The organism is Micromonospora sp. MH99, assembly GCF_021442385.1.
Taxonomy (GTDB): Bacteria; Actinomycetota; Actinomycetes; order Mycobacteriales; family Micromonosporaceae; genus Micromonospora.
Window position 1 is genome coordinate 1 of record NZ_MUZA01000053.1, and the last position, 43,848, is coordinate 43,848.

General features: G+C 72.2%; 41 protein-coding genes and 1 pseudogene. 39 read left to right on the plus strand and 3 right to left on the minus strand.

The window, feature by feature from the left end; all coding sequences use genetic code 11:
- Window positions 1-80: 80 nt before the first annotated feature.
- The 6 genes from B0E54_RS23525 to mltG all read left to right on the plus strand — a co-directional run bounded on the left by B0E54_RS23525 (window position 81) and on the right by mltG (window position 6,127).
- Window positions 81-773 carry a hypothetical protein gene (locus tag B0E54_RS23525; protein WP_234588149.1) on the plus strand — a complete coding sequence of 231 codons (693 nt, stop codon included), beginning with the start codon at window positions 81-83 and terminating at the stop codon, window positions 771-773.
- A gap of 148 nt (window positions 774-921) precedes the next feature.
- Window positions 922-1,386 (plus strand): DUF948 domain-containing protein, encoded by a 465-nt coding sequence (locus B0E54_RS23530; protein ID WP_234588104.1) that lies wholly within the window; start codon window positions 922-924, stop codon window positions 1,384-1,386.
- A 29-nt stretch (window positions 1,387-1,415) separates the two neighbouring features.
- On the plus strand, window positions 1,416-1,721 hold the full coding sequence (locus B0E54_RS23535) for a hypothetical protein (protein WP_234588105.1): 306 nt from the start codon (window positions 1,416-1,418) through the stop codon (window positions 1,719-1,721).
- Window positions 1,718-4,396 (plus strand): alanine--tRNA ligase, encoded by a 2,679-nt coding sequence (gene alaS / locus B0E54_RS23540; protein WP_234588106.1) that lies wholly within the window; start codon window positions 1,718-1,720, stop codon window positions 4,394-4,396. Before B0E54_RS23535 ends, alaS begins: the two co-directional genes overlap by 4 nt.
- A gap of 73 nt (window positions 4,397-4,469) precedes the next feature.
- Window positions 4,470-4,928, plus strand: coding sequence for a Holliday junction resolvase RuvX (ruvX, locus tag B0E54_RS23545; RefSeq protein ID WP_234588107.1), 459 nt, complete (start codon window positions 4,470-4,472; stop codon window positions 4,926-4,928).
- Entirely contained in the window at window positions 4,928-6,127 is a 1,200-nt protein-coding gene (mltG, locus tag B0E54_RS23550; RefSeq protein WP_234588108.1) for an endolytic transglycosylase MltG, read from the plus strand. The genes ruvX and mltG overlap by 1 nt, the downstream gene beginning before the upstream one ends.
- Before the next feature lie 89 nt (window positions 6,128-6,216).
- Here the strand turns inward: mltG and B0E54_RS23555 are convergent, their stop codons facing one another.
- A complete protein-coding gene (locus B0E54_RS23555) occupies window positions 6,217-6,708 on the minus strand; it encodes a peptidoglycan-binding protein (protein ID WP_234588109.1) in 492 nt (163 codons plus the stop codon).
- Between the two features lie 153 nt (window positions 6,709-6,861).
- Between B0E54_RS23555 and B0E54_RS23560 the strand changes: the two genes are divergently transcribed.
- From B0E54_RS23560 to B0E54_RS23625, 14 genes are all read left to right on the plus strand, one after another.
- The gene (locus tag B0E54_RS23560; RefSeq protein ID WP_234588110.1) at window positions 6,862-7,710 is read left to right on the plus strand and encodes a shikimate dehydrogenase; all 849 of its coding nucleotides are present in this window, start codon (window positions 6,862-6,864) and stop codon (window positions 7,708-7,710) included.
- A 98-nt stretch (window positions 7,711-7,808) separates the two neighbouring features.
- Window positions 7,809-9,515, plus strand: a complete 1,707-nt coding sequence (locus B0E54_RS23565; protein ID WP_234588112.1) for a glycosyl hydrolase — start codon at window positions 7,809-7,811, stop codon at window positions 9,513-9,515.
- A 194-nt stretch (window positions 9,516-9,709) separates the two neighbouring features.
- A complete protein-coding gene (locus B0E54_RS23570; RefSeq protein ID WP_374109309.1) occupies window positions 9,710-11,677 on the plus strand; it encodes a hypothetical protein in 1,968 nt (655 codons plus the stop codon).
- A gap of 95 nt (window positions 11,678-11,772) precedes the next feature.
- Window positions 11,773-12,324, plus strand: a complete 552-nt coding sequence (locus B0E54_RS23575) for a DapH/DapD/GlmU-related protein (RefSeq protein WP_234588114.1) — start codon at window positions 11,773-11,775, stop codon at window positions 12,322-12,324.
- Window positions 12,317-13,915 carry a lipopolysaccharide biosynthesis protein gene (locus B0E54_RS23580; protein ID WP_234588115.1) on the plus strand — a complete coding sequence of 533 codons (1,599 nt, stop codon included), beginning with the start codon at window positions 12,317-12,319 and terminating at the stop codon, window positions 13,913-13,915. The genes B0E54_RS23575 and B0E54_RS23580 overlap by 8 nt, the downstream gene beginning before the upstream one ends.
- 69 nt (window positions 13,916-13,984) lie before the next feature.
- A complete protein-coding gene (locus B0E54_RS23585; protein ID WP_234588150.1) occupies window positions 13,985-15,277 on the plus strand; it encodes an O-antigen ligase in 1,293 nt (430 codons plus the stop codon).
- Window positions 15,274-16,923 (plus strand): lipopolysaccharide biosynthesis protein, encoded by a 1,650-nt coding sequence (locus B0E54_RS23590; protein WP_234588116.1) that lies wholly within the window; start codon window positions 15,274-15,276, stop codon window positions 16,921-16,923. Before B0E54_RS23585 ends, B0E54_RS23590 begins: the two co-directional genes overlap by 4 nt.
- On the plus strand, window positions 16,907-17,809 hold the full coding sequence (locus B0E54_RS23595; protein ID WP_234588151.1) for a sulfotransferase domain-containing protein: 903 nt from the start codon (window positions 16,907-16,909) through the stop codon (window positions 17,807-17,809). The genes B0E54_RS23590 and B0E54_RS23595 overlap by 17 nt, the downstream gene beginning before the upstream one ends.
- The gene (locus B0E54_RS23600) at window positions 17,806-19,068 is read left to right on the plus strand and encodes a hypothetical protein (protein ID WP_234588117.1); all 1,263 of its coding nucleotides are present in this window, start codon (window positions 17,806-17,808) and stop codon (window positions 19,066-19,068) included. Before B0E54_RS23595 ends, B0E54_RS23600 begins: the two co-directional genes overlap by 4 nt.
- A 215-nt stretch (window positions 19,069-19,283) precedes the next feature.
- Window positions 19,284-19,760, plus strand: coding sequence for a UDP-N-acetylglucosamine--LPS N-acetylglucosamine transferase (locus B0E54_RS23605; RefSeq protein WP_234588118.1), 477 nt, complete (start codon window positions 19,284-19,286; stop codon window positions 19,758-19,760).
- 92 nt (window positions 19,761-19,852) lie between these two features.
- Window positions 19,853-20,419, plus strand: a complete 567-nt coding sequence (locus B0E54_RS23610; RefSeq protein WP_234588153.1) for a glycosyltransferase — start codon at window positions 19,853-19,855, stop codon at window positions 20,417-20,419.
- On the plus strand, window positions 20,416-21,336 hold the full coding sequence (locus B0E54_RS23615) for a glycosyltransferase family 2 protein (RefSeq protein ID WP_234588119.1): 921 nt from the start codon (window positions 20,416-20,418) through the stop codon (window positions 21,334-21,336). Before B0E54_RS23610 ends, B0E54_RS23615 begins: the two co-directional genes overlap by 4 nt.
- A 103-nt stretch (window positions 21,337-21,439) precedes the next feature.
- Window positions 21,440-22,618: a chorismate synthase gene (aroC, locus tag B0E54_RS23620; protein WP_234588121.1), complete on the plus strand. Its 1,179-nt coding sequence runs from the start codon at window positions 21,440-21,442 to the stop codon at window positions 22,616-22,618.
- Complete coding sequence (locus tag B0E54_RS23625) at window positions 22,618-23,121, plus strand: shikimate kinase (protein WP_234588123.1); 504 nt, start codon at window positions 22,618-22,620, stop codon at window positions 23,119-23,121. Before aroC ends, B0E54_RS23625 begins: the two co-directional genes overlap by 1 nt.
- Before the next feature lie 58 nt (window positions 23,122-23,179).
- Here B0E54_RS23625 and B0E54_RS23630 read toward each other — a convergent pair whose 3' ends face one another.
- On the minus strand, window positions 23,180-23,908 hold the full coding sequence (locus tag B0E54_RS23630) for an alpha/beta fold hydrolase (RefSeq protein WP_234588125.1): 729 nt from the start codon (window positions 23,906-23,908) through the stop codon (window positions 23,180-23,182).
- Between the two features lie 79 nt (window positions 23,909-23,987).
- On the opposite strand from B0E54_RS23630, the gene B0E54_RS23635 reads away from it, so the two are divergent.
- The 5 genes from B0E54_RS23635 to nusB all read left to right on the plus strand — a co-directional run bounded on the left by B0E54_RS23635 (window position 23,988) and on the right by nusB (window position 27,895).
- Complete coding sequence (locus B0E54_RS23635) at window positions 23,988-24,986, plus strand: YafY family protein (RefSeq protein ID WP_234588127.1); 999 nt, start codon at window positions 23,988-23,990, stop codon at window positions 24,984-24,986.
- Window positions 24,987-24,996: 10 nt separating this feature from the next.
- A complete protein-coding gene (aroB, locus tag B0E54_RS23640) occupies window positions 24,997-26,073 on the plus strand; it encodes a 3-dehydroquinate synthase (RefSeq protein ID WP_234588129.1) in 1,077 nt (358 codons plus the stop codon).
- Complete coding sequence (gene aroQ / locus B0E54_RS23645; protein ID WP_234588131.1) at window positions 26,073-26,504, plus strand: type II 3-dehydroquinate dehydratase; 432 nt, start codon at window positions 26,073-26,075, stop codon at window positions 26,502-26,504. Before aroB ends, aroQ begins: the two co-directional genes overlap by 1 nt.
- Window positions 26,505-26,903: 399 nt before the next feature.
- On the plus strand, window positions 26,904-27,461 hold the full coding sequence (efp, locus tag B0E54_RS23650) for an elongation factor P (protein WP_007458344.1): 558 nt from the start codon (window positions 26,904-26,906) through the stop codon (window positions 27,459-27,461).
- A 23-nt stretch (window positions 27,462-27,484) separates the two neighbouring features.
- Complete coding sequence (gene nusB / locus B0E54_RS23655; RefSeq protein ID WP_193376622.1) at window positions 27,485-27,895, plus strand: transcription antitermination factor NusB; 411 nt, start codon at window positions 27,485-27,487, stop codon at window positions 27,893-27,895.
- Between the two features lie 74 nt (window positions 27,896-27,969).
- Here the strand turns inward: nusB and B0E54_RS23660 are convergent, their stop codons facing one another.
- A complete protein-coding gene (locus B0E54_RS23660; protein WP_007458348.1) occupies window positions 27,970-28,458 on the minus strand; it encodes a transcriptional regulator in 489 nt (162 codons plus the stop codon).
- A gap of 288 nt (window positions 28,459-28,746) precedes the next feature.
- Between B0E54_RS23660 and pyrR the strand changes: the two genes are divergently transcribed.
- From pyrR to B0E54_RS23730, 14 genes and pseudogenes are all read left to right on the plus strand, one after another.
- Window positions 28,747-29,331: a bifunctional pyr operon transcriptional regulator/uracil phosphoribosyltransferase PyrR gene (pyrR, locus tag B0E54_RS23665; RefSeq protein ID WP_234588133.1), complete on the plus strand. Its 585-nt coding sequence runs from the start codon at window positions 28,747-28,749 to the stop codon at window positions 29,329-29,331.
- Window positions 29,328-30,254 (plus strand): aspartate carbamoyltransferase catalytic subunit, encoded by a 927-nt coding sequence (locus B0E54_RS23670; RefSeq protein WP_007458351.1) that lies wholly within the window; start codon window positions 29,328-29,330, stop codon window positions 30,252-30,254. Before pyrR ends, B0E54_RS23670 begins: the two co-directional genes overlap by 4 nt.
- Complete coding sequence (locus B0E54_RS23675) at window positions 30,251-31,528, plus strand: dihydroorotase (protein WP_234588135.1); 1,278 nt, start codon at window positions 30,251-30,253, stop codon at window positions 31,526-31,528. Before B0E54_RS23670 ends, B0E54_RS23675 begins: the two co-directional genes overlap by 4 nt.
- Window positions 31,528-32,721, plus strand: coding sequence for a glutamine-hydrolyzing carbamoyl-phosphate synthase small subunit (gene carA, locus B0E54_RS23680; RefSeq protein ID WP_234588137.1), 1,194 nt, complete (start codon window positions 31,528-31,530; stop codon window positions 32,719-32,721). The genes B0E54_RS23675 and carA overlap by 1 nt, the downstream gene beginning before the upstream one ends.
- Window positions 32,714-36,061, plus strand: coding sequence for a carbamoyl-phosphate synthase large subunit (gene carB / locus B0E54_RS23685; RefSeq protein WP_234588140.1), 3,348 nt, complete (start codon window positions 32,714-32,716; stop codon window positions 36,059-36,061). Before carA ends, carB begins: the two co-directional genes overlap by 8 nt.
- Window positions 36,058-37,104 (plus strand): quinone-dependent dihydroorotate dehydrogenase, encoded by a 1,047-nt coding sequence (locus B0E54_RS23690; protein ID WP_234588143.1) that lies wholly within the window; start codon window positions 36,058-36,060, stop codon window positions 37,102-37,104. The genes carB and B0E54_RS23690 overlap by 4 nt, the downstream gene beginning before the upstream one ends.
- A 238-nt stretch (window positions 37,105-37,342) precedes the next feature.
- Window positions 37,343-38,617, plus strand: a complete 1,275-nt coding sequence (locus B0E54_RS23695) for an adenosylmethionine--8-amino-7-oxononanoate transaminase (RefSeq protein ID WP_234588144.1) — start codon at window positions 37,343-37,345, stop codon at window positions 38,615-38,617.
- Between the two features lie 68 nt (window positions 38,618-38,685).
- Window positions 38,686-39,522 carry an orotidine-5'-phosphate decarboxylase gene (gene pyrF, locus B0E54_RS23700; RefSeq protein ID WP_234588145.1) on the plus strand — a complete coding sequence of 279 codons (837 nt, stop codon included), beginning with the start codon at window positions 38,686-38,688 and terminating at the stop codon, window positions 39,520-39,522.
- A 178-nt stretch (window positions 39,523-39,700) separates the two neighbouring features.
- The gene (gene mihF, locus B0E54_RS23705; RefSeq protein ID WP_007458370.1) at window positions 39,701-40,018 is read left to right on the plus strand and encodes an integration host factor, actinobacterial type; all 318 of its coding nucleotides are present in this window, start codon (window positions 39,701-39,703) and stop codon (window positions 40,016-40,018) included.
- Between the two features lie 25 nt (window positions 40,019-40,043).
- On the plus strand, window positions 40,044-40,577 hold the full coding sequence (locus tag B0E54_RS23710; protein WP_234588146.1) for a guanylate kinase: 534 nt from the start codon (window positions 40,044-40,046) through the stop codon (window positions 40,575-40,577).
- A gap of 64 nt (window positions 40,578-40,641) precedes the next feature.
- Window positions 40,642-40,905: a DNA-directed RNA polymerase subunit omega gene (gene rpoZ / locus B0E54_RS23715; protein ID WP_007075826.1), complete on the plus strand. Its 264-nt coding sequence runs from the start codon at window positions 40,642-40,644 to the stop codon at window positions 40,903-40,905.
- 14 nt (window positions 40,906-40,919) lie between these two features.
- Window positions 40,920-42,128, plus strand: a complete 1,209-nt coding sequence (gene coaBC / locus B0E54_RS23720; protein ID WP_234588147.1) for a bifunctional phosphopantothenoylcysteine decarboxylase/phosphopantothenate--cysteine ligase CoaBC — start codon at window positions 40,920-40,922, stop codon at window positions 42,126-42,128.
- Window positions 42,129-42,215: 87 nt separating this feature from the next.
- Window positions 42,216-43,409 carry a methionine adenosyltransferase gene (gene metK / locus B0E54_RS23725; protein ID WP_234588148.1) on the plus strand — a complete coding sequence of 398 codons (1,194 nt, stop codon included), beginning with the start codon at window positions 42,216-42,218 and terminating at the stop codon, window positions 43,407-43,409.
- A gap of 59 nt (window positions 43,410-43,468) precedes the next feature.
- A pseudogene (locus tag B0E54_RS23730) lies at window positions 43,469-43,848 on the plus strand (primosomal protein N'); the annotation flags it as partial.

The following is a 43,848-nucleotide window of genomic DNA, read 5'->3' on the forward strand; positions in this document are numbered from 1 at the left end:
AGCCCGCCGGTGTGGCCCGCGCCGCCGTCGTGGTGCCCGCCGCGACGGCGCCGGTCGCCGAACCGACCGACGGGCCCGCGCTGCGCGCGGCCGGTCAGGACGCCTCCGACGACGACGCCCCGGGTGCCCGTTCCGAGGTACGCCGGCAGTCACGCGAACGACGCCGGCTGCGAGTGGCCGTCCTGGCGCTGGTCAGCGTCGTGCTGCTCGGCGCGGTACCGCTCTTCTTCGGTGTCCGGACGCTGAGCCGGGACCCGGTCTTCGACAACCTGGACCAGCTCGGCGTGCCCGCGTGGGCCGCGACGAAGACTGTCGACGACGTCAGCGGCAGCCGCTGGTGTCTGCTCGACTGCCGGCTGCGCGAGCGCACCGTCACCTCGCAGAAGTCGCCGGAGGAGACGGCGAAGGTCTACGAGGCCGCGCTGCGCGAGGACGGCTGGCAGCCGTGGAAGGTCAGCCGCTGCCCGGAGCAGGAGACGAAGGGCAGCTACACGTGCTGGCGTCAGGACGAGTTGACCCTCGACCTGTGGGTACGGGCGCCGGCCTGCGTACCGCCACCGGTCGACGGGGAGCCGGCGATCGTGCCGTCCCCGGAGCCGTCGGCCGCTGCGGGAGACTGCGCCGGCTCGTTGGTGTCGGTGAAGGTGCGCAACGCGATCGACGACGAGCGGACCAGGCCGCAGCCCAGCACCGATCCGTCACTGACCGGAGAGGATCCGTTCCCGACGGTCAGCGGGGATCCGCTGAGCGACGTGACACCCTCACCGTCCTGAGCCGCGCTCCATCACGGACGGTAGGGTCTGGGGCTGGCGGGCCCGCCCGTGCCCGGCGACCGGTGACGGCTCGGTGGGTCCGGTGGGCACCAGGTTGTGCGTTCCGGGGACGTCGGGTCCGGCGGAAATCTGCTTGAGGAGGAGACGCGTGGGCGACTTTGGAGAGGTCGCGGCGCTGATCGCGGCGTGCGCGTTCGCGGTGCTGGTGCTCATCCTGACGCTGCCGATCCTGCGGCTGCGGCACACGGTGGACGCCACCACGCGAATGATCAACGACCTCAACGATCGGACGGCGCCGCTGCTCGGCGACGTGAACACCACGGTGAAGAACGTCAACGTCGCCCTGGAGCAGGTGCAGACGTCGCTCGACGGCGTGAACCTGCAGCTGGCGAAGGTCGACACGATGACCAGCCACGCCCAGAACGTCACCGCCAACGTCGCGAACCTGGCCACCGTGGTCTCCGCCGCGGCCGCGAATCCGCTGGTCAAGGTGGCCGCGTTCGGCTACGGCGTGCGCAAGGCGGCCGCCGGCCGCCGGCACGCCGAGACCGAGCGTGAGGTGCGCGACACCATCAAGCAGCAGCGGCGGGCCGCCCGGCGCGGCAACCGCTGACCGGCCGGGCCAGCAGGAGGTAGCAAGACATGAGGCGGTTGTTCTGGCTCGGCATCGGCGTGGCCGTCGGCGTGATCGTGGTCCGCAAGGCGACCCGGACCGCGCAGGCGTACACCCCGGCCGGCATCGCCAGCACGTTGTCGGAATCCGCTGGCGGCCTGATGGAATCGCTGCGTAGCTTCGTGGAGGACGTCCGGGTCGGGATGGCCGAGCGCGAGCAGGAGATCCACCAGGCGTTCGCCCAGGGCGAGGCGTTCGACGACCAGTTCGCCGAGCTGCGGGAGTCCCCGCGGATCGGCGATCGAGACATTTTTCCGGAGGAACACCAGCGATGAAGACGGCGGAGATCAAGCGGCGGTACCTCGCGCACTTCGAGGCGAACGGCCATGCCGTGGTGCCGTCCGCTCCGCTGCCCGCCATCAGCGACCCGAACCTGCTGTTCGTCAACGCGGGCATGGTGCAGTTCGTGCCCTACTTCCTGGGCCAGCAGACCCCGCCGTACCGGCGGGCGGTGAGCGTGCAGAAGTGCATCCGTACCCCGGACATCGACGAGGTCGGCAAGACCAGCCGGCACGGCACGTTCTTCCAGATGAACGGCAACTTCTCCTTCGGTGACTACTTCAAGGCCGGCGCGATCCCGCTGGCGTGGGAGCTGTCCACGAAGCCGATCGCCGAGGGTGGTTACGGGCTGGATCCGGAGCGGATCTGGCCGACGATCTACCTCGACGACGACGAGGCGTACGAGATCTGGCGCTCGGTGGGTGTGCCGCCCGAGCGGATCGTCCGCCGGGGCAAGGCGGACAACTTCTGGTCGATGGGCATTCCCGGGCCGTGCGGTCCGTCGTCGGAGCTGTTCTACGACCGGGGGCCGGAGTACGGCCGTGAGGGCGGCCCGGCGGTCGACGAGGACCGGTACATGGAGTACTGGAACCTCGTGTTCATGCAGTTCGAGCGCGGTCCGGGCACCACCAAGGAGGACTACCCGATCCTGGGTGACCTGCCGGCGCAGAACATCGACACCGGCATGGGCCTGGAGCGGATGGCGTCGATCCTGCAGGGCGTCGACAACCTCTACGAGATCGACGAGGTCCGGCCGATCCTCGCCCGTGCGGCCGAGCTGACCGGCAAGCGCTACGGCGCGCACTCCGGGCACGTGGCCAGCGAGTCGCACCCGGACGACGTCCGGCTGCGCGTGGTCGCCGACCACGTACGGACCGCGCTGATGCTGATCGGCGACGGCGTGACCCCGAGCAACGAGGGCCGCGGCTACGTGCTGCGCCGGATCATGCGCCGGGCGATCCGGTCGATCCGACTGCTCGGCTGGCAGGACCGGGCGCTGCCCGAGCTGCTGCCGGTCGCGCGGGACTGCATGGCGCCGTCGTACCCGGAGCTGGCGACCGACTTCGACCGGATCGCGCAGTACGCGTACGCCGAGGAGGAGGCCTTCCTGTCGACGCTGCGTGCCGGGACGACGATCCTGGACACGGCGATCGCCGAGACCCGCACGGCGGGCGGCACGGCGCTGTCCGGCGCGAAGGCGTTCCAGCTGCACGACACGTACGGCTTCCCGATCGACCTGACCCTGGAGATCGCGGCCGAGCAGGGCCTCAGTGTCGACGACGAGGGCTTCCGGCGGCTGATGGCCGACCAGCGGACCCGGGCGAAGGCGGACGCGCAGGCCCGCAAGACGGGGCACACCGACGTGTCGGCGTACCGGTCGGTGCTCGACGCCGGTGGCCCGGTGACGTTCACCGGCTACAGCGAGGTGGCCCGCGAGTCGCGGGTGCGGGCGCTGCTGGGCGCCGACGGTCCGCGCCAGGCGGCGACCGAGGGTGAGACCGTCGAGTTGGTGCTGGACACGACCCCGTTCTACGCCGAGGGCGGCGGCCAGCAGCCCGACCACGGCATCATCACCGTCGGCGACGGTCAGGTCGAGGTGCTCGACGTGCAGCAGCCGGTGCCCGGCCTGATCGTGCACCGGGCCCGGGTCATCCGGGGTGAGGTGCACCCGGGCGACACCGGCTATGCCGAGATCGACACCACCCGTCGGCGGGCGATCTCCCGGTCGCACACGGCCACCCACCTCGTGCACCAGACCATGCGCAACTTCCTCGGCGAGTCGGCCACCCAGGCGGGTTCGCTGAACGCGCCGGGTCGGCTGCGGTTCGACTTCAACACCCCGACGGGTGTGTCGCCGACAGTTCTGCGGGACGTGGAGCAGCAGGTCAACGAGGTGCTCCTGGCCGACCTGGAGGTGCACGCCTTCATCACCTCGCTGGACGAGGCGCGGCGGATCGGCGCGATGGCGCTGTTCGGCGAGAAGTACGGCGAGGAGGTGCGGGTCGTCGAGGTCGGCGACTACGCCCGCGAGCTGTGCGGCGGCACGCACGTGGCCCGCTCGGCCCAGCTCGGCCTCGTGAAGATCCTCTCCGAGTCGTCGATCGGTTCCGGTGTCCGCCGGGTCGAGGCGCTGGTCGGCATGGACGCCTTCGGGTTCCTGGCCAGGGAGCACCTGCTGGTCTCCCGGTTGGCGGAGCTGTACCGGGTGCCGAACGACCAGGTCGCGGACCGGGTGGAGCAGACGGTCACCCAGTTGCGGGATGCGGAGAAGGAGCTGGAGAAGCTGCGCGCCCAGCTGGTGCTGGGCGGGGCGGGGGCGCTCGCCGCGCAGGCCAAGGATGTGCGCGGGGTGGCGTACGTGGGCACCGAGGCGCCGGAGGGCGCGGCCGGTAACGACGTACGGACCCTGGCGCAGGAGATTCGCGGCAAGATCGATCCGGCGCGGCCGGCGGTGGTCGCGGTGGCGGCCCGCGCGAACGGCAAGGCGTCGCTGGTGGTGGCGGTCAACGCGGCCGCCCGCAGTCGGGGCCTGGCCGCCTCGGACCTGGTGAAGGCGGCGTTCTCCGGGCGCGGCGGGGGCAGCCCCGACCTGGCCCAGGGTGGCGGCCTGCCGGCGGCCGAGGCGCCGAACCTGCTGCTCACCGTCGAGAAGGCGATCACCGAGGCGTGATGGACGGCCATCGTCGACCAGGGCGGACCGATCGGTCCGCCCTGGTTCGTCAACAGGCGAGGGGTGACCGTCGGTGAGCGGCTTCACACGGGGCGTTCGCATCGGCGTGGACGTCGGTCAGGTGCGGGTCGGGGTGTCCCGCTCGGATCCGGACGGGGTGCTGGCGACGCCGCTGGTCACTCTCGCCCGCGATCTCACCGCCGCTCCGGACGCGGTGCCGAGCGACATTGCCCAGCTCGCGGCGCTGGTGGCCGAACATGAAGCGGTAGGGGTCGTCGTCGGCCTTCCGGTCAATCTGGCCGGCAGACACGGTCCCGCGGCGGTCGGAGTGAAGGCGTACGCTGACCGACTGGTCGATGTGATAGCGCCCGTACCGGTAACGCTTACCGACGAGAGGATGTCGACCGTGGTCGCTTCTCGTAGGCTTGCCGAGCGTGGCGTCCGAGGTAAACGTCAACGTGCGGTTGTCGACCAGGCGGCCGCGGTGGAGATCCTGCAGAGCTGGCTGGACGCGCAGCGGAGGCGGACGTAATGATCGACGATCTGGATCTTGGGTTTGACGAGCCGGAGCGGGGTGAGAAGGGCCGGCATCGGCGCGGCTTCGTCCGTAAACGCAACGGCGGCTCCAGCTCCGGGGGGCGCGGCAAGACATTCCTCGCGCTGCTGATGGCCCTGCTCCTGTTGGGCGGCATCGGTGGCGGCGCGTTCTACGGGTTCGACCGGATCCAGAACTACTTCGTCACACCCGACTACGACGGCGCCGGGTCCGGCGAGATCACCGTCGAGATCAAGAACGGCGCGCTGATCGCCGACATGGCCGACGCCCTGGTGGCCGCCGACGTGGTGAAGAGCCAGAAGGCGTTCATCGAGGCCGCCGAGGCCAACTCGCGCAGCAAGAACATCCAGCCGGGCACGTACAAGCTGCGCAAGCAGATGAGCGCCGCGAGCGCCGTGACGGCGATGCTCGACCTGAAGAACAAGATCGTCAACGGGCTGACCATCCCCGAGGGTCGGACCAGCATGAACATCTACAAGCTGCTCTCCGACAAGACCGAGATCCCGGTCAAGGAGTTCCAGGCCGCCGCCAAGGACCCGGAGGCGCTCGGCGTCCCGGACTGGTGGTTCAAGCGCGACGACGGCAAGAAGGTCGTCAAGTCCGTCGAGGGCTTCCTCTACCCGGACACGTACGAGATCCCGCCGAAGGCCACCGCCGAGAGCATCCTCAAGCTGATGGTGGACAACTTCCTCTCGGTGACCGGCGAGATGAAGTTCGCCGACCAGGTGCAGAAGGATCGCAAGGTCAGCCCGTACGAGGCGCTGATCGTGGCGTCACTGGCGCAGGCCGAGGCCGGTAACAAGGACGACCTCGGCAAGGTCGCCCGGGTGGCCTACAACCGGGCGTACGGCGAGTTCCCGTGCAACTGCCTGGAGATGGACGTCACGGTCAACTACTACCTGGAGTCGATCGGCAAGCCGACGAAGTCGTCCAAGCAGATGACGGCGTCCGAGTTGGACGACCCGAAGAACCCGTACAACCGCAAGCTGCGCGGCATGATCCCCACCCCGATCAACAACCCGGGCAAGCAGGCCTTGGAAGGGGCGATGGACACGCCTGTAGGCAAGTGGCTGTACTTCGTGGCGATCGACAAGCAGGGCCACTCCGCCTTCGCCGAGACGTATCCCGAGCACCAGCGCAACGAGGCCAAGGCCCGCGAGGCCGGCATCATCTGACGATTTCCCGACCACGAAAAGGCTCCCTTCCCGATGCCGGGAAAGGGAGCCTTTTCGTCGGCCCGGAAACACCATTTACGGTGCCGTTGTCAGTGGCTGGTGCCGGTCCACGAACCGGTGCGCGGGTTCAGGAACGTCCACACCCCGTTGCTGTTCTGCTTGCGCAGCGCGAACGTGCGGTTGTAGCCGTAGTAGAAGTACCCGGTCTGGGTGCTGGTGTCGTAGCCGGTGTTGCGGTTGACCGCGCCGTACGCCTTGCCCCAGGTCTGCGGGCCGACCGACCCGTCGACGCCGATGTTCATCACGTCCTGCCAGGTCCTGGTCTTGGCGGCGGTGTTGGAGCCGTACTCGCCGTCGATGAAGCTGGTGCCGACGGTGCCGCTGAGGTCGTCGGCCCAGATGATGGCCTGCCAGAGCCGCACGATGTTGCCGGCGCGCACGCACGAGCTGGACGCGCACAGCTCGTGATTGTCCGACCAGCTGCCGGCCGCGCTGTCCGCACGCGCGGGTGCGGCGGCCAGCAACGACATGCTGAAGGCCGCGGCAATCGCGATGAGGACGCGCAGAATCCGTTTGTTCATTGTTCCCCCCTGTTTCCGATCGATCGTCTGCGCCGAATGCTTTCACCGACGTCGATGGAACGTCAAGCGAACATCGTGGGCGCGGTCGGCGGCGGGTGGTGCGGTGATCGGTGCGGTGGGTAGGGTCGAGGCGACGTGTACGGGGGGCGGGACATGACGCGGACCGTGGTGGCCCGTCGGGCGGCGGTGCTCGGCAAGCCCATCGCGCACTCCCTCTCGCCGGTGATCCACACCGCCGGCTACGCCGCCGCCGGGTTGACCGGGTGGTCGTACACCCGCATCGAGTGCGCGGCCGCGGAGCTGCCGGCCCTGGTCGCCGACCTGGGCCCGGAATGGGCAGGGTTGTCGGTGACCATGCCGGGCAAGGAGGCGGCGCTCGCCGTGGCCGACGCCGCGTCGCCGGTCGCCGTCGCGGTCGGCGCCGCCAACACGTTGGTACGCCGTCCGGACGGCTCCTGGTACGCGGACAACACCGACGTCGGCGGCATGGTCGAGGTGCTCACCGAGGCCGGGGTGCTGCCCGGCGCGGCCCTGACCGTCCTCGGCGCGGGGGGTACGGCCCGCGCCGCGCTGGCCGCCGCCGCGCGACTGGCGTGCTCGTCGGTGACGGTGGTGGCCCGCCGGCCCGAGGCGGTCGACGAGCTGCGCCCGGTGGCCGACGCCCTCGACGTGACGCTGACGGCTGGCGCCTGGGCCGACGCGCCCCGACACCTGGCCGTCGCCGACGTGGTCGTCTCCACGGTGCCCAAGGGTGTCGCCGACCCGCTCGCGGACGTGGTGACGTGGCGGCCGGGTGCGGTGTGTTTCGACGCGCTGTACGACCCGTGGCCGACACCGCTGGCCGCGTCGGCCCGTGCGGCGGGGCTGCGTGTGGTGTCCGGACTGGACCTGCTGCTGGCGCAGGCGGTCGGCCAGTTCGAGCAGTTCACCGGCGTTGCCGCGCCGGTCGGGGCGATGCGGGAGGCGCTGGTGGCGGCCCGCCGGAGCGCCTTTCTTAGCTGACGGTTAAGACGCGCTTACGGGAAACTGTCCTGCCCACGACATGCCCTGGTCGTCGATACGCTGCTCTCGGTTATCGCAGCAGACACAGGGAGTTCTCCTTGACCAGGCATGGACTGCACCGCATCACCCGGCTCCGCAACGGCCCCCGGCGCAAGGCGATCGCCGTCGGCGTGGTCGGCGGTGCGGTGGTGGCCGGCATCGTGGCGACAATGATGCCGCTGCTGGCCAGCGACGACCTGTCGATCCGCGCGGTGGCGGACACCACCGCGACGATGGTGTCGCAGGACGGCGACAACGCCACCAAGGGAACCCTCGCGACGTGTCCGGCGCGCTGCGACGGCAACCCGCGCGGCGGCCGGGAGGCGGTCGTCGAGTTCGCGGTGACCACTCTCCCCGCCGCCGCCGTCAACGTCCGGGCGACGCTGCGCATGCACGCCTGGCAGCAGTTCGCCGCCACGGTGACCGCGCACGCCTCATCGGTGAGCGCCCGCGAGGCGCGACCGGTCCCGGTGCAGGTGGGGACCGCGTTGGACACCGTGACCGGTGTGGCCAAGGGCGTCAACGAGTGGGACGTCTCCAAGCTGGTCACCGGAAACGGCACCTGGACGGTGTCGCTCGCCCAGACCGGCCTGGAGACCCGCGTCTACTGGGCGTCGGTCGAGAACCGCAACCCGGATCTGCGCCCCAGCCTGGTGATCAGCTACGACCTCGGCAGCGGACCCACCTCGGCGCCGACCACCAAGCCGGCGCCGCCGCCCTCGCCGACCGTCGCGCCGACCACCGCCGCGCCCCGGCCCACGCCGACTGTCGCGCCGACCCGTACGCCGACCCCGACGCAGAGCCCCACCCTCCCGTCCGGCAAGTGCGGCCAGGTGTCCGACACGCTCGTGCCCTCCTGCGGCGCCTGGTGGGGGATGTACTCACCCGCCAACGCGGGCAGCGGCTGGGACCACGGCAAGGCGATCACCGACGTCGAGGCGCAGGTCGGGCGCAAGTTCGACATCGTGCACCGCTACCACGACTTCTCCAACGCCGGCAGCAACGGCGCCTTCCCCGACGCGTACGAGGCCCAGCAGATGCGCGAGGGCCGGCTGATGTTCTTCGCATGGGAGTCCCGCGACTTCTCCGCCGGCACCACGCTGAAGTGGTCCGACATCTACGGTGGCCGGCAGGACGCCACGATCGACGCGGTCGCCGGTCGCATCCGCGACGCCAAGGTGCCGGTGTTCATGGGCTTCGACCACGAGCCGGAGGACGAGCCGGGCAAGGGCAGCGACGCCGACTTCGTCCGGGCCTGGAAGTACGTGTACGAGCGGTTCGCCAAGGCCGGCGCGGACAACGCCGTCTGGGTCTGGACGATGATGGGCTGGTCCGGGCACTACTCCCGGTACGCCGGCCTCTACCCCGGTGACCGGTACGTCGACTGGGTGGCCTACGACCCGTACAACTTCCACGTCTGCAACGGCAGCACCGTGTGGAAGAGCCCGAGCACCACTGTGGACGGCTTCTACCGCTGGCTCGACGAGAACGGCATCGGGGCCGGCAAGCCGCGGATGCTCGCCGAGTTCGGCACGAACTTCGACGCCAAGGACCCGGGTGCCAAGCAGCGCTGGTTCCAGGAGTTCCCGGCGGCCCTGAAGGCGCACCCGAAGATCAAGGCCGCCATCTACTTCAACTCGCCGGGCATGACCACCCGCACGGCGACCTGTGACATGACGATGAACCACGACGCCTCCGCGGTGGCCGGCTTCACCCAGGCCGGCAAGGACGCGTACCTTCGGCAGCCCACCGGAGGCAGCCGCTGACGAGATGACGACACCGTGACGACACGCGCCGTTCATCGAGGGGCAGCCATCTGATCCTCCGGCGTTCTGTCGGCTAGCAGATTCATGCACCGCCCAATCGGCGGATGCGCCTACCAGGCTGGGCGAGGCACGCTACCTCGGGTTCTCATCCATCTTGGAGGCGCAGCGTGCCCAAACTCTCGCACTCGTGGCGTTTGTCAGTACGACGTCGTACTCGGGCGGGGGTGGTCGCTCTGGCGGTCGTCGCCGCGGTGCTCAGCGTGCCCTCGGTGTCCTCGGCGGCAGTGGTACCGGTGCCCGAAACCGCAACCCTGGTGTCCGCGAATCCCAGCGACTCGACCCCGCACGCCCGTGACGGCGAGACCCGCGCCTTCGCGCAGGTCGGCAACACGGTCTTCGTCGGCGGCAGCTTCACGCAGCTCCGACAGACCGCCAGCTCCGCGTGGGTCACGCAGCGCTACCTCTTCGCGTACGACCGCACCAGCGGCACCATGTCCACGACCTTCCTGCCGGTGCTCGACGGCGCGGTCAACACGTTGGTCGCCGGCCCCGGCGGCACGTTGATCGTCGGCGGCGCTTTCAAGACCGTCAACGGCGTCTCCCGCAAGAACCTGGTCGCGCTGAACCCCGCGACCGGCGCGATCGTCGACAGCTGGGTCGGGCGCTCCGACGGCGGCGCCGTCCGGGACCTGGTCCTGTCGGGCAACTGGCTCTACGTGGCCGGCGCGTTCAACTGGCTCAACGGCACCGCGCACGCCGGCCTCGCCCGGCTCAACGCGACGACCGGCGCGATCGACCCGACGTTCGCCGTCGACGCCACCGTCGGACGCAACGGCACCTCGTCGTACGTGTGGACGATCGACGTCACGCCGGACGGCCACACCCTGGTGCTGGGCGGCAACTTCACGCTCGTCAACGACCTGCCGCGCAACCAGATCGCGCTTGTCGACCTCACCAGCACGCCGGCGGTGCTGGACTGGAGCACCGAGAAGTACGTGTCGCCGTGCGCGTCCCCGGCCACGTTCGTGCACTACGTGCAGGACGTGAAGTTCGGTGAGGACGGCAGTTGGTTCGTGGTCGGCTCCAACGGCGGCGGTGGGTGGCCGACCGCCTACTGCGACGCCCTGGCCCGTTTCGAGACCCCCGCCCGGGGCAGCGGCCAGCTCGCCACCTGGCTCGACTTCACCGGCAACGACACCATCACCTCGGTCGAGGTGGCCGACAACGTCATCTACCTCGGCGGTCACTTTCGGTGGCTGAACAACCCGAACGCCAGCGACACCGCAGGCAACGGCGCCATCGACCGGCTCGGCATCGGCGCGGTCACCCCGGCCACCGGCCTTCCGGTCAACTGGAACCCGCGCCGCAGCGGCAGCGCCTCGATGCCCGCCGGCACCACCGCCTGGGGCTCCGCCGTGCCGGTGCTCTGGCGCGGCTCGGACGGCCTCTACTTCGGGCACAACTCCGACGGGATGGGTGAGGAGTACCACGGGCGGCTCGGCATGTTCCCGCTCGCCGGCGGGCGTACGTTCACCGCGAAGAACCCGCCGTCGGCGACCACCGGCAACCTCTACCTGGGCACCGCACCGGGCGCCGTGACCAAGGTGCCGTTCGACGGCGCCGCGCTGGGCGCCTCGACCGCGGTCAGCCAGCCCGCCTACACCGCGGCCGGCGCGACCTGGCGGGTCGACGACCGGATCTACTGGGCGCACACCGTCGCGGGTACGCCCACCGGCAGCCGGATCGACATCTCGCTGTTCAACGGCGGCGCGATCGGGTCGCCGTGGGAGGCGTCCGGCTACAACGACTGGTTCAACCCGGCGCTGCTGACCGGGGCCTTCTATCTCGACGGCCGGCTCTACTACACCCGGACCGGCACCAACAACCTCTACTACCGCTACTTCGAGATCGACGGCAACTATCTGGGCGCCACCGAGTTCGCGCTGCCCACCACAGGTGTCACCTGGTCGAGTGTGCGCGGCATGGCCTGGGTCGGCGGTCGCATCGTCTACGGTGCCACCGACGGCACGTTGCGCAGCGTGCCGTTCGACCCGACGGCCGCGCCGACCGCCGTGGTCAACGGCGCCACGGCGACTGTTATCGCCACGGCGACGCCCGAGTTGTCCTGGTCTACCCCCTCGATGTTCTTCTCCGTGCAGTAAGGGTCAACCGTTGGTAACGGAACATCGGTAGATTGTTCGCGTTGGGTCGGCGGCGGGACCACCGCCGCCGACCCCACGATGTGGGGGAGGGGTCGTTGGTCGGCGCCGCTGGCATCCGCGCGAAACGCGCCGTGCACCTGGTCTTCGCGCTCAAACGCGCCTGGTACAGGCTGCGCTACCGACGCCTCACGCTCGGCCGGGACGTGGAGATCCGAGGTCGGATCCGGCTGCGCCGGGGCGTACGGGTCAGCATCGGCGACCGGAGCCGGCTCAACAAACTGGTCCGCTTCGCCGGCCCCGGCGAGGTGCGCATCGGCGCCGACTGCCTGCTCAACGCCACCTGGATCGGCACCTGGACGTCGGTGACGGTGGGAGACAGGTGCCTTCTGTCCGACTGCGAACTCCTCGACAACGACTTTCACAACCTGCCGCCCGGGCAGCGGCACGCCCCGCCCGGCCCGGCCACGCGGGCCCCGATCGTCCTCGAGGAGAACGTGTGGGTCGGCGCGCACGCCCTGGTCCTCAAGGGAGTCCGCGTCGGCCGGGACAGCGTCGTGGGCGCGGCGACGGTGGTACGCGCGGACGTGCCACCGGGCGTCGTCGTCGTCGGCAATCCTCAACAGACGGTGAAGAAGTTCCATGACTGACACGACACCCGCCCCCTGGCCGCCGGACGGCCCGTCCGCCGGCACCGCCCGCGCCGTCACGCTCACCGACCTGCTGCGGGTGCCGATGCACCGGCTGCGGCTGGTGGTAGCGGTAGCCCTGGTCGGCCTGTTCGCCGCCCTCGGCTACGTGCTGCTCGTCCCGGCGGCGGTGAGCGCGAACGCGGTGGTGGCGGTCCGCCCGGTGGTCACCGACGCCTTCACCCCCAGCGGCGCGGGCGCCGACCGCGCCGTCAACATGAACGTGGAGAGCGGCCTCGCCACCGGCACCCAGGTGGTCCAGCGTCTCGCCGACGCCACCGGTGGCGAGCCACGCGACATCCGCAACGCCCTCGAGGTCGAGGTGCCCACCGGCGGGCAGATCCTGCGCTTCACCTATCAGGCGTCCAACGCGCAGCGGGCGGTGCAGGGAGCCAACCTCGCCGCGCAGGCGTACCTCGACGTGCGGCGCACCATGTACGAGCAGCAGCGCGCCGAGATGCTGCGCTCCTACGACGCCAGCATCACCAAGGTCGCCGCCCAGCAGGCCGCCGTGCAGAAGCGGGTGAGCAGCGCCAAGGGCACCGCCGCCGGCGACGCCGCGCTTGCCGAACTGTCCGGAATCAACAACCAGCTCACCCAGCTCAACGCCGCCCGCACCGAGATCGCCGCGGTCGACGTCAACCCCGGCTGGATCACCCAGACCGCCGAGCGGGCACTGGCCACCTCCGCCGGGCACCGGCCGCTCTACCTGGTTGCCGGCCTGCTCGGCGGCGCGCTGATCGGTGTCGTGCTGGCGTACGTCTGGGAGTCGACCGACCGGCGGGTCCGCTCGGTCAGCGACGGCCGGGACGCCAGCGGCCTGCCGCTGCTCGGCACGGTGCGCCGGGCCGGTTTTCGGGGCAGCCCCCGGGCCGTCGACGCGGACATCCGCTACGTGGCGATGGCGGTGGCCGAGCGGGTGCGCCAACCGGCCCGGGTCGCGCTGGTCACCGCCCGGGAAGACGCCACGGCACTCACCGCCGGGCTGGCCGTGGCGCTGGCCGCGGACGGCCGGGAGGTCTTCGTGGCGGACGACAGCGGGCGCGTGGAGCGCCTGCGCGCCGTCGTCCTCGCCGACCGTGGGCGGCTGCCCATCGACCCGTCCCGGCCGTTGGTGCCCAAACCCCGACCGGCCGGCACTCCGAGCCCGGCCGGCGCCACCGCGGAGAGTCCGGCGCCTCGGCGGCCCTCCCCGCACCCGCCCGGCGCCCGCCCGTCCACTGACCCGGACTCCACGCTGACCCTGCCCCGGGTGGCGTCCGGCAACTCCGAGAACGGCCGGCCGGCGTCTGCGGACGAGGTGACCGTGGGGGTCGGCAGCGTCCGCTTCGGCACCTGGCGCCAGGGCGCGGACCACGGGCTGGTGCTGTTCAACGCCCCACCGGCGGAGTCCGACGAGCGTGGCGTGGCGGTGGCCCGCCAGGGCGGCGCCGTGGTGGTGGTCGAGCGGGACCGCACCCGCCAGAGTGATCTGCGGCGGCTCGTCGAGCGTCTGCGCGCCGCCGGGGTCACCCCGCTGGGCTTCGTGCTGACCCGCAACGGCCGGGCCTGATCCGTGTCGGTCACCCGCGCCCCGGCCACCGAGCCGCCACCCGGCGAGGCCGCCGCCCCCCTCGGGCCGGTGCCGCCCCCACCCCCCGCCCGGCTGCCGCTCTGGCCGCTGGCGCTGACGTTCGGGCTGGTGCCGCTCTGGTGGGCGCTCGGGGCCTTCTACCTGGGCTGGCCGCTGCTGGGCGCGCTGCTGCTCGCGTTGCTGCTCACCCGGGGCCGGGTGCCACTGCCGCCGGCCGCCGGCATCTGGCTGCTGTTCCTGGCCATCGTGGTCGTCAGCGCCACCCAACTGGCCTCGCCGGCCTCGCTGCTGACGTTCGCCCTGCGGTTGGCCTTCTACCTGACCGCGCTGGTGGTCGGGGTCTACGTCTACGCCGCCGCCCGGGAACGCGCCGACCTGGTGGCGGTGCTCACCCCGCTCTGCGCGTTCTGGTTCGCGCTGGTGGTGCTGGGCTGGCTCGGGGTGCTGGTGCCCCGACTGGGGATGACCACCCCGATGGAGGTGCTGCTGCCCGGCGGTGTGGCCCGTACCCCGTTCATCCGGGACATGGTGCACCTGAGGACCGCGGAGTACAGCGAGCGCTCGCTCAACCCGATCTACCGGCCGGCCGCGCCGTTCTCGTACACCAACAACTACGGCAGCGCGTACGCCATGACCCTGCCCTGCGTGGTGGCGTACACGATGCTGCGCCGCCGGGGGCTGCTGCGCTGGGTGCTGCTGGCGTCCCTGCCGCTGTCGCTGGCGCCGGCGTTCCTCACGCTGAACCGGGCGATGTTCCTCAGCCTGGGCGCCGGGCTCGCGGTGCTCGGGGTGCGGGCCAGCCTGCGCGGCAACGTCCGGGTCGCCGCGTCCATCGTCGGCGTGGTCGTGATCGGCGCGCTGGCCACCCTGTTCATCCCGATCACCGACCTGATCAGCCAGCGCGTCGACTCCAGTGACACCAACACCGACCGCTTGTCGCTCTACACCGAGGTGATCCGCCGCGTACAGGATTCGCCGTGGCTGGGCTACGGCGCTCCGGTGAACGTGGACACGGTCTCCGCGGCGGCGCCGATCGGCACCCAGGGGCAGCTGTGGATGGTGTTGTTCAGCCACGGCATACCGGCGCTGGTGTGTTTCCTGGGCTGGTTCGTCGCCGCCGCGGTGATCTGCGCGCGGGCGACCTCGGCGGCGGGGCAGTGGCTGGCGGTGGTGCCGGTGGTCTGCCTCGTGCAGGTCCCGTTCTACGGCATGGCCAACCAGAACCTGTCGGTCGCGTTCTTCGCTGTCGCCTTCGCCATGGCGCTCGCCGAACGGGAACGGCTGGCGAGCGGGCAGCGCCGACGCCTGCCGCGTCCGCCCGCTACGGCGGTGCCGGCATGACCGCCGCCACCCGACCGCCGGCCGGCGCCGGCCCCGACGGCCCGCACCGCTCGGGGGCGCTCGCCGAGGGCACTGTCGACATCGGCGCGGCGGAGACGCGCCGCAGCGCACGCAGCGGCGTGGCCGGGCTGCTCGGCGCCGCCACCAGCGGACTGTTCGGCTTCGTGCTGGCCGTGGTGATCACCCGGGGGTACGGGACGGCCGGCGCGGGCGCGTTCTTCGCCGCCATCGGCGTGGTCACCGTGGCCACCGCGGTCTGCACGCTGGGCGCGGAGACCGGTCTGATGTGGGCGCTGCCCCGACGACGTCTCGGTGTCGGGGGAGACGCGGCCCGGGTGCTTCCGGTGGCGCTGATCCCCCCGCTGCTGGCCGGGCTCGTGGTCGCCGGTGTCGGAGCGCTGAGCGCCGACGCGCTCGCCCCCCGACTCCTGCGGGGCTCGGGCGACGGCGGCCACGCGTTGCTGACGCTCACCTTCGCCGCCGTGCCGGTGGTGGTGGCGATGACGCTGCTGCTGGCCGCGCTGCGCTGCGTACGACCCATCCGCGCGTACGTCGGCGTGCAGTTCCTCCTGCTGCCGGTGGCCCGCCCGGCGCTGGTCGGCGCGGCCGCGCTGGCCGGCGGCGGCCTGCTCGCCGGGATGACGGGCTGGCTGGTCCCGGCGGCGCTGGCGCTGCTGGCCTGTCTCACCCTGGTGGCCGGTCCGCTCGGCCTGGGCCGGGGCGCGGCGCTGCGACCGGGCCGGGCCGACTGGTCGACGTTCTGGCGGTTCGCGCTGCCCCGGGCCGCCTCGGCGGCCATCGACGCGGGCAGCATGTGGGTGGGGGTGCTGCTGACGTCGGTGCTGGCCGGGCCGGCCGACGCGGGCGTGTTCGGCGCGGTCGGCCGGTACGTGCTGGCCGGCCAGCTCGCCATGCAGGGGTTGCGGGTGGCCGTGTCACCGCAGTTGTCCCGGCTGCTGGGCCGCGGTGAGCGGGCCGCCGCCGCGGCGGTGCACCGGCAGTTGACCACCTGGGGGCTGGTGCTGTCCTGGCCGGTGTACCTGCTGCTCGCGGTGTTCGCGCTCGCGTTCCTGCAACTGTTCGGCCCGGAGTTCACCGCGGGCGTGCCGGCGATGACTGTGCTCGCGCTGGCGATGCTGGTGAACACCGGCGTGGGCAACGTGCAGAGCCTGCTCCTGATGGGCGGGCGCAGTGGGCTGCACCTGGTGTCCACCCTGGCCGGGCTCACCGTGACCGTCTCGCTCGGGCTGTGGTTGATCCCCGGTCACGGCGCGACGGGCGCGGCGCTCGCCTGGGCCGCCGGCATCGCCACCGAGAACCTCACGGCCGCCGCGTTCGCCCGTGCGGTGGTCGCCGAGCCGCTTGTCGACGCCGCGACGCTGCGCGCGGCGGCGGCCACCCTCGGCGGCGTGGGCCTCGCGGCGGCCATCGGCGTGCTGGCCGGTGGGCGCGGCCTGCCGGGCCTGGCGGTGTCGCTGGGCGTGCTGCTGGCCGGTTGCGTCGGCTTGTTGACGTTGCCCCGGGTGCGCGCCGGCATCCGGGTGACCATGAGGCAGATCCGTGGATCCGACGACGCGGCCACGGCCGCCAGGTCGGCCCGGAATCGACGAGAGGCAGGTGAGGGCCATCGTGGCGTCCATCCGTGACCGGGTGAAGCAGTTGGTGCCGACCCAGGTGACCACCCGGGTGAAAGAGTCCCTGGTCGACTACGGGGTGCGCACCAGTGACCGGCGACCCCTGCCGGACTTCCTGATCATCGGCACCAAACGGGGCGGCACCACCTCCCTGTGGAACTACCTCATCCAGCACCCCCTGGTGCCGCGGCTCTTTCCGGCGTGGAACACCAAGTCGGCGCACTACTTCGAGGAGCACTGGGGTCGCGGCGAGGCGTGGTACCGCTCGCACTTCCCGACCGAGCGGCACCGCGAGGCCCTCGCGAAGCGACACGGCGGGCCGGTCCGGGTCGGCGAGGCCGCCCCGCTCTACATGTTCCACCCGCTCGCCGCGCAGCGGGTCGCCGCGCTGATGCCGACCGTGAAGCTGATCGTGCTGCTGCGCGACCCGGTCGAGCGGGCGTACTCGCACTGGAAGGAGCGCCGCACCCACGGCATCGAGCCGCTGGACTTCGCCGCCGCGTTGGCCGCCGAGCCGGAGCGCACGGCGGGGGAGCGGGAGCGGCTCATCGCCGAGCCGGAGGCGTTCAGCGAGGCGTACGACTGGTACACGTACCGGGCGCGGGGGCGTTACCTGGAGCACCTGGAGCCGTGGCTGGAGCGCTTCGGCTCCGAGCAGATCCTCTTTCTGCCCAGCGAGGACCTGTACCGCGACTCCCGCGCCACGTACCGGCGCACCCTCGACTTCCTCGGGCTGCCGCCGTACGACCTGCCGAACTTCAAGGTCTACAACGACCGGCGCTCCGCGCCGCTGGAGCCGGCGGTCCGCGCCGAGTTGACCGACTACTACCGCCCGTACAACGATGCGCTGCGCCAGCGGCTCGGGTTGGACCTCGACTGGGCGGACCGGGCGGCGTGAGCACCGGGGTCACCCCGGCCACCGATCCCCGGTCCCGGGTGGACGGGCTGGGCTGGGTGAGCCGCGCGGTGTTCCCGGACGACCGGGTCGGCCTGACGGTGGGTGGCGCGCTGCCGGCCGGGCATCGGGCGGTGGCCCGGTACGCGGTGGTGCCGTCGGTGGCCCGGGCCCGGTTCCTCGTGCCGCTGGGCGCACCCCGGGCGGGTGCGGCGTCGTTGCTGGCGTACAACGCGTTGCGGCCGCCGAAGGTGCGGGCGCTGCGGGCCGCGCTCGGTGGGCTGGCCCGGTTCGGCGGGGCGGGTCTGGCGCCGTTTCCGACGTTGACCGTGTCGGTGCCGGTGGGGGCGCCCGTGACCGAGCTGCTGCTCACCGAGCGGCTCGCCGCCGCGCTGGGCGGTACGCCGCTGCTGGCGGCGTGCGGTGTCCGTCCGCCGGACCCGAACGTCAAACCGACCCTGCAACTGTTCACCGTCGACGGTCGTCCGCGCGGCTACGCGAAGATCGGCTGGAACGACGCCACCCGGGCGCTGGTCACCGCCGAGGCCGGCGCGCTGCGGGCGTTGCGCGCGGTGAGCGGCGTCGTCGACCATCCGGCGCCGCCGGGGCTGCTCACCGAGACGGCGTGGGCCGGTCAGGCGGTCGCGGTGATCGAACCACTGCCACCGGATGTACGCGGCGTGCCGGCCGACGACCCGCCGCGGATCGCGGCGTTGCTCGCGGTCGCCCGCCGTGGGGCCCCGGCCGGGGCCCCACGACCGCTGGGCTCCTCGACGTTCCTGACCCGGTTGGCCGCCCAGGCCGAGCGGGCCGCCACGGCCGGGCCGGCCGGGGCGCGGGCGGTCGCCGCGGTAGCCGCGCTGGCCCGCCGGCACGGCGACACGGCTGTCGAGTTCGGCCACTGGCACGGCGACTGGGTGCCGTGGAACCTGGGCACGCACGACGGCCGCCTCGTCGCCTGGGACTGGGAGCACAGTGGCCCGGACGTGCCGGTCGGCTTCGACCTGGCGCACGACGCCTTCCAGCGGTCGCTGGTGCTGCGCGCCGAACCGGCCGCGGTGGCGGCCATGGCGGTGGACGGGCAGCTGGGTCGGCACGGTGCGCGGCTCGGCCTGGGCCCGGCACAGTGCCGGCTGGTGGCCGACGCGTACCTGCTGGAGATGTGGCTGCGCACGTGGCGGCTGGCCGACGCCGGCGCCGGGTGGAACGGCGCGCTGCATCCCGCACTGTTGGACGTCATCGAGAAACGACATAGCGACTGAACTGGAGAAAGCGCGACGCCGGGTGCGCGTCGTAGAGTGACGACAAAATGGCAGGTCGTGACGACGATCGATGGGCTGCGAGGCCGACAGTGGGCCTGACCATGCCGAGTGGAGATCGTCGCCGCGCCCGGTCGCAGTATTCAGCGACCGGGAAACCTGTGATCTGCTTCTGCCTGGCGTGAATCGGAATTCCAAGCGAACTTGTGGGGAGTCGCGTGGACACGAACAACGACGACGAGCCGCCGGTGTTGCTGCTGGTGGGATCCAGCGGCGGCCACCTGGCCCAACTACTTGCCCTGCGGCCCTGGTACGAACGGTGGCGGCGCTGCTGGGTCACCTTCGACACCCCGGAGGCGGTGTCGCTGCTGACCGGTGAGGATCTGGTGCCGGCGCACCACCCGACCACCCGCAACGTGCCGAACCTGCTGCGCAACGCGCGACTGGCCTGGCGGGTGCTGCGGGGCCGGCGGGTCGCCGCCGTGGTCACTACAGGCGCCGGGGTGGCCGTGCCGTTCGTGGTGCTGGCCCGCCTGCGTCGCATCCCGACCGTCTACATCGAGGTGTACGACCGGATCGACACCCCGACGCTGACCGCCCGGCTCTGCCGGCCGTTCCTGTCCGCGATGCTCGTGCAGTGGGACGAGCAGCGCCGGCAGTATCCGGAGGCCATCGTCGTCGGGACCCTGCTGTGAGGCCGGAGACGGGCACGGCCCGCCGCGACACCGTCGCCGGCCCGTCCCGGCTGCCGCGCCAGCGCGACACCACTGACGTCGAGCAGACCCGGCTGCTCGTCGCGGTCGGCACCGACAAGCACCCCTTCGACCGGCTCGTGGACTGGGTGGCCCAGTGGCACGCGCAGGCCGGGCCGGTCGGGTTGACAGTGCAGCACGGCCACACCGCAGCGCCGCCCCTGCCGGGCGCGGTGCCGTTCCTCGGTCACGACGCCCTGCAACAGGCGATGGCCGACGCGGACCTGGTGGTGTGTCACGGCGGCCCGGCGACGATCCTGGAGGCCCGCCGGCACGGGCACCTGCCCATCGTGGTGCCCCGCGACCCGTCGCTCGGTGAGCACGTCGACGACCACCAGCAGCTCTTCGCGCGCCGGCTCGGCGCGGCCGGGCTGGTGGCGCTCTGCGAGACCCGGGAGGCGCTGCACGACGCGCTCGCCGCCGGGCAGGCCGACTCGTCCCGGTACGCGGTGGCCGCCGACCCGGCCGCGCACGAGGCCCAGCGCGCGGCCGTCGCCCGGGTGGGGCAGATCGTGGACGACCTGGTGGCCCGCTCGGCCCGGCGCCGACCCCGCTGGCGGGCCTGGTCGCGATCCGGGCAGAGCACGGAGGAGACCCGATGATCCGACAGCCGAGCGTCAGCGTCGTGGTGCCCACCCGGGACCGCCCCGAGCTGCTGCGCGCCGCCCTCGCGGCGATCCTCGCCCAGGAGTACCCGGGCCGGATCGAAGCAGTTGTCGTGTTCGACCAGTCCACGCCCGACGAGTCGCTGACGGCCCTCGCCGGGCCGGACCGGGCGGTGCGGGTCATCAGCAACGGGCGCGCGCCGGGGCTGGCCGGGGCGCGCAACAGCGGCACCCTCGCCGCCGAGGGTGAGCTGATCGCGTTCTGCGACGACGACGACGAGTGGTTGCCGGGCAAGCTGGCCGCCCAGGTCGACGCCCTCGCCGCCGACCCGGCGGCCGAGTTCGTCTGCTGCGGCATCCGGGTCAGTTACGACGGGCACACCGTCGACCGGGTGCTCGACAAGGACCGGATCACCCTCGACGACCTGCTGCGGGACCGGTTGACCGAGCTGCACCCGTCCACCTTCCTGATCCGCGCGACGGCGCTGCGCGAGGGCTTCGGCCTGGTCGACGAGGAGATTCCGGGCAGTTACGCGGAGGATTACGAGTTTCTGCTGCGGGCCGCCCGCAGCGCGCCGCTGATCAACCTGCCGACGCCGGCGGTGCTGGTGCGCTGGCACAAGCGCTCGTACTTCGCGCAGCGCTGGGACACCATCTCCGAGGCGTTGCAGTGGCTGCTGCGGCGCTACCCGGAGTTCGCCGCCCAGCCGGCCGGCGCGGCCCGCGTCGCCGGGCAGATCGCGTTCGCCCAGGCCGCCTCCGGTGACCGCCGGGGCGCGCTGCGCTGGGCGCGACGCACTCTGCGCAGCAATCCCCGCGAGCTGCGGGCCTACCTGGCGCTCGCGGTCGCCGGACGCGTGGTCCGGGCCGACGCGGTGCTGCGCACCCTGCACAAACGCGGCCGGGGCATCTGATCCCCCGCGCGAAGCCGCCCTGCGGACGGTCCCGGCCGTCCGCAGGGCGGGACGAGGCGGGCAGCGCGACGCGCCCGTCGCGCGCCGTGACAGACTGACCGCTGTGTTGCGCTGGCTGACTGCAGGTGAATCGCACGGTCCCGCCCTCGTCGCGCTGATGGAGGGGGTGCCGGCCGGCATCGAGGTGAGCACCACCGAGATCGCGGGCGAGCTCGCCCGCCGTCGGCTGGGCTACGGCCGTGGTGCCCGGATGTCGTTCGAGCAGGACGAGATCGAGGTGATCGGCGGGCTGCGGCACGGCGTGACCCTGGGCAGTCCGGTGGCGATCCGGGTGGGCAACTCCGAGTGGCCCAAGTGGCGCACGGTGATGGCCGCCGATCCCGTCGACCCCGACGAGCTGGCCCGGCAGGCCCGCAACGCGCCGCTGACCCGCCCCCGGCCCGGCCACGCCGACCTGGCCGGCATGCAGAAGTACGGCCACCACGACGCCCGGCCGATTCTGGAGCGCGCCAGCGCCCGGGAGACCGCCGCCCGGGTCGCCGTCGGCACCGTCGCCAAGGCGTTGATCCGCCAGGCCCTGGGCATCGAGATCGTCTCGCACGTCGTCGAGCTGGGGCCGGTGGCCGCGAAGCCCGGGCTGCGCCCGACCCCGTCCGACGCCGACCGCATCGACGCCGACCCGCTGCGCTGCCTCGACCCGGAGGCGAGCGCCCTGATGGTCGCCGAGGTGGACGCCGCGAAGAAGGCCGCCGACACCCTCGGCGGCGTGGTGGAGGTCCTGGCGTACGGGGTGCCGCCGGGTCTGGGCAGTCACGTGCAGTGGGACCGCAAACTCGACGCCCGGTTGGCCACGGCGCTGATGTCGATCCAGGCGATCAAGGGAGTGGAGATCGGCGACGGGTGGCAGCAGGCCCGCTCCCGCGGCTCCGAGGCGCACGACGAGATCATCCCGTCGGCCACCGGTGTCCGCCGGGTCACCGACCGGGCCGGCGGGCTGGAGGGCGGCATCACCACCGGCGAGCCGCTGCGGGTGCGCGCCGCCATGAAGCCGATCTCCTCGCTGAACCGTGCGCTGGCCACCGTGGATGTCGTCACGGGCGAGCCGGCGACCGCCATCAACCAGCGCTCCGACGTCTGCGCGGTACCCGCCGCGGCGGTCGTCGCCGAGGCGATGGTGGCGCTCGTGCTGGCTGAGGCGGCCACCGAGAAGTTCGGCGGTGACTCGGTCGCCGAGATCCGCCGCAACCTGGCCGGCTACCTCGACGCGTTGGTCATCCGCTGATGGCGCCGGTAGTGGTCCTGGTCGGGGTGCCCGGTTGTGGCAAGACCACAGTGGGGCAGGCGCTCGCCGCCACCCTCGGCGTGGAGTTCCGGGACACCGACGCCGACATCGAGCAGTTGGCCGGCAAGACCATCCCGGAGATCTTCATCGACGAGGGTGAGGACCACTTCCGGGCCCTGGAGCGGGCCGCCGTGGCGGCGGCGCTCGCCGCCGGCACCGGTGTGCTCGCCCTCGGCGGCGGCGCCGTGCTGTCCGAGGAGACCCGGGCGGCCCTGGTGGGGCATCGGGTCGTGCACCTCTCGGTGGAGCTGCCCGACGCGGTGAAGCGGGTCGGGCTCGGCGCGGGCCGGCCGCTGTTGGCGATCAATCCGCGCGCCACCCTCAAGCACCTGATGGACCAGCGCCGGCCGCTCTACGCCGAGGTGGCCACCGAGACGGTGAGCACCGACGGTCGGACGCCGGCGGCGGTCGTCGCCGAGATCGCCGCCCTGCTTCCGCGCTGACGCCGGGCCCGCCCGCACCGGGCGGCCGGGGCTTCCGTCGCCCGGTGCAGGCCTCTGCTCAGCCGCGCGCGATCAGGTCGAGGACGTCGGCCAGCGCCTTCGGCTCGCTGAGCATCGGCCAGTGCCCGGTGGGCAGCTCGTGCAGCTGGCCGTCGGCCAGGCCGGTGAAGAACGGGTGCCCCTCGTCGATCATCTGCCGCACCACCGCCAGTCCGAAGGTGCTCGCGACCAGCGCGGTCGGCACCGGGCGGCCACCCGTGCGGCGCACCGGATCGGTGGCCGTCCGCAGGGGCTGCGCGGTGGAGCGCTCGCGCAGGAGGGACAGTGTCGGCTCGTCCAGGCCGGCCAGGTTGGTCGGATCGGCCGTCGGGTCCCAGGCCGGCGGTGGCAGCAGGTGCCCGTCGCCGATCGCCGCGCGCAGCCGCTGCTGCTCCTGCGGCGGCACCGTGTCGAACTGCGCCGTGCCGTCCGGTAGCGGCCCGCTCTCCACGTAGACCACCCGGGCGATGCGGTCCGGGATGAGGTCGGCCGCCTGGGCCACCGGCATGCCGCCGCCCGAGTGCCCGACCAGCAGCACGTCGCGCAGATCCTCGACCTCGATCAACCGGACGATGTCGGTGGTGTGCGTCTCCAGGGTCACCTGTGGCCCCGCGAGGTGGTGGCGCTCGGCCAGCCCGGTCAGCGTCATCGGGTGGACGTCGTGCCCCTGCGCGCGCAGCTGACCGGTCACCTCACGCCACGCCCAGGCGCCCAACCAGAACCCTGGCACCAGTACGAACGTCGCCATCTGTGGCTCCTTCTCTCGGTTACCGACCGACCGTACGATCGAAACCGGACAGGATCCGCCCGGTTTGAAGGAGTGACCCGTGTCTCATCCCGCCGGCCGGGTGCTGGCCCTGCTCGAGCTGCTCCAGGCCCGGCACCGGGCGACGGCCGGCGACCTCGCCAGCCGGCTCGGTGTGGACGAACGGACCGTGCGCCGGTACGCAGCCACCCTGGTCGAGCTGGGCATCCCGGTGCTCGCCGACCGGGGCCGCCACGGCGGCTACCGGCTGCATCCCGGGTTCAAGCTGCCGCCGCTGATGCTCACCGACGACGAGGCGGTGGCCGTGCTGCTCGGTCTGGTCGTCGCCGAACGGGTCGGGCTGGCCACCGAGCTGCCGGCCACCGCGACCGCGCTGGCGAAGATCCGTCGGGTGCTGCCGGCGGCGCTCGCCGACCGGCTGACCGCCGTGCAGGAGCACCTCGGCTTCACCCTGCGGCGCCCCGAACCCCAGGCGCGACCCGCGTCGGGCACCCTGCTGGCCCTGGCCGCGGCCGCCCGGCACCGGCAACGGGTGAGCCTGGACTACCGCTCGTGGCGCGGTGAGCTGTCGCATCGTGACCTCGACCCGTACGGGCTGGTCTTCCACGCCGGCCGCTGGTACGTCACCGGCCACGACCACCGGCGCGGGGAGGTGCGCACGTTCCGACTGGACCGGATCGGCGCGGTCACCCCCGGCGCGGCGACGTTCACCGTGCCGGACGGCTTCGACGCGGTGGCGTGGCTGACCCGGTCGCTGGCGGGCGTGCCGTACCGGCACGAGGTGGAGGTGCTGCTGGAGACGGACCTCGTCGCCGCCCGGCGGCGCATCCCGGCCAGCGTGGCCGAGTTGACCGCCACCGGCGACGGGGTGCTGCTGCGGGCCCGGGCGGAGAGCCTTCCCGGCATGGCGGCGCTGCTCGCCGGGCTGGGTTGCGCGTTCACCGTGCGCCACCCGGAGGCGCTGCGCACCGCCGTGGCCGAGCACGCGCGCCGGCTGGCCGCCTGGGCCGCCCGGCCAGCAGGTGGACAGACGCCGTCGCCACGCCGTCCGCTGGACTAGGCTGCCGGCGATGGACGAGGTGACCCGGATTCCGGTCGGCGGCGAACGGCCGTACGACGTGCTGGTCGGGCGCGACCTGCTGGACGCGCTGCCCGGGCTGCTGCCCGGCGCGACCCGGGCGGCGGTGCTGCACACGCCCCCACTCAAGGCCCTGGCCGACGCGATCGGCGAACGGCTGCGCGCAGCCGGTGTCGAGCCGCTGCCGATCGAGGTGCCCGACGCCGAGTCGGGCAAGCAGATCGAGGTGGCCGCCGCCTGTTGGGACCGGCTGGGCGCGGCTGGTTTCACGCGTACCGACGCGGTGGTAGGCGTCGGCGGCGGCGCGGTGACCGACCTGGCCGGCTTCGTCGCGGCCTGCTGGTTGCGCGGCGTGCGCTGGGTGCCGGTGGCCACCTCGCTGCTGGGCATGGTGGACGCCGCGGTGGGCGGCAAGACCGGGATCAACACCGCCGCCGGCAAGAACCTGGTCGGCGCGTTCCACCCGCCGGTCGGCGTGCTGGCCGACCTGGCCACCCTGGACAGCCTGCCCGCCGTCGACCTGGCGGCCGGGCTGGCCGAGGTGGTCAAGTGCGGCTTCATCGCCGACCCGGTGATCCTGGATCTCGTCGAGCGTGACCCGGCGGCGGCCACCGACCCGCGCGGCCCGGTGACCCGGGAGCTGATCGAGCGGGCCATCCGGGTCAAGGCCGACGTGGTCGCCGGCGACCTGCGCGAGTCGGGCCTGCGGGAGGTGCTCAACTACGGCCACACCCTCGCCCACGCCATCGAGCAGGTCGAGGGTTACCGCTGGCGGCACGGCCACGCCGTCGCCGTCGGCCTGGTGTACGCGGCCGCGCTGGCCCGGCTCGCCGGCCGGCTGGACGTGCCGACCGCCGAGCGGCACCGCCGCACGCTGACCGCGCTCGGTCTGCCGGTGAGCTACCCGGCGGACGCCTGGGAGCGGCTGCTGGCCGTCATGCGGGTGGACAAGAAGGCCCGGGGCAGCAAGCTGCGGTTCGTGGTGCTGGACGCGCTGGCCCGCCCGGCGATGCTGGAGGGCCCGGACGACGCCCTGCTCGAAGCCGCCTACCGCGAGCTGGCGATCTGATGAGGGTGTACGTGTTGAACGGGCCGAACCTGGGCCGCCTCGGCACCCGGGAGCCGGCCGTGTACGGCTCGACAAGCTACGCCGACCTGGTGACGCTCTGCGAGACCACCGGCCGGGAGCTGGGGCTCGACGTGAGTGTCCGGCAGACCGACGCCGAGCACGAGTTGCTCGGTTGGCTGCACGCCGCCGCCGACGAGGGCGCCGCCGTGGTGCTCAACCCGGCCGCCTGGTCGCACTACTCGTACGCGGTGCGCGACGCCTGCGCCATGCTGCGCGGGCCGCTGGTGGAGGTGCACCTGTCCAACATTCACGCCCGCGAGGAGTTCCGGCACCACTCGGTGGTCTCCGCGGTGGCGACCGGGGTGATCTGCGGTCTCGGCATCGACGGCTACCGCCTCGCCCTGCACCACCTGGCCGCTCGCGTCGGCTGACCGCCCCGTCCCGAAGTTTCACCCACCGTGATGTCGTGGAATATCGGCGGCGTCACCGATGGTGGTCGGCTCCTCGCCCGCTGAAGGGGAGCGCCCTGCTGCTTCGCGTCCTTTGCTCTGCTTCAACAGAGGAAACAGGTGCCGTGAGCTGCTGATTTCTGCGATGGGTCGAGGTGGGGTGCCGATCATGGTGCGCCACGGACCGTGACTGTTGCCTCCGCTGAAGCAGAGCAAAGGACGAAGTGTGGGCGCGCGGTGGTGAAGCGGCGATGACGGAAAGTTATCAAGGGTAGGCGTCGGACGCCTGATTGCGCGGGTGGCGACCACGGCGGGTAACGCGTCTCGGCGCAGCTTGTAGACTTGCCAGGTCTGTCCGCCAATTGATGATCAAGGCAGGAAATGGCCTCCACCAACGACCTCAAAAACGGCCTGGTACTCAACCTGGACGGCGAGCTCTGGGCCGTCGTCGAGTTCCAGCACGTCAAGCCCGGTAAGGGTGGCGCGTTCGTGCGCACCACGCTGAAGAACGTGCTGTCCGGGAAGGTGGTCGACAAGACCTTCAACGCGGGCACCAAGGTCGAAACCGCGACCGTGGACAAGCGCACGATGCAGTATCTGTACGCCGACGGCGAGGACTTCGTCTTCATGGATCTGGAGACCTTCGACCAGATCACCGTGCCCGGCGGCACCGTCGGCGAGGCAGCCAACTACCTGCTGCCGGAGGCGGAGGCGACCGTCGCCCAGCACGAGGGTGTGCCGCTCTACATCGAGCTGCCCACCAGCGTCGTGCTGGAGGTCACCTACACCGAGCCCGGTCTGCAGGGCGACCGTTCGACCGGCGGCACCAAGCCGGCGACCGTGGAGACCGGCGCCACCGTGCCGGTTCCGCTGTTCATCACCACCGGTGAGAAGATCAAGGTCGACACCCGCGACGGCCGTTACCTCGGCCGCGCCTGATGGCTGAGGGTCCCAAGCAGCAGATGCCGGCACGCCGCAAGGCGCGCAAGCGGGCGCTGGACGTCCTCTACGAGGCCGACCTGCGGGACCGGCCGCCCGTCGAGGTCCTGGCCGGCTACCTCCAGCGCATCGAACAGCCCCGCCCGGAGCACCTGGGTTACGCGGTGGGCCTGATCGAGGGGGTCGCCGAGCACCTCAACCGCATCGACGAGCTGATCGCCAGCTACGCCGAGGGTTGGACGTTGGAGCGGATGCCGGTGGTCGACCGCAACCTGGCCCGGATCGCCGTCTACGAGTTGCTCTACGTCGACGAGATCGACGACGCGGTGGCGATCAGCGAGGCCGTCGAGCTGGCCCGGCAGATGTCCACCGACGATTCGCCGCGGTTCCTCAACGGCGTGCTCGGCCGCATCGCCGAGTACGCCACCCGCTGAGCGGCCCGCGTACCCGCACGACGAAGAAGGGCCCGTGCCATCGGCACGGGCCCTTCTTCGGGTGAAGCGACAGCTCAGGAGGCGAAGAACGCCCGGGGGTCGGCCACCAGCACGCCGTGCTCGGTGAGCCGCTCGATCAGACCCGACGGTGAGGCGTCGTAGACGATCGCGAGCGCCCGCAGGTCGTCGGCGCGGATGGAGAGCACCCGGCCGTTGTAGTCACCGCGCTGCTGCTGGATGGCGCGGGCGTAGCGGGCGACGTAGGCCAGGTCCTCGGAGGCCTCGTCGTAGAGCCGCTCCAGGTCCAGGACGATCTTGCTGGTGGGCTCGTGCCGGACGCCGCTGCCGTCGGGCAGCAGTTCCGAGACGGGCACACGGTAGAACTCGGCCAGCTCGGCCAGACGGGACACCGTCACGGCCCGGTCGCCACGCTCGTACGAGCCGACCACCACGGCCTTCCACCGCCCGTTCGACTTCTCCTCCACACCCTGCAGGGAGAGGCCCTGCTGCTGGCGGATGGAGCGCAGGCGTGCGCCCAGAGATTTGGCGTATTCAGAGGGCATTCGGACACTCCCAGTGCTGCTCGGGGTTCTCCCGTCGATCGCTACGGAGCGTGACGGTACGGGGAATGCGACACGTGGTCAAGTGGTCGTGACCTTACCGTTGGGGAGCACCGAGGGAGTTATCCCCATTTCGTCGGCCTGATCCAGTGGTCAGCAGCCGCCGTCCGTCGGCCTGGTGACCACTGGTAACGTGGCGTGAAGCCTCGGTCGGTCTGCTCGCGCTCGCCGGCCGGAGGTGCCCGACATCCTTTAACGACCCGTCCCGTGAGGCGGGGAAGGAGGTCCGCCGTGGCATACCCACCGGCTGCCCGCTCGTCACCACCGCGACAACCCTCGGTGAAGGTGATCCTCGCCAGCGCCGACGTGCAGCGCGTGGTCGACCGCATCGCCCACCAGATCCTGGAGAAGACCCAGGGCGCCGCCGACACCGTGCTGCTCGGGATTCCCACCCGGGGTGCGCCTCTCGCGCGGCGGCTCGCCTCCCGGATCAGCACCTTCGAGGACGTCGTCGTCCCGGTCGGTGTGCTCGACATCACGCTCTACCGCGACGACCTGCGCCGGCACGCCACCCGCGCGATCGGCCCGACCCAGGTGCCCAGCGGCGGCATCGACGGCAAGCGGGTGATCCTCGTCGACGACGTGCTCTTCTCCGGGCGCACCGTGCGCGCCGCGCTCGACGCGCTCAACGACGTGGGCCGCCCGGCGTCGGTGCAGCTCGCCGTCCTGGTCGACCGCGGCCACCGCGAGTTGCCGATCCGCGCCGACTACGTCGGCAAGAACATCCCGACGGCGCTCGCCGAGAGCGTCAAGGTGACGCTCGCCGAGACCGACGGCGCCGACGAGGTCAAGTTGTACGGGGGAACCCACTCATGATCAGGCACCTGCTCTCCGGCGCGGACCTGGACGCCGACACCGCCACCGAGATCCTGGACACGGCCGCCGAGATGGCCACCGTCGCCGGCCGCGAGATCAAGAAGCTGCCCGCGCTGCGCGGCCGGACGGTGGTGAACCTCTTCTACGAGGACTCCACCCGGACCCGGATCTCGTTCGAGGCGGCGGCGAAGCGGCTCAGCGCCGACGTGATCAACTTTTCCGCGAAGGGGTCCAGCGTCGCCAAGGGCGAGAGCCTGAAGGACACGGCGCTGACCCTGCAGGCCATGGGCGCCGACGCGGTGGTCGTGCGGCACCCCGCCTCCGGCGCCCCGCACCGGCTCGCCAACTGGGTCGACGGATCGGTGGTCAACGCCGGCGACGGCACCCACGAGCACCCCACCCAGGCGCTGCTCGACGCGTACACCATGCGGGCCCGGCTGGGCCGCCTCGCCGGCCTGTCGGTCGCGGTGGTCGGGGACGTGCTGCACTCCCGGGTGGCCCGCTCCAACGTCCTGCTGCTGTCCACCCTCGGCGCGAAGGTCACCCTGGTCGGCCCGCCCACCCTCATCCCCGTCGACATCGCCGGCGCCCTCGCCCCGGGCACCGACGTGTCGTACGACCTCGACGCCGTGCTGCCCGACGTCGACGTGGTGATGATGCTGCGGGTGCAGCGGGAGCGGATGAAGGACTCCTACTTCCCCTCCGCGCGCGAGTACTCCCGCCGTTACGGGCTGGACGGCCCGCGCATGCGCCGGCTGCCCGAGCACGCGATCGTCATGCACCCGGGCCCGATGAACCGGGGGATGGAGATCACCCCCGAGGTGGCCGACTCACCCCGCTCCACAATCGTCGAACAGGTCACCAACGGGGTCTCCGTACGGATGGCTGTTCTGTACCTGCTGCTCGGAGGGAACAACCGGTGACCGCGTACCTCATCACCAGCGTGAGCATCGTCGGCGCCGCGCCGACCGACCTGCTGATCCGCGACGGCGTCGTCGCCGAGGTCGGTCCGGGGCTGTCCGCGCCGGACGCCGTGGTGGTCGACGGCACCGGGCTGGTCGCCCTGCCGGGCCTGGTCGACCTGCACACCCACCTGCGCGAGCCCGGCCGGGAGGACGCCGAGACCGTCGAGTCCGGGTCCCGGGCGGCGGCGCTGGGCGGCTACACGGCGGTCTGCGCGATGGCGAACACCTCGCCGGTCGCGGACACCGCAGGCGTCGTCGAGCAGGTCTGGCGGCTCGGCCGGGAGGCGGGGCTGGTCGACGTGCAGCCGGTGGGCGCGGTCACCGTCGGGCTGGCCGGCGAGCGCCTCGCCGAGCTGGGCGCGATGGCCGACTCCGCGGCCCGGGTGCGGATCTTCTCCGACGACGGGCACTGCGTCGCCGACCCGTTGCTGATGCGCCGGGCCCTGGAGTACGTCAAGGCGTTCGACGGGGTCATCGCCCAGCACGCCGAGGAGCCCCGCCTCACCGAGGGCGCCCAGATGCACGAGGGTGAGGTCTCCACCCGGCTCGGCCTGATCGGCTGGCCGGCGGTCGCCGAGGAGGCGATCATCGCCCGGGACGTGCTGCTGGCCGAGCACGTGGGCAGCCGTCTGCACGTCTGCCACGTCTCCACCGCCGGCAGCGTCGAGGTGCTGCGCCAGGCCAAGGCCCGTGGCGTACGCGTCACCGCCGAGGTCACCCCGCACCACCTGCTGCTCACCGACGAGCGCGCGGAGAGCTACGACCCGGTCTTCAAGGTGAACCCGCCGCTGCGCACGGCCGCGGACATCACCGCCCTGCGGTCCGCGCTCGCCGACGGCGTCATCGACATCATCGCCACCGACCACGCCCCGCACGCCGTGGAGGACAAGGAGTGCGAGTGGGCGTACGCCCGGCCGGGGATGCTCGGCCTGGAGACGGCGCTGTCCATCGCGCTCGACGTGTTCGGCCCCGAGTGGGACCTGATCGCCGAGCGGATGTCCCGCACCCCCGCCCGGATCGCGGGGCTGACCGGGCACGGCATCGACCCGGCACCCGGCGTGCCGGCCAACCTGACAGTGATCGACCCGGCCGTCCGCCGCACCATCGAGCCGGCGGAACTGGCCAGTCGCAGTCGTAACACCCCGTACGCCCGCATGACGCTGCCGGGTCGCATCGTGGCGACCTTCCTGCGCGGCGAGCCGACGGTCCTGGACGGAAAGGCTGTCAAGTAATGGTCAAGCGCAGACCCGCGATCCTCGTCCTCGAGGACGGGCGCACGTTCCCCGGTGAGGCGTACGGCAGCGTCGGTGAGACCTTCGGCGAGGCGGTCTTCAACACCGGCATGACCGGTTACCAGGAGACGCTCACCGATCCGTCCTATCACCGGCAGGTGGTGGTGCAGACCGCGCCGCACATCGGCAACACCGGCGTCAACGGCGAGGACGACGAGTCCGGCCGGATCTGGGTGGCCGGCTACGTCGTCCGCGACCCGGCCCGGATCGGCTCGAACTGGCGGGCCACCGGCAGCCTGGAGGACCGCCTCGCCACCGAGGGTGTGGTGGGCATCAGCGGCGTGGACACCCGGGCGTTGACCCGGCACCTGCGCGAGCGGGGCGCCATGCGGGTGGGCATCTCCAGCGTCGAGAAGGACCCGCAGAGCCTGCTGGCCCGGGTCCGGCAGTCGCCGCAGATGGTCGGCGCGGACCTGTCCGCCGAGGTGACCACCACCGAGCCGTACGTTATCGAGGCGCTCGGCGAGCACCGGTTCACCGTGGCGGCGCTGGATCTGGGCATCAAGCGCAACGTGCCGCGCCGGCTGGCCGCGCGCGGGGTGACCACCCACGTGCTGCCGGCCTCGTCGAGCATCGAGGACCTGCTGGCCACCGGCGCCGACGCCGTCTTCCTGTCGCCCGGCCCCGGCGACCCGGCGACGGCTGACGGCCCGGTGGCGCTGGCCCGGGAGGCGCTGCGGCGAGAGGTGCCGCTGTTCGGCATCTGCTTCGGCAGCCAGATCCTCGGCCGGGCGCTCGGCTTCGGCACCTACAAGCTGGGCTACGGCCACCGGGGGATCAACCAGCCGGTGCTCGACCGGGCCACCGGCAAGGTCGAGGTGACCAGCCACAACCACGGCTTCGCCGTCCAGGTGCCGGGTGCCGGCGTCGGCGCTGTCGTCCCCGACCAGGTGATCGACACCGACTTCGGTGGCGTTCAGGTGTCCCACGTCTGCCTCAATGACAACGTGGTCGAGGGGCTGCGGGCGATCGACGTGCCCGCGTTCACCGTCCAGTACCACCCGGAGGCGGCAGCCGGCCCGCACGACGCGGACTACCTCTTCGACCGATTCGCCGAGCTGATCGAGGGCCGTGCCCACGACCGGCGGCCCAGTGAGGGCCGGACCCACAGCGAGGGGCGCAGCAATGCCTAAGCGGACCGATCTCAAGCACATCCTGGTGATCGGCTCCGGGCCGATCGTCATCGGGCAGGCCTGCGAGTTCGACTACTCCGGCACCCAGGCGTGCCGGGTGCTGCGCAGCGAGGGGATCCGGGTCAGCCTGGTCAACTCCAACCCCGCCACGATCATGACGGACCCCGAGTTCGCCGACGCCACGTACGTCGAGCCGATCACCCCGGAGTTCGTGGAGCTGGTCATCGCCAAGGAGCGCCCGGACGCCATCCTGGCCACCCTCGGCGGGCAGACCGCGCTGAACACGGCAGTCGCCCTGCACGAGGCCGGCGTCCTGGACAAGTACGGCGTCGAGCTGATCGGCGCGAACATCGACGCCATCAACCGGGGCGAGGACCGCCAGCTGTTCAAGGAGATCGTGGCGAAGGCCGGCGTACGCCTGGGCGTCGACGACCCGGCCGGGCTGGTGCCCCGCTCCCGGGTGTGCCACTCCATGGACGAGGTCGAGGCGACAGTCGCCGAGCTGGGCCTGCCGGTGGTGATCCGGCCGTCGTTCACCATGGGTGGCCTGGGCTCCGGCATGGCGCACACGCCCCAGGACCTGGCCCGCATCGCCGGTGACGGCCTGACCGCCAGCCCGGTGCACGAGGTGCTCATCGAGGAGAGCGTGCTCGGCTGGAAGGAGTACGAGCTGGAGCTGATGCGCGACCGGCACGACAACGTGGTGGTCGTCTGCTCGATCGAGAACCTCGACCCGATGGGCGTGCACACCGGCGACAGCGTCACCGTGGCCCCGGCCATGACGCTCACCGACCGGGAGTACCAGCGCCTGCGCGACCTGGGTATCGCCGTGCTGCGCGAGGTCGGGGTGGACACCGGCGGCTGCAACATCCAGTTCGCGGTCAACCCGGTCGACGGCCGGATCGTCGTGATCGAGATGAACCCGCGGGTGTCGCGTTCCTCGGCGTTGGCGTCCAAGGCGACCGGCTTCCCGATCGCGAAGATCGCCGCGAAGCTGGCCATCGGCTACACGCTCGACGAGATCCCCAACGACATCACGCTGAAGACCCCGGCGGCGTTCGAGCCGACCCTCGACTACGTGGTGGTGAAGATCCCCCGGTTCGCGTTCGAGAAGTTCCCCGGCGCGGACCCGGAGCTGACCACCACCATGAAGTCGGTGGGCGAGGCGATGAGCCTCGGGCGCAACTTCACCGAGGCGCTGAACAAGGCGATGCGCTCGCTGGAGACCAAGGCCACCGGCTTCTGGACGCAACCCGACCCGGCCGACGCGACGCGGGAGAACACCCTCGCCGCGCTGCGTGTCCCGCACGACGGCCGGCTCTACACGGTGGAGCGGGCGCTGCGCCTCGGCGCGTCGATCGCCGAGGTCGCCGAGGCGTCCGGCGGGATCGACCCGTGGTTCCTGGACCAGATCGTCGCGCTGATCGAGCTGCGCGCCGAGATCGTCGACGCGCCGGTGCTCGACGCCGAGCTGCTGCGTCGCGCCAAGCGGGCCGGCCTGTCCGACCGGCAGCTCGCCGCGCTGCGTCCGGAGCTGGCGGCCGAGGACGGCGTACGGACCCTGCGGCACCGCCTCGACGTGCGCCCGGTCTACAAGACGGTGGACACCTGCGCGGCCGAGTTCGAGGCCACCACGCCGTACCACTACTCCACGTACGACACCGAGACCGAGGTCGTGCCGTCGGACCGGCCGAAGGTGCTGATCCTGGGCTCCGGTCCGAACCGGATCGGGCAGGGCATCGAGTTCGACTACTCGTGCGTGCACGCGGTCCAGGCGCTGCGGTCGGCCGGTTACGAGACCGTCATGGTCAACTGCAACCCCGAGACGGTTTCCACCGACTACGACACCGCCGACCGGCTCTACTTCGAACCGCTGACCTTCGAGGACGTCCTGGAGGTCTGGCACGCGGAGGACTCGTCCGGCCGGGCGGCCGGCGGGCCGGGCGTCGTCGGGGTGGTCGTGCAGCTCGGCGGGCAGACCCCGCTGGGGTTGGCGCAGCGGCTCAAGAACGCGGGCGTGCCGATCGTCGGCACCTCCCCGGAGTCGATCCACCTGGCCGAGGAGCGGGGCGCGTTCGGCGCGGTGCTGGCCCGTGCCGGGCTGCGCGCGCCGGCGCACGGCATGGCCACGTCCTACGACGAGGCCAAGACGATCGCCGACGAGATCGGCTACCCGGTGCTGGTCCGCCCGTCGTACGTGCTGGGCGGGCGGGGCATGGAGATCGTCTACGACGACCCGACGCTGCGCGACTACATCGGTCGGGCCACCGACATCTCCGGCGACCACCCGGTGCTGGTGGACCGGTTCCTCGACGACGCCATCGAGATCGACGTGGACGCCCTGTGCGACGCCGACGGCGCGGTCTACATCGGTGGCGTGATGGAGCACATCGAGGAGGCCGGGATCCACTCCGGCGACTCGTCCTGCGCGTTGCCGCCGATCACCCTCGCGGGGTCGCACCTGGCCGAGGTCCGCCGCTACACCGAGGCGATCGCCCGCGGTGTCGGCGTGCGCGGTCTGCTCAACGTGCAGTACGCGCTCAAGGACGACGTGCTCTACGTCCTGGAGGCCAACCCGCGCGCGTCGCGGACCGTCCCGTTCGTCTCGAAGGCGACTGCCGTTCCGCTGGCCAAGGCCGCCGCCCGGATCGCGCTCGGCGCGACGATCGCCGAGCTGCGCGCCGAGGGCCTGCTCCCGGCGACGGGGGACGGGGGCACGATGCCCGCCGACGCGCCGATCGCGGTCAAGGAGGCGGTGCTGCCGTTCAAGCGCTTCCGGACCCGGGCGGGCAAGGGGATCGACTCGCTGCTCGGCCCGGAGATGAAGTCGACAGGCGAGGTGATGGGCATCGACACCAACTTCGGGCACGCCTTCGCCAAGAGCCAGTCGGCCGCGTACGGGTCGTTGCCGACCGCCGGGAAGATCTTCGTGTCGGTGGCCAACCGGGACAAGCGCGGCATGATCTTCCCGATCAAGCGGCTGGCCGACCTGGGCTTCGAGATCGTGGCGACCACCGGCACCGCCGAGGTGCTGCGCCGGCACGGCATCGCCTGCGAGCAGATCCGCAAGCACTACCAGGCGGGCGAGGGGGACGACGCGGTGTCGCTGATCCTGCGCGGCGACGTGGCTCTGGTGATCAACACGCCGCAGGGCTCGGGCGCCAGCGCCCGCTCGGACGGCTACGAGATCCGCAGCGCCGCCGTCACCGCCGACATCCCCTGCATCACCACGGTTCCGGGCGCGGCTGCCGCGGTCATGGGCATCGAGGCGCGCATCCGGGGCGACATGCAGGTGCGCCCGCTGCAGGACCTGCACGCCACCCTCCGGGCGGCCCAGTGACCCTGTTCGAGCGGGTCGTGCGGCCGGGGTTGTTCCGTCTCGGCGGCGGCGACGCCGAGGCGGCGCACGAGTGGACGCTGCGGCGGTTGGCCGGGCTGTCGCGGCGTCCGGTGGCCCTCGCGGCCCTGCGGGCCCGCTACGCCGTCCAGGCGCCCCGCACGGTGTTCGGCGTGCGGTTCCCCAACCCGGTCGGCCTGGCCGCCGGCATGGACAAGGACGGCGCCGCGCTGGCGGCCTGGCCGGCGCTCGGCTTCGGCTTCGTCGAGGTCGGCACGGTGACGGCGCACGCCCAGCCGGGCAACCCCCGGCCGCGCCTGTTCCGGCTGCCGGCCAGCGAGGCCGTGGTCAACCGGATGGGCTTCAACAACGCCGGGGCCGCCGCGCTGGCCGCCCGGCTGGACGCGCTGCCGCGCCCCATCGGGGTGCCGTTGGGGATCTCACTCGGCAAGTCCAAGGTGACCCCGCTGGACGAGGCGGTCGAGGACTACCTCGCCTCGTACCGGGCGCTACGCGGGCACGGCGACTACTTCGCGGTCAACGTGTCCTCGCCGAACACCCCGGGCCTGCGGTCGTTGCAGGACCGCGAGCACCTGGACGCGCTGCTCGGCGCGCTGGTGGGGGAGAAGCCGGTGCTGGTCAAGATCGCGCCGGATCTGACCGAGGCGGCGATCGCCGAGCTGCTGGAGGTCTGCCTGGCCCGGGGCGCCGCCGGGGTGATCGCCACCAACACCACGCTGGCCCGTACCGGGCTGGCCACGGCCGACTCCGAGCGCGGCGCCCAGGCCGGTGGCCTGTCCGGTCGACCGCTGACCGGGCGGGCTCGGGAGGTGGTCGCGTTCGTCCACCGTGAGACCGGCGGCCGGCTACCGATCATCGGAGTCGGCGGGGTGCTCGATCCGGACGACGCGGCGCGGATGTTCGATGCCGGCGCCGCCCTGGTGCAGCTCTACACCGGCTTCATCTACCGCGGCCCGGCCCTGGTGCGCGCCGCCGCCCGCGCGAGCGCCACCGCGGCGACACCGGATCCGGTCGCCGGCCGGTGAGCAGGCCTCGGCCCGGCGGCACCGTCGAGTCCGTGTGTCGGTCGGCCGAGGACCCCGACCGGTCACTGCTGCCTTTGCACTGCTTCAACCGAGGCAACAGTGGGCGTCCGATATCCGGACACCCACTGTTGCCTCCGCTGAAGCAGAGCAAAGGCGGATGGGGAGAGGTGCCGCCCGGCCGCGCGGCCCGTCGTCCGGCCCACCGCCTGGTCCGCCGTCCGGTCCGGAAGGAGCACGCATGACGCCCGAGGAGATCCTGGCCACCGACCGGGCGCACGTCTGGCACCCGTACGCCGCCCTGCCGCCGGCGAACGCGCCGTACGTGGTGCGGAGCGCCGAGGGCGTACGGCTGACCCTGGCCGACGGCCGCGAGCTGGTGGACGGCATGTCGTCCTGGTGGGCGGCGATCCACGGCTACCGGCACCCGGTGCTGGACGCGGCAGTGACCGACCAGCTCGCCCGGATGAGCCACGTGATGTTCGGCGGCCTCACCCACGAGCCCGCGGTGCAGCTCGCGCGGACCCTCGTCGAGCTGGCCCCGGAAGGTCTGGAGCACGTGTTCCTGGCCGACTCCGGCTCGGTGAGCGTCGAGGTGGCGGCGAAGATGTGCCTGCAGTACCAGCGGGCCGTCGGGCGGCCGCAGCGGCGCCGGCTGGCGACCTGGCGGGGCGGCTACCACGGCGACACGTTCCACCCGATGAGCGTCTGCGACCCGGAGGGCGGGATGCACCACCTCTGGGGTGACGTGCTGCCCCGGCAGATCTTCGCCCCGGTGCCGCCCGGCGGCTTCACCGACCCGCCGGACGAGGCGTACGTGGCGGCGTTGGTGGACACCGTCGAGCGGCACGCCGACGAGCTGGCCGCGGTGATCGTCGAGCCCGTCGTCCAGGGCGCCGGCGGGATGCGGTTCCACCATCCGGGTTATCTGCGGGTGCTGCGCGAGGTGACCCGCGCGCACGGGGTGCTGCTGATCTTCGACGAGATCGCGACCGGGTTCGGCCGTACCGGCGCGATGTTCGCCGCCGAGCACGCCGGGGTGGCCCCGGACGTGATGTGCGTGGGCAAGGCGCTCACCGGGGGCTACCTGACCCTGGCCGCGACGCTGTGCACCGCCGAGGTCGCCCGGGGGATCTCCGCCGACGGCGTGCTGGCGCACGGGCCCACGTTCATGGGCAACCCGCTGGCCTGCGCGGTCGCCAACGCCTCCATCGGGCTGCTGCGGGCCGGAGACTGGGCGGCGCAGGTGTCCCGGGTCGGCGCCGGTCTGCGCGCCGGCCTGGAGCCGCTGCGTGCCGCGCCGGGCGTGGCGGATGTGCGGGTGCTCGGGGCGATCGGTGTGGTCCAGCTCGACCACGAGGTCGACCTCGGCGCGGCCACCGCGGCGGCCGTCGAGCGGGGCGTCTGGCTGCGGCCGTTCCGCGACCTGATCTACACGATGCCGCCGTACGTCACCGACGACGCCGACCTGGCCCGTATCGCGGCCGGGGTGGCGGCGGCGGTGGCCGCCGGCTGAGCGGTCCCGGTCAACGAGTACGCCCCGAGGCGGTCCGCCGCCCGGACGAGTAGAGGAGAAGTGCACAGATGGAGAGCTTCGGCACCCGACTGCACCGGGCCGTCAGCGAGCGCGGACCGCTCTGTGTGGGCATCGACCCGCATCCCGGTCTGCTGGCCCGGTGGGGCCTCGCGGACGACGTCGACGGCCTCGAACGGTTCTCCCGGACCGTGGTGGACGCCCTCGGTGACCGGGTTGCGGTGGTCAAGCCTCAGTCGGCCTTTTTCGAGCGATTCGGATCCCGCGGTGTGGCGATCCTTGAGTCAACTATCCGACAGTTACGAGAAGCCGGTTCGCTCGTTCTTCTGGACGTCAAGCGTGGCGACATCGGCTCAACGGTCAGCGCGTACGCCTCCGCGTACCTTGATCCATCCAGCCCGCTGTATGTCGACGCGGTCACGGCCAGTCCCTACCTGGGAGTAGGTTCGCTGGCGCCGATGTTCGAGTTGGCCGCCAAACACGGCGGCGGGGTCTTCGTGCTGGCCCTCACCTCGAACCCCGAGGGCGCGGCCGTGCAGCGGGCCCGCACGGCCGACGGGCGAACCGTCGCGCAGACCGTGATCGACGAGATTTCCCAGCTCAACAGGGGTGCGACCCCCCTCGGCAGCTTCGGTCTGGTGGTCGGCGCGACCATCGGTGACACCGGTCATGACCTCTCCGGGGTGGGGGGTCCGCTGCTCGCTCCGGGGCTCGGCGCGCAGGGTGCGGGCGCCGCGGATCTGCGCACCGTCTTCGGTTCCAGCCTCGCTTCGGTGCTCCCGTCGTACTCCCGGGAGGTCCTGTCGGCGGGACCGGACGCGGACGCCCTGCGGGCCGCCGCCGACCGGGTCTCGGCCGAGTGCCGGGCCGTTCTGGCTGCCCGGTGACTGACTGACGGCTCGGTCACTTTGCGATGATCATCGCGCGCCCACGTTGCCGAAAGCTCCGTTGACCGCTAGTTTTCCCCGCGCTGGGAACCACGGACCCCTTGGTTCACAGCGACACCACGTTTCACAGATGCGGCGGTGCGCCCCGCCCGCCGCGATAGGGACCTGAGGAGAACTGGTGCCGCTCCCGTCACTGACCCCCGAACAGCGCGCTGCCGCGCTCGAGAAGGCCGCGGAGATCCGCAAGGCCCGTGCCGAGCTGAAGGAGCAGCTCAAGCAGGGCAAGACCACCCTTGGTGCCGTCCTCGAGCGCGCCGAGAGCGACGACGTCGTGGGCAAGCTCAAGGTTTCGGCCGTCCTGCAGGCGATGCCGGGCATCGGCAAGATCCGGGCTACCCAGATCATGGAGAAGCTCAAGATCGCTGACAGCCGTCGCCTGCGTGGCCTCGGCGAGCAGCAGCGCAAGGCACTGCTTGGAGAGTTCGCCGCCAACTGAACCTGGCAGCGTGTAGAAACAAGCAGTGAGCACGGATGGCGAGACGCGCCCGGCGGCTCGGCTCACTGTCCTGGCTGGACCTTCGGGTTCCGGCAGGGAGAGTGTCGTCGAGCTCGTTCGGGCGCGTTTCCCGTCCGTGTGGATCCCGGTGCCGGCAACGACGAGGCCGCGCCGGGAGCCGGAGGTGGACGGTGAGCAGCGGGTCTTTCTCGCCCCGGCCGAGTTCGAGCGCCGGGTGGCCACCGGAGACCTGCTGGAGTGGTCCCGGATCGGCGCGTACCACCGGGGCACCCTCGACCCGCCGCTGCGCGCCCGGCTCGACGCCGGGCAGACGGTCCTGCTCCCGCTCGACGTCCCCGGCGCCCGGCTGGTGCGGGCGCGAGTGCCCGCCGCGCGGCTGGTGCTGTTGATCCCACCCGGGCACCGACCCGACGCCGCCGTGGCCGCCGCCTTCGCGCACACCCTGACGCACGACCACACCGATCGGGTCGCCGACGAGCTGGTAGGCTTACTCGGTTCTTCTTATCCGGATCCGGCCTGGTCGCGTGTACGCGGCTGACGGCCGGCCGCCGTTGAGACTCAGCACCGCGTCCGCGCGGCTCGAAAGACGCAGAGGTTAATTCGTGGGATCCATCGCCAACCCCGAAGGCATCACCAACCCGCCGATCGACGAGCTCCTTGAGAAGACGACGTCGAAGTACGCGCTGGTCATCTTCGCCGCCAAGCGCGCGCGCCAGGTCAACGCCTACTACAGCCAGCTCGGTGAGGGCCTCCTGGAGTATGTCGGTCCGCTCGTCGAGACCACCCCGCAGGAGAAGCCCCTCTCCATCGCCATGCGCGAGATCAACGCGGGCCTGCTCACCGCCGAGCCGACCGACCAGCCGTAAGCCCGCACCCGTCGATGTCCGCCTCGATCGTCCTCGGGGTCGGCGGCGGCATCGCCGCCTACAAGGCGTGTGAGCTGCTGCGACTCTTCACCGAGTCGGGCCATCGGGTCCGGGTCGTGCCGACCGCGTCGGCGCTGAAGTTCGTCGGGGCGCCGACCTGGGCGGCGCTCTCCGGCCAACCGGTCGCCGACGACGTCTGGTCCGACGTGCACGAGGTGCCGCACGTCCGCCTCGGCAAGCAGGCCGACCTGGTGGTGGTCGCGCCGACCACCACCGACCTGCTCGCCAAGGCCGCCCACGGGCTCGCCGACGACCTGCTGACCAACACGCTGCTGACCGCCCGCTGCCCGGTGGTGCTGGCTCCGGCCATGCACACCGAGATGTGGGAGCATCCGGCCACCGTCGCCAACGTCGCCACGTTGCGGTCCCGGGGCGTGCGGGTCATCGAGCCGGCCGTCGGGCGGCTCACCGGCGCCGACACCGGCAAGGGCCGACTGCCCGACCCGGCGGAGATCTTCGCGGTCGCCCGCCAGGTCCTCGCTCGGGGCGTGTCCGCCCCCGCCGACCTGACCGGCCGCCGGCTGGTGGTCACCGCCGGCGGCACCCGCGAGCCGCTGGACCCGGTCCGCTTCCTCGGCAACCGCTCCTCCGGCAAGCAGGGCTACGCCTTCGCCCGGTCGGCTGTCGCCCGGGGCGCGCGGGTCACGCTCATCGCGGCCAACGTCTCCCTCGCCGACCCCGCCGGGGTCGACCTGGTCCGCGTCGGCACGACCGCCGAGCTGCGCGAGGCGACCCTCCAGGCCGCCGCCGAGGCCGACGCGGTCGTGATGGCGGCGGCTCCGGCCGATTTCCGACCGGCGACGTACGCGCCTGGCAAAATCAAGAAGTCGGACGACGGTGTCGCTCCCACCATCGAGCTCGTCACGAACCCGGACATCGCGGCGGAGCTCGGCCAGCGCAAGCGACCGGAGCAGGTGCTGGTGGTGTTCGCCGCCGAGACCGGCGACGCGGAGGCCAACGGCCGGACGAAACTCGCCCGGAAGCGGGCCGACCTGATCGTGGTCAACGAGGTCGGTCCCGACCGGGTCTTCGGCGCCGACACCAACACGGTGACGGTCATCGGCGCGGACGGCTCGGTGAGCCGTCTGCCGGAGCAGGCCAAGGAGGCCGTGGCCGACACCGTGTGGGACCTCGTCGTGGCGCGGTTGGCCAACCGCTCCTGACGGGTGGAACAGCGCGCGACCGATCCCGACACCGGCCGCAGCGGTGACTAGACTGCCGCGGAACGACCTCACACGCTTAGGAGTGCCGTGACACGCCGCCTCTTCACGTCCGAATCGGTCACGGAAGGCCACCCGGACAAGATCGCCGACCAGATCAGCGACGGCATCCTCGATGCGCTGCTCGCCGAGGACCCGCACAGCCGGGTCGCGGTCGAGACCATGATCACCACCGGCCAGGTCCACATCGCCGGTGAGGTCACCACGAAGGCGTACGCCGACATCCCCACCATCGTCCGGCGCACCATCCTCGACATCGGCTACGACTCGTCGAAGAAGGGTTTCGACGGCGCGTCCTGCGGGGTCAGCGTCTCCATCGGCGCCCAGTCCGAGGACATCGCGCAGGGCGTGGACAACGCCTTCGAGCTGCGCACCGGTGCGTCGGAGAGCGCGCTGGACGCGCAGGGCGCCGGCGACCAGGGCATGATGTTCGGCTTCGCCTGCTCGGAGACCCCCGAGCTGATGCCGCTGCCCATCGCCCTCGCCCACCGACTGGCCCGCCGGCTCGCCGCGGTCCGCAAGGACGGGACCATCCCGTACCTGCGCCCGGACGGCAAGACCCAGGTCACCATCGAGTACGAGGGGCTGCGCCCGGTCCGCCTGAACACCGTCGTGGTGTCCAGCCAGCACGCCGCGGACATCTCGCTGGAGTCGCTGCTCACCCCGGACGTGCGCGACTCCGTCATCGCGCCCGAGCTGGAGAGCCTCGGTCTGGACACCGAGGGCTACCGGCTGCTGGTCAACCCGACGGGCCGGTTCGAGATCGGCGGCCCGATGGGTGACGCCGGCCTGACCGGCCGCAAGATCATCGTCGACACCTACGGCGGGTACGCCCGGCACGGCGGCGGCGCGTTCTCCGGCAAGGACCCGTCCAAGGTGGACCGCTCGGCCGCGTACGCGATGCGCTGGGTGGCCAAGAACGTGGTCGCCGCCGGCCTGGCCGAGCGCTGCGAGGCGCAGGTCGCCTACGCCATCGGCAAGGCGCACCCGGTGAGCCTGTTCATCGAGACGTTCGGCACCGAGACCGTGCCGGTCGCCTCGATCGAGAAGGCCGTCTCCGAGGTGTTCGACCTGCGCCCGGCCGCGATCATCCGGGACCTCAACCTGCTCCGCCCGATCTACCAGCAGACCGCCGCGTACGGCCACTTCGGCCGGGAGCTGCCGGACCTGTCGTGGGAGAGCACCGACCGGGCCGCCGACCTCAAGTCGGCCGCGGGAGCCTGACCGCCACCAGGCGTAGCGACCGGCGACCCGCGGACGGGTCGCCGGTCGCGCGCGTCTGCGTGGACGTTCCGCTGGCGCACCTGGACCGGCCGTTCGACTACCTGGTGCCGGCCGAGCTGGCCGACGTGGCGGTGCCCGGCACCCGGGTGAAGGTGCGCTTCGCGGGGCAGCTGGTCGACGGCTGGCTGCTGTCGCGGGCGGACGACTCCGGGCACACCGGCCGGCTCGCCTACCTGGAGAAGGTGGTCTCGCCCGAGCCGGTGCTGGCCCCGGAGATCACCCGGTTGGCCCGGGCGGTCGCCGACCGGTACGCGGGCAACCTGGCCGACGTGCTCCGGCTCGCCGTGCCGCCCCGGCACGCCCGGGTCGAGAAGGAGCCCCACGAGCAGCCGACGCCGGCGGCCGAGTCCGGCGCTGCCGGCGACGCGGTCGGCCCCGC

Excerpts from the sequence above, each read along its gene's own strand:
- B0E54_RS23535 (WP_234588105.1), top strand. The coding sequence starts at position 1,416 with ATGAGGCGGTTGTTCTGGCTCGGCATCGGCGTGGCCGTCGGCGTGATC.
- alaS (WP_234588106.1), top strand. The coding sequence starts at position 1,718 with ATGAAGACGGCGGAGATCAAGCGGCGGTACCTCGCGCACTTCGAGGCG.
- mltG (WP_234588108.1), top strand. The coding sequence starts at position 4,928 with ATGATCGACGATCTGGATCTTGGGTTTGACGAGCCGGAGCGGGGTGAG.
- B0E54_RS23555 (WP_234588109.1), bottom strand. The coding sequence starts at position 6,708 with ATGAACAAACGGATTCTGCGCGTCCTCATCGCGATTGCCGCGGCCTTC.
- B0E54_RS23560 (WP_234588110.1), top strand. The coding sequence starts at position 6,862 with ATGACGCGGACCGTGGTGGCCCGTCGGGCGGCGGTGCTCGGCAAGCCC.
- B0E54_RS23580 (WP_234588115.1), top strand. The coding sequence starts at position 12,317 with ATGACTGACACGACACCCGCCCCCTGGCCGCCGGACGGCCCGTCCGCC.
- B0E54_RS23590 (WP_234588116.1), top strand. The coding sequence starts at position 15,274 with ATGACCGCCGCCACCCGACCGCCGGCCGGCGCCGGCCCCGACGGCCCG.
- B0E54_RS23615 (WP_234588119.1), top strand. The coding sequence starts at position 20,416 with ATGATCCGACAGCCGAGCGTCAGCGTCGTGGTGCCCACCCGGGACCGC.
- B0E54_RS23625 (WP_234588123.1), top strand. The coding sequence starts at position 22,618 with ATGGCGCCGGTAGTGGTCCTGGTCGGGGTGCCCGGTTGTGGCAAGACC.
- B0E54_RS23630 (WP_234588125.1), bottom strand. The coding sequence starts at position 23,908 with ATGGCGACGTTCGTACTGGTGCCAGGGTTCTGGTTGGGCGCCTGGGCG.
- aroB (WP_234588129.1), top strand. The coding sequence starts at position 24,997 with ATGGACGAGGTGACCCGGATTCCGGTCGGCGGCGAACGGCCGTACGAC.
- aroQ (WP_234588131.1), top strand. The coding sequence starts at position 26,073 with ATGAGGGTGTACGTGTTGAACGGGCCGAACCTGGGCCGCCTCGGCACC.
- efp (WP_007458344.1), top strand. The coding sequence starts at position 26,904 with ATGGCCTCCACCAACGACCTCAAAAACGGCCTGGTACTCAACCTGGAC.
- nusB (WP_193376622.1), top strand. The coding sequence starts at position 27,485 with ATGCCGGCACGCCGCAAGGCGCGCAAGCGGGCGCTGGACGTCCTCTAC.
- B0E54_RS23660 (WP_007458348.1), bottom strand. The coding sequence starts at position 28,458 with ATGCCCTCTGAATACGCCAAATCTCTGGGCGCACGCCTGCGCTCCATC.
- B0E54_RS23670 (WP_007458351.1), top strand. The coding sequence starts at position 29,328 with ATGATCAGGCACCTGCTCTCCGGCGCGGACCTGGACGCCGACACCGCC.
- carA (WP_234588137.1), top strand. The coding sequence starts at position 31,528 with ATGGTCAAGCGCAGACCCGCGATCCTCGTCCTCGAGGACGGGCGCACG.
- carB (WP_234588140.1), top strand. The coding sequence starts at position 32,714 with ATGCCTAAGCGGACCGATCTCAAGCACATCCTGGTGATCGGCTCCGGG.
- B0E54_RS23695 (WP_234588144.1), top strand. The coding sequence starts at position 37,343 with ATGACGCCCGAGGAGATCCTGGCCACCGACCGGGCGCACGTCTGGCAC.
- pyrF (WP_234588145.1), top strand. The coding sequence starts at position 38,686 with ATGGAGAGCTTCGGCACCCGACTGCACCGGGCCGTCAGCGAGCGCGGA.
- coaBC (WP_234588147.1), top strand. The coding sequence starts at position 40,920 with ATGTCCGCCTCGATCGTCCTCGGGGTCGGCGGCGGCATCGCCGCCTAC.